Genomic DNA, 54,259 nt, shown 5'->3' on the forward strand with positions numbered 1-54,259 from the left:
TCGAAGTTTGGTTGGAACATCGATCTTGAGACCGGCGAACGCCGCCCAGGGCTGAACAGCCGTCCGGACCACATCAAACTGGCGGTCGACGGGATGCTAAAGCGCCTGCGCACTGATCGCGTTGACCTGCTCTACCAGCACCGGGTCGACCCGGATGTGCCGATCGAGGACGTTGCCGGCGCGGTCAAGGATCTCATGGACCAGGGCAAGGTCATGCACTGGGGCCTGTCCGAGATGGGGCTGAACACCCTCCGCCGCGCTCACGCCGCGCTGCCGATCACGGCCGTCCAGAGCGAATACTCGCTGCTATGGCGCGGTCCGGAACGGGAGGTGCTTCCGCTTTGCGCGGAACTCGGCATCGGCTTCGTCCCGTGGAGCCCGCTCGGAGTGAGTTTCCTGACAGGCGCCATCGACGCCAAAACCCGGTTCGCCGACGGCGACATCCGCAAGGTCGAGGGCCGGTTCTCACCGGAGAACCTGCCGCACAATCTGGCGCTCGTTGAACTGCTCAAGAGTTGGGCCAAGCTCAAGAACGCCAGTCCCGCGCAAATGGCGCTCGCCTGGTTGATGGCGCAGAAGCCATGGATTGTTCCCATTCCAGGGACAACCCAGATGCCGCACCTGCTCGAAAACATCGGCGCGGATTCGGTCCGGTTCACGCCGGAGGAACTTGCGGAATTCAACGCTGCGGCCGGCGAAATCCAGGTTCAGGGAGCGCGCCTTCCTGACGCAGTGCTGATCTTTTCCGGCGTCGAAGCCCCGGAAAAGACCTGAGCTCAACAACCCCAAAGCGACGCAAGGGAGCCTGCTATGAACACTCGCAAGCTTGGAACACTCGAGGTCTCCGCCCTTGGGCTCGGCTGTATGGGCATGAGCTCGGCCTACGGCCCACCGGCAAACAAACGGGATATGGTCGACTTCATCCGCACCGCCCATGAGCGCGGGGTTAGACTGTTCGACACGGCGGAGGCCTACGGTCCCTTCGTCAATGAGGAGCTTGTCGGCGAAGCGCTTGCGCCGATCCGCGACCAGGTGGTCATCGCCACCAAGTTCGGGTTCGACATCGACCTTGAAACGGGCAACCGTAGCGGCCGCACCAACAGCCGTCCCGAGCACATCAAGGCGGTGGCCGAGGCCTCGCTCAGGCGCCTGAAGACCGATCGCATCGACATTTTCTATCAGCACCGTGTCGACCCAGATGTGCCGATCGAGGATGTCGCAGGCGCGATCAGGGACCTGATTGCCGACGGCAAGGTGGGACACTTCGGTCTCTCTGAAGCAGGCGTTCAGACGATCCGCCGAGCCCATGCGGTGCAACCGCTCACGGCAGTGCAGAGCGAATATTCGCTCTTCTGGCGCGGGCCGGAAGCCGAGCTTTTGCCAACGCTTGAGGAACTCGCCATCGGCTTCGTGCCGTTCAGCCCGCTCGGCGCCGGTTTTCTGACCGGCAAGATTGATGAGAATACCAAATTCGACCCAACCGACTTCCGCAACAGCGTGCCGCGTTTCTCTCCGCAGGCGCGCAAAGCCAATATGGCCTTGGTCGACGTCGTCAAGTCTGTGGCGAAACGCAAGGGCGCAACACCTGCCCAGATAGCACTTGCCTGGCTGCTGGCCCAGAAGCCTTGGATCGTGCCGATCCCCGGCACCACCAAACCACACCGCCTCGAGGAGAACCTTGGAGCCATCGACGTAACGCTGACCGTGCAAGACCTGCAGGAACTCGCCTACGCCCTGGCGAAGATCGAGGTTCAGGGCGAACGCCTGCCTGAAGCCGCGCTCAAGATGACCGGGCTTTGATTGGGATCTGCACCGTGAACGATACGCAAAAGCCTACCAGCCGGGAGTTCCTCATGTCATCCCTATTGCTGCCGCTCGCGGCCGGAAGTGCGTTGGTCACGCAGGTCGAAGCCGCACCCCGCTTGGATGGCAAGGCGCTCGTGGCGTTCTTTTCGCGAAGCGGCAACACTCGTGTCATCGCCGGGCAACTCAGCCGAGCACTGCCGGCCGATCTCTTCGAGATCGAGTTGGCGATACCTTATCCGGCCGATTACTTCGAGACCGTCGAGCAGGCGAGGCAGGAGCGCGATCGCGGTGATCGGCCGCCGCTCAAGGCGCAGCTTGCGAGCACCGCATCCTATACGACGGTGTTTCTGGGGTTCCCCATCTGGGGTGAAACCGCACCGCCCGTAATCCGCTCCTTCCTGGCGGTCAGCGACCTCGCGGGCAAGACCATCATTCCGTTTATCACGCATGGCGGCTTCGGTCTCGGCAACAGCCAGGCCGTTCTGGCCAGCCACGCCCCTCAGGCGCGCCTGATGGAAGGGTTCTCGATGCAGGCGCCGCAAGAGCGCCAGACCATCGAGCGTGTCGCCGGGTGGCTGGAGACGCTAAAGGTCAAGTAGTAAGCGAGCGTCAGAGTCTTTGATCAGCGCATCGTCGGTTCGTCCCGAGCCAAAGCCGCTATCCGTCGGAGCACTGCGAAGGTCCCCGAGTTGGGTCAGGCAGCGACGTCGGCGCGCAAGCAGCTCCCGTCTGCCCTTGCGCGGACAAGCTCGATATCGCTGACAAGCTTGGCACGCCGCTCTTGCGCCGTTCGCCAGCAATGGCCGCGCGGAAAATGCGGACCGCAAAATCGCATGGCAGAAGAAAACCAGGTAGGTTGTCGGGAGCCGCGCCGGTCGTTCGTCCTCTGGATGCAAAGCGCGATACCGGAGCCCTTCAATGACCCCCACAATCACAGCCTTCGAACAGTCGCCGGACCGCGGCAGCGGACAGGCACGCGACATGCGTGTTCGCTGGGCGCTCGAAGAAGTGGGCCAACCCTACGATGTTCGCCTTGTCTCGTTCAGCCAGATGAAGGAACCCGCGCATCGCGCGCTTCATCCCTTCGGGCAGATTCCGACCTATGAGGAAGGCGATCTCGCCTTGTTCGAGTCGGGAGCGATCGTGTTCCATATCGCGGAGCGCCACGCGGGCCTGCTGCCAGACGATGCGAACGCCCGGGCGCGCGCCATCACCTGGATGTTTGCCGCGCTCAGCACGCTGGAGCCGCCGATTCTCGAGCTGCAAAACGCCGTAGTGCTCGAGCGCGGCGAGAGCTGGCACTCGCAGCGCCTGCCCATGGTCGAGGATCGCATCCGTGACCGGCTCGGCGCGCTTTCCGATCGCCTTGCCGATGCCGACTGGCTCGATGGTGCGTTCAGCGCCGGTGACCTGATGATGGTGGGTGTGCTGCGCAGGTTGCACAGATCGGGTCTGCTGAACGAATATCCGAACCTCGCCGCCTATGTCGCCCGTGGCGAAGCGCGGCCGGCCTTCAAGCGTGCCTTCGACGCTCAATTGGCGGTTTTCACCGCCGCATCGGCCGGCTGAGGGCCGCTTCGGGTCATAGCGGTCTCTCTAACCCCGCAGGCCCGGCGCCTCCTGGCCCGTCCGCTCGACATATTCCGTATAGCCGCCGCCATAGGTGTGGACGCCGTCGGGCGTCAGTTCGAGCACGCGATTGGAAAGCGCGGCCAGGAAATGGCGGTCGTGCGAGACGAAAAGCATCGTGCCTTCGTACTGTGAAAGCGCGTTGATCAGCATCTCCTTGGTCGCCATGTCCAGATGGTTGGTCGGCTCGTCGAGCACCAACAGGTTCGGCGGGTCGAACAGCATCAGCGCCATCACCAGCCGCGCCTTCTCGCCGCCAGACAGCACGCGGCATTTCTTCTCGATCTCGTCGCCGGAAAAGCCGAAGCAGCCGGCAAGCGCGCGTAGCGGCGCCTGGCCGGCCTGCGGGAAATTGTCTTCCAGCGTCTGGAACACGGTGCGCTCGCCCTCCAGCAGCTCCATGGCGTGCTGAGCGAAATAGCCCATCTTGACGCTCGGACCGCGCGCCACCGTGCCCTGGTCGGGCTCGGAAGCGCCGGCGACCAGTTTCAGGAGCGTCGACTTGCCGGCGCCGTTGATGCCCATGACGCACCAGCGCTCGCGCCGGCGCACCTGGAAGTCGAGGCCTGAATAGATGGCGCGGCTGCCGTAGGATTTGTGGATCCCCTTCAGCGTCGCCACGTCCTCGCCGCAGCGCGGCGCCGGCTGGAACTCGAAGTTCACGACCTGGCGGCGCTTCGGCGGCTCGACGCGGTCGATCTTGTCGAGCTTCTTCACCCGGCTCTGCACTTGTGCCGCGTGTGAAGCGCGCGCCTTGAAGCGCTCGATGAAGGCGATCTCCTTCGCCAGCATTGCCTGCTGGCGCTCGAACTGCGCCTGCAGCTGCTTGTCGGCCAGCGCCCGCTGCTCCTGGTAGAATTCGTAGTTGCCGGAGTAGGAGGTGAGCGAACCGGCGTCGATCTCGACGATCTTGGTGACGATGCGGTTCATGAACTCGCGGTCGTGCGAGGTCATCAGCAGCGCGCCGTCATAATTCTTGAGGAATTGCTCCAGCCAGATCAGGCTTTCGAGGTCGAGATGGTTGCTCGGCTCGTCGAGCAGCATGACATCGGGCCGCATCAACAGGATGCGGGCGAGCGCGACGCGCATCTTCCAGCCGCCGGAGAGTTTGGCGACGTCGCCGTCCATCATCTCCTGCGAGAAGCCGAGGCCGTCCAGCACCTCGCGTGCCCGGCCGTCGAGCGCATAGCCGTCGAGCTCCTCGAAGCGGTGCTGCAATTCGCCGTAGCGCTCGATGATGGCGTCCATCTCGTCGGCGCGATCGGGGTCGCCCATGGCGTGCTCCAGCTCGCGCATCTCTGCGGCAACCGCGCTCACCGGTCCTGCACCCTCCATCACCTCGGCGACGGCGCTCATGCCTTCCATGTCGCCGACGTCCTGGCTGAAATAGCCGATGGTGACGCCGCGATCGACCTGGACCTGCCCTTCGTCCGGCTGCTCCTGCCCGGTGATCATGCGGAACAACGTCGTCTTGCCGGCGCCGTTCGGACCGACGAGGCCGACCTTCTCGCCCTTCTGCAAGGCGGCCGAGGCCTCGATGAAGACGATCTGTCGGCCGTTCTGCTTGCCGATATTTTCAAGACGGATCATGGGGAGGTCCGGGTAACTGCGCTGATGTGGCGGGATTTGTCCCGAGCGCTTACCCGAATGAAGCTGCCGGGGGAAGAGGCAGAAGCGCCGCAGATGGTGGCGAGGCCCCGCGCAGGAAAACAAGAATCCGCGGATTGTCGAAATCCGCCCTCGCGGAACGACATTGGCGCGGCGGCCTGCCTGGCAGCCGACCGGCAACACCAACAGGACAGGAACAAGACGATGGCCAAGATGCTCGTGATCTACAAAACCCCGGCCGATCCGGAGGCATTCGACCGGCACTATTTCGAGGTTCACGTGCCGCTGGCCAAGAAGCTTCCCGGCCTGCGGCGCTACGACATCAGCAGGCGGCCCATCATCAAGCGCTCGGCGGGCGAGATGCCGTATCTGGTGGGGACGCTGTATTTCGACAGCCTCGCCGATATGCAGAGCGCATTTGCAACCGAAATCGGCATCGCCTGCGCCGCTGACCGGCGGATACTCGCGCCAGGAGACGACGACCTGACGATGCTGCTGTTCGACGTCGATGAAGTGTAAGCCTTCGCCGGTCTCCGAGCGGAACGAAGGAGCAGCACCGAAGCGGAGGACGTTACTTCGCGTCGTGGAAGATGATCCCCACCGTATGCCGCCGGCCGGAGCGCAGGCGGCTGACGCCGTGGCGCAGGTTGACGCGATAGTGGCCCTTGGTGCCCTGCACCGGCCGATTGTGCACGGCGAAGATCACCGCGTCGCCTCGCCTCAGCGGCACCACCTCGGCGCGGCTCTGCATACGCGGGCGCTGCTCGGTGAGCACGAATTCGCCACCGGTGAAATCCTCGCCGGGTTCGGACAAGAGGATCGCCACCTGCAGCGGAAAGGCGAGCGCGCCGTAGAGGTCCTGATGCAGGCAGTTGAAGTCGCCGGGGCCGTATTGCAGGAGCAACGGCGTTGGCTTCGTCTGCCCCTCGGCGTGGCAGCGCTTGAGGAAGGCGGCGTGGTCAGCGGGATAGCGCAGCGCCACACCCATCTTCTCGTTCCAGTCGTTGGCGACGCCGGCAAGCCGCGGATAGAGCGCGGTGCGCAGGCCTTCGATCAGATCGGGGAGCGAATAGCGGAAATAGCGGTACTCGCCCTTGCCGAAACCATGGCGCGCCATCACCACATGGCTGCGGAAATGTTCTTCGTGCGGATAGAGCGCGGCGATTTCGGCGCATTCGTCGGGGGTGAGAAGGTTTTCCATGACGGCGCAGCCATGGGCGTTCAGCTCGGCGGTCAGAGCGCGCCAGTCTTGGTCGGCGACGCGTGCTTCGGCCGAGCGCGCCGCGCGTTTGGCGCTTATGGAATGGACGGTCATGGGCCTGGCCTCCTGTCGCTTGCCTGCCATGAAGATGGGGCGGACGGAGGGTGGGAGCCACCCGATTCGTGCGGAGGCGCGGCGGTGAAGCTGCCAATCTCCCCCCCTTGCGGGGGAGATGGCCGGCAGGCCAGAGGGGGGGTGCGAAGGAATGCCGGCTTTGCCCAATTCCCAATCGCAAGCCGGTTGAAGACGGTAGCTGCAGACTGACAGGCTGGCGGGACAGCACCCCCCTCTGCCCTGCCGGGCATCTCCCCCGCAAGGGGGGAGATCGGCTCTCCGCCGGCCTCGCAAACCTTCAACCCTTGCGCCGATACTTCTCCAGCTCCGGATCGAGATCCACCCTGACCGCATTGGTGAACACACACGTCGCCAGCATGATGCCGGCGAAGGCGACGAGGTCGACCAAGAGCGTATCGTCGTAGCGCGCCTTGAGCGCGGCCCAGATATCATCCGGAACAGCATTGGCATCGGCGGCGACCACCTTGCCGAAGGCGACAAGCAGTGTCTCGTCGGCGGTCGGCTCGATCGCCTCGGGATCGAGGCCGGAATCGATCAGGGCGCGGCGGAAGAAGGTGATCGGTATTTCGGCGCGCATCGTCTCGGCGATCGCCGTCGAGAACAGCCAGATGGCGCGGTCGTCGAGCGCGGGTTTGAGCAGGTCGCGCAGCGTGAACCATTCGGCATAGATGCGGTGGGCGGCCGGCGAATGCAGCAGGATGCGCTTCATGTTGGTCATGCGGCCGCGCAGGCTGAGCTCCCTGTCGTGCTCGGCGCGGATTTCTTCGGATGCCGTCGCGTAGTCGATTGGCTGGATCATGGCCATGGGAATGGACCCCTCACCCAAGCGTCGTGTGCAGTTCGGGCGCGGCGCGCAGCGTGTTGGAGACGGTGCAGATCGCCTCGGCATCCTCGACGATGCGCTGCTTGGTCGCCGTGTCGAGATCGCCGGAAATATCGAGCCTGATGTTGAAGCGGGCGACGCGGGACGGCTCGTCGGCCGCCTTCTCGCCGCCGACCTCGGCGCGCACCTCGCCGAGCCGGGCGGCGACGCCAAGGCGCGTGGCGGCGATGCGGGCACTCAGCACCATGCAGGCGGCGAGCGAGGCGTAGAGCAGGTCGAGCGGGTTGAAGCCCGGCGCGCTTACGCTGGTGACGACATCGACCGCGCCGCCGGTCGGCGTTGTGACGACCGGCAGGCCGCCGGGTTGCAGGACGGCCAGCGCGCCGGTGACGCGGGTTCTGATCTTCAGCTCGCTCATCGCAGAATCCCTTTCGGTCGGCGGCCCGTCAAAAATCAGGGGCGCAGCCACAGTGGCGCGCGCCCTGGCCCGCTATATGGTACGCTTAGGGCCGACGCAGCAACATCGACTGATGTCTCGGATTTCACTACGCTGTACTGCCTCCTGCATTGTCCTGTTGCTGCACTGTTTCGAGGTTCGGCAATGAAGCGCAGTCTCGTTTTCGCTTTGATTGCAGGCATTGCCGGCGTTGGCCTGCTCGGCGGCGGCGCACTTTTGACTGGTCGGTCCGCGGTTTCGCCGGACGCAATCCAGTCGTCGGTTATCCGCACCCCCGCATTGATCGACAGCGCCTGGAAGCTGCCGGTGGCTGCTACTTTCACCACTGCCCTTGACTGGCAATCGAACAGCTCACGATGTGGGCCGGCAAGCCTCGCAAATACATTCCGCTCGATCGGCGAAGAGGAGACGACCGAAGCCGAAGTCCTCGAGGGCACAGGCAAATGCTGGACAGGCTTTTGCATTATCGGGCTGACGTTGGACGAGGTTGCCGAGGTCGCTCGAACGAAGACCACGCGGAAAGTCTCGGTGTTGCGGAACCTGAGCGCCGACGAGTTCCGCGAGCACTTGAGGCGTGCCAACGATCCGAGCCGCCGCTACATCATCAACTTTACACGCGAGAAGATTTTCGGCGCCGGCAGCGGCCATTTTTCCCCGATCGGAGGATATCTGGAGGCCGAAGACATGGTTTTCGTCCTCGATGTAAACGAGCGCTACAAGCCGTGGCTGATCGAGCGCGAGCGTCTGTTCTCGGCCATGGACACTATCGACAGCGATGGCGACAAAAAGCGAGGCTTGCTGCTGATCGAGTAGATCGGGTCGCGCGCTGCTCCGCCCAGAAATCGACGAGCTTTTGCCGCGCTAGATCCAACCGAGGTCGATCGACGATGGCCTCAAAGATGATGCCAGATGACCTTCAGCGGTGAACCGATTGCCTGCTCGACCCTGCCCAGCTGGTCGGCAGCAAGTGATGTCTCGCCTGGATTGAAAACCGTGAGCGCGCAGCTGCCGAACGCGGCAGGCCAGACATAGCGCAGATCGTTGAGCGAAGTGGGCCTGTGGCAGCAAGGCGTCACGGCCGCAAGGTCTTCAAAGCCCGATACAGCCGCCCGGTCCATCGCCTCGCCCCACCAGTCCTCGAGGTCACTGCCACACAGGGGGCAGTTGATGCTTTCCGTGTTCGCGCCGGCGTCGAAGAATGTCACCCCTTCTTCGAATTCGACCCCGATATGTTCGGCCCGTGGAAACAAACCTCGCACGATCGTCACCGCATCCCTGGCTGCCGCCTCGCCGGGGCGCCAGTGCGGATCATACGAAACCAACCGCAGGTAGTTGTCGGACATACTCCTTCCTGGCGCAGGATGGGTGTTCAATGCAAGGTGCTGGACCGGATTCCAGACTATCTATTTCAGGCTCCGCAGCAGATGCTTCTGGACCTTGCCCGATGCTGTGCGCGGCAGGATCTCCACGGGGAAGAATTCCTTGGGCACCTTGTAACGGGCGATGCGCGCGGCGCAGTGGCTGGCGAGTGAGCCCGGGTCGAGCGCGCGACCCGGCTGCATCACCACGAAGGCGCGGCCGACCTCGCCCCAGCGCTCGTCGGCGACACCGATCACCGCCACCTCGGCGATATCAGGATGGGCGAGCAGCGCCATCTCGACTTCGGCCGGGAAGACGTTCTCGCCGCCGGAGATGAACATGTCCTTGCGGCGGTCGACCAAAGTGACAAAGCCGTCTTCGTCGCGCCGCGCCAAGTCGCCGGTGCGAAACCAGCCGTCCGCGCTGAAGGCGCGCGCCGTCTCGTCCACCCGGTTCCAATAGCCCGGCGTGATATTGGGGCCGGCGAGCCACATCTCGCCCGTCTCGCCCGGTGCGGCATCATTGCTGGCGTCATCGACGATGCGCAGTGAGACCATCGGCGCCGGCAGGCCGGCCGAGCCCGCCTTGCCGGTGATGCGCTCGACCTCCAGCGGCATGCCGAGCACGGTGCCGGCTTCCGTCATGCCGAAACCGTCGACCATCGGCACGCCCTGCGCCAGCCACCATAGGATGTCCGCTGCGGGATTCGGCGCGCCGCCGGTGAAGAGTGCGACAAGCGAGGTCCAGCGCGCGGGCGCAAAGCCGGCATGCTCGCGCAGCATCCTCGCCATCTGCGGCACGCAGAAATAGTGGGTGACGCCGAGCGCCGGGTCGGCCAGCCGGCGGTTGGTGACACCGGGGTCGAAGCCGGCGGAGACCAGCACCGTGCCGCCCTTGAGCAGCACCGGACGCAGGTTGGTGATCAGGCCGATGACATGGAACATCGGCGCGTCGCAGAGGAAGACGCTGTCATGGCCGACGCGGCCGATGACGCCGAAATTGACCGCGGTGGCGAAAGCGTTGGCCTCGGTGACGATGACGCCCTTCGGTTGGCCCGATGTGCCCGAGGTGTAGAGGATGATCGACGGCCGGTCGGCTTCCGGCAAAGGGCGGCGCGGCGCCGGCGCGGCCTCCTCTACCGCCGCCGCGAAGCGCGAGACCTCGAGCGGCGCGCAGTCAGGCGGCGCCATGTCGAGCGCGGTGTCGTGGACCAGAAGCACGGGACCGCAGTCGGCCAGGATCGCCTGGCGCTCAGGCGCGGCCAGCCGCCAGTTGACCGGCACGAAGATGGCGCCGAGGCGCGTCGCCGCCTGCTGCAGGATAACGAGGTCGGCGCTGTTGCGGGCCAGCGTGGCGATCCGCTGCCCTTGCTTTATGCCATGGTTGCTTTCAAGCACCGCGACCGCGCGCTGGATGGCGTCGTCGAGCGCCGCATAGGTCCAGCGCCGCCCGGACGCCAGGTCGACGCAAGCGAGGCGGTCCGGCTGCGCCCTGGCGTGCAGGGCAACGGGGTCCGGTGTCGTCCAGGCCGGCATTGCGATCTCCTCCCGTGTCACGCGCCGTATCTGTTGCCTGCGGCATCAATGCCGGCAGGGCGTCAGGTCACCGCCCGGATCATCTCGCCTTGTCGTAGGCGGCGAGGCCGGGCTTGTAGCTCTTTTCGTCGATGAACTGGCGGATGCCTTCCTTGCGGCCTTCATTGTCGAAGGAATTCGCCGCCTCCTGCGCCCGCACCAGATAGTCCTCGGCATTGTCGTAGGTCATCTCGGCGACACGGCGGATGGCATCCTTGGTGGCCTTGAGCGCGACCGGGTTCTTCTTCAGGAGGATTTCTGCCACCTCGGCGACGCGCGCCTTCAAGCCACTGAGCGGCACGCTTTCATTGACCAGCTTCCAGGCCGCCGCCTTGCGGCCGTCGATCAACTCACCGGTCAGCGCGTGATACATGGCGTCACGCATCGACAGCAGATCGACCACCACCTTGGTGGCGCCGCCGCCGGGCAGGATGCCCCAGTTGATCTCGGAGAGCGCGAACTGCGCCTCGTCGGCGGCGAAGGCGAGATCGCAGGCAAACAGCGGGCCATAACCGCCGCCAAAGCACCAGCCATTGACCATCGCGATGGTCGGCACGCGGTACCAGCGCAGCCGCCGCCACCAGCCGTAAGCCTCGCCCTGGGCCTTGCGCACGGCGCCCAGGCCCTTCGCCTCGGTCTCGCGGAAATATTCCTTGAGGTCCATACCCGCCGACCAGGCGGCGCCCTCGCCCGAGAGCACGAGAACGCCGACATCGTCGCGGAATTCGAGCTCGTCGAGCACCTGCATCATGCGCCGGTTGAGCGCCGGGCTCATCGAATTGCGCTTGGCCGGCCGGTTGAAGCGCACCCAGGCGATGCCGTCCTCGACATCGAAGGCGACGGTGTCTTCGGTTTCTCCTGCCATGGGTCAACTCCTCCGAGATAGCTATGCTGCATAGCGTTTACCTTTGCTATGTCGCATAATATTTTTACCTTGACAAGGGGCCGGATCGCGGCAATCGATCGGGCATGGACGAAACCAGCAATGACCTCGACGAGGACGCGCTCGACGCGCAGATCGGCTATAACCTCCGACGCGCCTCGGCGCTGGCACTCAACGATTTCGCCGTCGAGATGGCGGAGGCGTCGTTGCGTCCCGTCACCTATGCCATGCTGGCGCTGATCGACGAGCGGCCGGGCATCCGCGCCGCCGAGCTCTGCCGGCTGCTCGGCATGAAGAGCGCCAACATGGCGCCGCTGCTCGCCGAACTGGAGGAGCGCGGCCTGATCGAGCGCGACGACCATGCCGAGGACAGGCGCGTGCAGGAGCTCAGCCTGACCGAGGCGGCCAGAGACGCGATGCCGGCTTGGCGGCGGCAGGTGCGCCGGCACGAGGACCGCTTCCTGCACCGGCTGACAAGCAAGGAACGGGCGACGCTGCTGCGGCTGCTGCGGTTGATCTGGGTGGACGAGCAAGGCTGAAGGCGCCGGCTGGAAGGCGACGGTCCTGCTGAAAGCCTGAAAAAACAATCCGATGGCGGCATATTCTGCCTAATCGATTCAGGCTGCGTGCCGCATCGCAGGGGGCCGGGACATTACCGCATGGATCCCGCTGAGACGACCTCACCGCTGGTGTCTGGCGGGGCGCCAAGGCAGCGCGATCTCACCCATATTAGCGATTCCTAAACCGCGGTGCGCTAAGTCTTGCCGATTGACGGGGGCCGCGGAATGAACGCCTTCAGGCGACTGGCCGGATTTGTTCTGATCCTGTTGACCGGTGTGGTGGCGCTGGCCGCGCTGCACATCGACGCCCAGCGGAATTTCGCGCTGGCAAAGGAACGCTACCTCGAGAATTCCCATGCGGCATCCCAGGCGACCGCCAAGACCGTCGAAGATGCGTTGCACGCCATCTACGAGAACGTGCGGACGCTGACCTACCTGCCAAGCGTGCGAAACCTTGACCGCCATGGCACGAACCTTGGCGACGAGGGCCGCGCCACGATCCAGCAGATCTACAACAACCTGGCCAACAACGTTTCCATTTCCGAGGTCTATTTCCTGCCGCTGGATTTCGACCCCGACCGTTTCGACGCGGTGACGGGCAAGCTGGAGGAGCCGATCCTCCAGTTCGACCAGCTGATCGTGAATGCCAGGGCGCGATCGGACGCGGCGGGATCGCCAAAGCAGGCAAAGCTCGATGACAGCGCGCTGGCGCGCCCGGCCGAGGAGGTCGAAACCTACGAATACCATGAGCTCGCCAAGCAGCTTGCCTGGCTTAAGGCCAACTATCCGAATTCGAGCAACATCGAGGGGCTCAACGTGCCGATCATCGGCACCAAGGAACTGATCACCTGCGACAACACGGACTTCTTCCACAGCGGCGACGACGCAGACCGATCGGGCTTCATCCTTTCTGTTCCCGTCTTTGCGGCCGACGGCAACCTGCGCGGCTCGGTTTCAGCGATCATGCTCACCTCGGCGCTCAGGAAGCTTGTGCCCAGCACCGACTATGTCATCGTCAATGCGGGCTACGATTTCGAATCCGACCAGCATCGACTTTCGACCTCGCTGGCAGCCGACACACGGTCGTTCACCGCGCCCGATCCGAAGTTGGTCTACTCGGAAGTGATCCCGCTTTCCCTCAACGATCCGAAAAGCGCGTGGCGGCTCTGGGTTGGTTTTCCGAACAGCAGGTTCGAGGGCAATGTCGACGTCCGGTCGGTTCGCGAGTTCGAACGGGCTGGCTACGCCGCGACCGTCATCGTCACCTTGCTGGCGCTGGTGTGCTGGCATGCGATCGGGCGTACGATGTCGATGCAGGCGGACGCCGCCGAGACCCTGGAGCGGCGGGTGGAGGAACGTACCGCCGAGATCCAGCACCTTGCCACGCACGACATTCTCACCGGCCTGCCCAATCGCGGTCTACTCGCCGAGACCATGGACGAGGCCTTGAAGAGCCTCAGAGACAGCGAGAAACTGGCGGTCCACTGCGTCGATCTCGACCGATTCAAGCCGGTGAACGACACGCTCGGCCATCCGATCGGAGATGAGCTTCTTGGCGCCGTGGCGAAGCGCCTCATTCAACAAGCCAGCGAAACCGCCATGGTGGCAAGGGTGGGCGGCGACGAATTCATCATCCTCCAGCTTCTGCTCGATGGCGACGAGCAGGCAGGCGCGCTGGCCAGCCGGGTCATTCACGCACTGTCCGACGAATTCCAGATCCAGGGCCATACCATCAACATCGGCGGCAGTATCGGCATCGCAGTCTTTCCAGATGACGGCGATAGCTCGGAAATCCTCATCCGCAATGCCGACCTCGCTTTGTACAAGGCCAAGATGGAAGGCCGCGGCACGTGCCGGTCATTCGAGCCCGGAATGGATGCGCGACTGCAGGAGCGTCGGCTGATTGAGGCCGAGCTGGCTCTGGCAGTGGCAAACGATCAGTTCGTGCTGCACTATCAACCGCTGCACGAAGCAAAGACGTCGAACCTCACTGGCTTCGAAGCCCTTGTGCGATGGAACCATCCGCGCCTTGGCCTGCTTGCGCCGTCGGAATTCATCCAGCTTTCCGAGGAGACCGGGGTCATCGACACGCTCGGCGACTGGATCCTGCGGCAGGCCTGCGCCGATGCGGCGAAGTGGCCCCTGCCCGTTAAGGTCGCCGTCAACCTCTCGCCCGCGCAGTTCAAGCAGCAGTCACTGCCGCTTCAGGTCGCATCGGCACTTGCAGCGTCGGGTCTCATGCCGTCGCGCCTGGAGCTCGAGATCACCGAGTCGGTGCTCCTGGCCCACAACGAGCACACCATCCAGACGCTCCACAGCCTGCGTGATCTCGGCATCAGCATCGCCATGGACGATTTCGGCACCGGGTATTCCTCATTGAGCTATCTGCGGTCGTTCCCATTCAACCGCATCAAGATCGATCGCAGCTTCGTCAGCCTGATGTGCGAGAGCAGCGAAAGCCGGGCCATCGTCAAGGCCGTCGCCGAGCTCGGCACCACACTCGGCATGACCACGACCGCCGAGGGTGTCGAGACCGAAGACCAGTATCGCCTGGTCAGGGAGAACGGCTGCACCGACGTCCAGGGTTGGCTCTTCGGCCGGCCAATGCCGGCATCCCAGCTCTACGCGCTTTTCGAACAACCTGGCGCTTTGACGGCCTAGGCGAAGCGAGCCTTTCCGACGCGCAACGGAAAGGCCTGCTTGGGCAGGCCTTTCGCCGGAGCTTCGACTGCTCAGCGCGTCAGATCGAGCGCGGCGGAGAGATCGCCCATCGGCGGCTGGTCGTTGTTGCGCAGCGCCTTGTCACGGGCGACGATGCCCGGCAGCACCGGCAGGTCGTAGCGTGCCGTGATGAAGCGCAGGATAGAGGTCGTATCGTATTGCGTGTGGTCGACGGTGCCCATCCTCGCATAGGGCGAGATGATGAAGGCGGGGATGCGATTGCCCGGACCCCAGCGGTCGGCCTTCGGCGGCGCGACATGATCCCAGAAGCCGCCATTCTCGTCATAGGTGACGACAACCAGCATGTGCGGCCATTGTGGGCTCTTCTCCAGATGCGACACGATATCGGCCAGATGCTTGTCGCCGCTGGTGACGTCGGCATAGCCGCCATGCTCGTTGAGATTGCCCTGCGGCTTGTAGAAGCTCACCGAGGGCAGCTTGCCTTCGTCGATCGCCTTGATGAATTCCACACCGTCGAGGCCGCCGTCCTTCAGATGCTCCGCGCGCGCGGGCGTGCCTGGCGCGTAGGCCGCGAAATAGTTGAACGGCTGGTGGTGGAATTGGAAGTTCGGCACCGGCGTGGCGTTCTTGCCGTCGAGCGCCGCCTGCCAGGCGCCGGAATACCAGGCCCAGGAGATGCCCTTCAGCGACAGCAGGTCGCCGATGGTGATCTCGTGCTGCGGCGGCAGCGTGGTGGGCGCCGCCGGATCGGCGAGCGCCTTGTCGCCGCCCTCGGCCGGCTTGTTGGCGCTCGGCTGGTAAGGCGGCTGCATGGTGTTGACGGCATAGAAGTCCGGCGTGATGGCGCCGTCATTGACGAATTTCGGCGCGCCGCCGAGCGCGGAGGGTGGTGAATTGTCGGCCGCCTTCAGCGTCACGCCGTCGGGCTCGACGACCGCGATCTGGCCCTTCACCGGGCTGGTATCGGCATGCGGATAGACCGGCACGCAGGCGCAGGCGAGCATGATGTGGTTGAGGAAGGAGCCGCCGAAGGCGCCCTGGAAGAAATTGTCGGCGAGCACGTATTTTTTGCCCACCGCCCACATCGGCAGCGCCGAGCCGTCATAGTGACCCATGACGAGGGAGCCGGAATCGGCCCAGGCAACGAACTTGTCGTTCCGGCCGGCGTCGATCTGCATCTGCTCCTGGTAGAAGCGGTGCCAGAGGTCGCGGGTGATGACGCCGGTGTTCTCATTGAAGCCCTTGGGATCGTCGATGGCGAAGCTGGCATTGGCGAGATGCGCGGTCTCGGCCTCCGTCACCGCCGGCGTCACGCCCTTGCCGGTCAGGCCGCCCCAGGCCGGCGGCAGTTCGGTGAGCGGCTTGCCATCGCGGTCAAGCTGGCGCGCCTGGTCGGCCGAGACATTGGCGAGGCCATTGGCGCCAGGGAAGCCGCCATAGAGATTATCGAAGCTGCGGTTCTCGGCATAGATGACGACGACGGTGTCGATCTTGTCGTAGCCGGCGGGGGCCGCCTGCGCGGCGGCGGCGAGCGATACCAGGGCCGTGGAGGCCAGGCAGAGCGAGGAGAAAGACCTAGTCATGGGATGGTGCCTCGTGGCTTGGGGAATGGCTGGAGGGCGGCAATCGACGAACAAACAGGCGTGGAAGCAGCTACTGCGATGCCCTGTCACTTTTGTGACATTTTTCGCCACCGCGAACACGGTTGCGTGAGCACCGAGACCGGTCATCAATCCGTTGCACTGGGCACCTAGTTGCCGGGTGGGAAAACCGGACCGCGCCCCATGACGAGACGATGGAAAAGCCTGGCTATCGCGATCGCCACGGCGTCGATTTCCGGCTTCGCCGCGCCCGCGAACACGGCGGGCAGCACCCATCCCGGTCCGCTGTCGCGCGCGGGGGCCTATGCGCGGGCGCAGGCGCTGACTGCGCTCGGCCGCAAAATGTTCCTCGATCCGTCGCTGTCGGCCTCGGGCAGGCAGGCCTGCTCCTCCTGCCATGATCCCAACCACGCCTTCGGTCCGGTCTCGGCCGCGCCCGTCGAAATAGGCGGACCCAACCTCGACCGCCCGGGCCTGCGCGCCGTCCCGTCGCTGCGCTACCTGCAGGCGGCGCCCGCCTTCAGCGAGCACTTTTATGATTCCGAGGATGAGGGCGACGAGAGCGTCGACAACGGCCCGACCGGCGGGCTGACCTGGGACGGCCGCGCCGATCGCGGCCAGGAGCAGGCGAAGATCCCCCTGCTCTCGCCTTTCGAAATGGCCAACAAGGATGAGAGCGCTGTGGCCGCCGCCCTGAGCAAGGCCGCGTATGCGCAGGAGTTCAAAGCGGCGTTCGGCGACGACGTGTTCGAACGGCCGGATGCTGCCTTCGACGCCGCGGTCGAGGCGCTCGGCACCTTCGAGCAGAGCAGCGCCGACTTCTACCCCTATTCCAGCCGCTACGACGCCTTCCTCGCCGGCAAGGCGACGCTTACGACCCAAGAGCTGCGCGGCCGCGCCCTGTTCGAGGACGAGACCAAGGGCAATTGCGCAAGCTGTCACTTGGGCGAGCCCTCCAACAATGGCGAGCCGCCCCAATTCACCGATTACGGCCTGATCGCCGTCGGCGTGCCGCGCAACCCGGCGATCCCGGCCAATGCCGATCCGGCCTATGTCGACCTTGGCATGTGCGGTCCGCTACGCACCGACTTCAAGGGTCGGTCCGAATATTGCGGCCTGTTCAAAACGCCGACGCTGCGCAATGTGGCGCTGCGGAAGAGCTTCTTCCACAATGGCTATTTCCACACGCTGCGCGATGCGGTTGCCTTCTACGTCAGCCGCGACAGCGATCCCGGCCGCTGGTATCCGAAGAAGGCCGACGGCACGGTCGATAAATTCGACGACCTGCCAAAGGCTTATTGGGGAAACCTCAACACGGACCCGCCTTTCAACGGCAGGAAGCCGGGCGACAGGCCGGCGCTGACCGACGCTGAGATCGACGACATCGTCGCCTTCTTGGGCACGCTGACCGATGCGGACCAGCGAGGCGCCCCGGCCCATTGAGGCGGAGGACGTCCTTGACGTCAATCAGCGACACAAACCCTGGCTGATCGGGCGCGAGCGCCTGTTTTCGGCCATGGACACGGTCGATTCAGATGGCGACAGGCAGCGCGGTTTGCTGCCGATCGAGTGACGACGGATGCGATGCCCGGGCGCCTATCCAGGCATCTGCCCGATCTCGATGCCGAAAAGTTCAAAGGCGAAGGCTGGGCTTTAATATGAGATGTTGCTAATATGTTGACTTGCTCACATGACTACAGCACGCCCGCTGCTACAGTGGGTGCTCTTCGCATGATGGGGTCTCAAATGCGGTTCGTTGCAGTGCAGGAGCCGCCTGATACTTGGGCGGTGTTTGACACGAGGATTGACGAGCCTGCGGACTACGCTGGCTGCGTGCTTGCTGGTTTGACATTGCGTGAAGCCCAGTGGTTCGCGGCCGTAGCCAATGTTGGAACCTCAGGGCGGGGACGCAAACCCTTGGGCGTCGGCACCGGGTTGAGCTGGCGCCGGTCACCGGGGCCGTTTGAGGCAGACCTCGCCGGAGCAATCCAGATTCGGGCAGTCGTGCCGGGGTCGCATCCTGGCCGGTAAAGCGGAACGCAGACAATTCCCCGTCCCGCAGGAAAAGCCCAAGCGAACAAGCAGTTGAGAGGGCGCACTGCGAGACCGATTCAGGAGCACGCCTTGAGTGCCCCTCACACGGCCGGCGCGTAGCGGCTCACCACCATGCCGCTGGCATAGGCTTTCGAACCGATGAGCTTCAGCCTGGAGAAGCCGCCCCGGCCGAAGATGCGGCGGCCGGCGCCCAGCACCGCCGGATTGATGAACAGCTGGAATTCGTCGACCAGCCCGGCGGCAATCAGCGCCGAGGCGAAGCCGGCGCCGCCGAAGACGGCGATGTTGCCGCCCTCGCCCGCCCTCAGCCTAGTGACCTCGCGCGGCAGGTCGCCGCTTGCGACGGTCGTGCGCTCCCATCGCGTGGCCTTCAGCCTGTCGCTCAGCACCACCTTCTGCGCTTCGACGATGCGCTGGGCAAAGGCATAGAAGCGGTCCTTCGGGAATTTCGTCGCCGCCTTGCCCCAGTGGTTCAGATAGCCCTCCTCCGCCATCTTGCGGCTGAGCAGGATGGTGTCGATGTTTTCGAAGACGGCGTTGAAGTCCTGCTTCAGCTCGTCGTCCCAAGCACTGTCGTCGCCCCACTCCCAGAGCTGCCAGAGATGGTCGTCCTCGGCACCGACGAAGCCGTCGACCGACATCTGCATTTGCAGGATGAGTTTCTTCATCTCCCGTCCCTCGTCGTGCTTCCAATCAATTTACTTTTGGAACCATTTGACGCACGAAGGCAATGGTGTCAATGGTAAAGTGATTTAAAAATGGAACCGTAGTTATGTCGACCAGGGAACGGTCCGGCTGCCCGATCAGCCTGTCGCTCGAGCTGCTTGGCGACCGCTGGACGCTGCTCATCATCCGCGACCTGGTCTTCGCCGGGAAAAGGCATTTTCGCGAATTCCTGCAGTCGGACGAAGGCATCTCGTCGCGAACGCTCGCCGAGCGGCTGCAGACGCTGCAGGAGGAAGGCATCCTCACCCGCAGCGACGACCCGACCCACAGGCTGAAGGCGATCTACCGGCTGACCGAAGCCGGCATCCACCTTCTGCCGGTCCTGGCGACGCTCGGCGCCTGGGGCAGTAAATATCGCAAGGCCGACGATGACCTTGCTCAGATTGCCACTGAGCTGGCGGACGGCGGCGAGCCGGCTCTGGCGCGGGTAAAGGAGAGGCTGAGACAGGAATATTTGGGTTAGGCGCGGCGACGCAAATCGCCCACACTGACGCTATACGCCTGTGCGTCAGACTCAACTCGAACGGGATCGCCGCCATGATCGTCCAGGCCTGCATCAACGGCGCCCGACCCGCCGACTTTCACGCCGCCCTGCCGCTTGACCCGGACGCCATGGCGCGCGACGGCGCTGCTTCAACTGCGTCCGGCGCCGCCGAGCTGCATGTCCATGCGCGCGGCGCCGACGGGCAGGAAAGCCTGACGCCCGAAGCGGTGGACCGCACGGTGGCGACGCTGCGGCGCGCCTGTCCGGGCACGCTGATCGGTGTGTCGACCGGCGCCTGGATCGAAAAGGACGACCTGCGCACGCTGGTCGCCATCGCCGGCTGGGGAGAGCTGCCGGACTATGCCTCGGTCAATCTCAGCGAGACGGCCGCGCCTGTCGTGATGGAAAGCCTGCGCCAGCGCGGCATCGGCATCGAGGCGGGCCTGGCTTCCATCGCCGACGCCGAACGGCTGGTGGCGCTCGACCATGGCGGACGCGTGCTGCGCGTCCTGGTCGAGATTTCCGAACAGACGCTCGACGAGGCCTTCGCCGTTGCCGACGGCATCGAAGCGGTGCTGGCGCGAGCCGGCATCCGCCGCTCGATCCTGCTGCATGGCGAGAACGCGACGGTGTGGCCCTTCGTCGAGCGGGCGGCAGCGCGGAAGTTTTCCACCCGTGTCGGGCTGGAGGACGGCAAGCACCTGCCGGACGGCAGCATTGCGGCGGGCAATCCGGCGCTGGTGGCAGCGGCGGTGCGGATTTATCGCGGCGTGAGGTGAATCTCCCCACTTGCGGGGGAGATCAGCCGTTTAGATCTCGCTGCCCTCAACTCAGCGTCAGCCGAATTTCGTCAGAGGCTCGGCGCGAATTTCGACCCACTCGCAGCGCCGGCTGTCGTGGTAGAAGGACTGGAACGGCGGCGGGAAGGACGGGTCGGCGAAGGCGCCGACGGGAATCGCGATCACGCCGGGCTGGGTGTCGATGCGGTAGTGGACGGTGGTGCCGCAATCCGGGCAGAAGCTGTAGCTGACGCGGCCGCCCTGCTCGCCGACGCGCGTGAATTGTGCCGCTCGCCCGTGGATCGCCACGTCACCTTCCTTGAACCGGCCATTGTAGCTGAAGGCACTGCCGGTGCGCCGCTTGCAGGCCAGGCAATGGCATACGGAAATGCGCACGATCTCGCCCGAGCAGACGGCCGAAAGCTGGCCGCAAGAGCATTCCGCGCGACGGGTGACCATGACCGGCTCCTTTCAGCTCCGCCCGGGCTCGTCCGGGTCAGCGCAGATCGGCACCTTATTGAGTTCGGAAGCGCGGCGGAAGGATACTCTCGCCTGTCACGGGAGCGCTGCGGCTTGGTAGTGGGTCAGTTTGAAACTTGTCTCACCTGAACGTGGTTCAAGAGTGAGACAACATATCGTTCCATCTCAAGCCTGCGAGCGGTATTCAAAATGCTTCTCCACGTATCTTGCGGATCAACGCCGGACGCGATCATGGCCGGCGCGTTGTGAAATGAGTCTGCAAGCATACGTGCTTTGGGTAGATCATCGGTCGCGCGAATTTCGACGAGAACGATACCCAGAATCCTCAGGATATTTTCGTTCGTGATGGGTTGAGGATCAATCAATTGAGACGCCTTTTTTTCTGTTCGGGCCTCGAACCGCTGGCTTCTCAGCTTCCGTTGCCTCGATAAAATGACGGCCCTTGTCAGGCGCGCCAGGCCGCCAGATCCGCCAGGATTTGTGCCTTCACCGCGGGGTCGGCATAGCTCGCCCTGACCGATGTCGCGGCGAGATCGCGGATGGTTTCGCCATCCCAGCCGAAAGCCTCGGCGCAGGCGTCATAGGACGCCTCCAGCGTGGTGTCGAGCAGCGCCGGATCATCGGTGTTGATCGAGACGGGAACGCCGGCCTTACGCAAGGCGTCGATCGGGTGTTCGGCGATCGACCGGTAGAGGCCGAGAGTGACGTTGGAGACCGGGCAGACGCCAAGCGGGATCTGCCTTTCAGCCAGCAGGTCGACAAGGTCCGGCATCTCAATCGCCCGCACGCCGTGGTCGATGCGGTCGGCGCCAAGCAGTTCGATCGCGTCGCGCACGCCCTCCGGACCGCTCGACTCGCCGGCATGGACGGTCCGCCGCAGGCCCGCCGCGCCAGCACGACGGAACGCCTCGGCAAAGCGCGGACCGGTCCGGCCGGCGGCGGCTTCGTTGCCGTCGATCGACAGCGCAACCACGCGCGGATGCCTGAGCCCGCTCAACAGTTCCACCAGCTCGATCGCTTCTTCCGCCGACTGGCTGCGCAGCAGGCTGACGCAAAGCCCGACCGGCGGGTGCCCATCCTGCTCTGCCGCCGCGAAGCCGGCGTCGAACGCGTCGATCATGCCCGGGATGTTGTTGTGCCAGTGCGGCCAGTGGGTCGGGTTGACGATGACGTCGGCATAGCGCACGCCACTCCTGGCCATGCGCTGGGCGAACTTGTAGGCCGTGGTCGCCAGCTGCTCGCGCGTGCGGAACGTGCCGCACAGCCAGTCGAGCATCTCGAGGAAACTCTTCAGGTCATGCGCCTCGAACAGCCTGTCGCGCGGCGCGCGCAGCGGAATGCCGGACTCCTCGCAGTTGCGGATCACGTCATCGGCCTCGAAACAGCCCTCGACGTGGATGTGCACCTCGGCTTTCGGCAAAGCGATGTAGTCGGTCAAGAGACGTCTCCCGTGTTCGCTCGCCGCAATAGAGCACGAAAAGGCCCGAACCACGCTTCAAGAAACGATTGAAACAATTGTGCGAGGCGCCCGGCAATCGGGCGGGCAATTGCCGTGACGGTGCCCTTCGTTGTAGCCATTGCGACCGCTTGACTTTGAAGGAGACATGGCATGGACCCAATCACCGGCGGCTGCCTGTGCGGCAACGTCCGCATTGTGGCGTCAGGTGCCCCGTATCGGGTCGGCATCTGCCACTGCCTCGACTGCCGCAAGCATCACGGAGCGCTCTTTTATGCCGCCGCTGTGTTCCCGCAGGAGGCGGTGACGATCGAGGGCGAGACACGCGACTACGCCGGGCGGTATTTCTGTCCGCGTTGCGGCTCGTCCGTCTTCGCGCGCACCGGAGACGAGATCGAAGTTCACCTGGGCTCCCTGGATGCCCCTGACCAGCTTGTGCCGACCTACGAGCTCTGGACCGTCCGTCGCGAGTCCTGGTTGCCGCCGTTTCCGCTCGCCAGACGCTACGAGCGCGATCGCGACGCCGCAGGCCGTAACGAAGGTTAGGCCACGCCGTTCTGGCGGTCACGCCGGTGCCTCAGTCCGGAAGGCCGGCCTTGCGGAAGCCGTCGACGAAATGTTCGAGCGTCGCCGTGTCGCGGAACGGCTCGGTCGCAACCCAGTGGCTGGTGGTGAAATGCGGATTGGCGATGAGGAACATCTCGACCTCCGCACGCGCCTCGTCGAGCCGGCCAAGCTGGGCAAGGCTTGCCGCCAGGAAACGGCGCGAGCTTGTGCGATAGGTCTCTTCCTTGCGCAGCGTCTCGACAGCGGCTTCGTAGTCGTTTGCCGCATATTGCGCCGCGCCGAGCAGCAGATAGTACCAGCTTGCTGGAAACGGGTTCAGTCGAAACGCCTTGCGGATGTACTCAAGACCCTCCTTCACCCGCCCGGCCAGGACCGTAATGTCGGACAAGGTCGCCCAGGCGTCGGCCTCATTCGGGTCGAGCTCGAAGGTCTTGGCGAATTCCGTATCCGCCTCGTCGAAACGGCGCTCGTAGGCCAGCAGGTTGGCGAGCACCCAGCGGCAGCCGGCATCGTTGGGATCGATCGCCACGGCCTTGCGCGCCAGTTCCAGGGCGAGGCCGCGGTTGGGTTCGATGGGTTCGCCCCAATGCACCCATTGCATCCAGTGGTTCATGGCAAGCCAGCGATGGGCCTCGGCGTAGTCTGGATCGAGCGACACAGCGCGCGTCAGCATCAGATGCGCCTCCCGCGCCGTCTGCGGCGACCCCTCGATCAGCTTTCGCGCCTGCACACATAGATCGTAGGCCTCGATGTTGCTGGGCCGATTGCGCGGCGGCGGCGCGCGCAGCCGGCCGAGCAGCGCCTCGACGATCTTGGCCGTCACCTCGTCCTGAACGGCAAAGATATCCTCCAGGCTGCGATCGAAGCGTTCCGCCCACAGATGCTCGCCACTCATCGCGTCGACCAGTTGCGCGTTGATGCGCACGCGTCCGGCGGCGCGCCTAGCGCTGCCCTCCAGCAGGTAACGCACGCCAAGGTCCTCGGCGATCTCGCGCACATCCATCGCCTTGCCCTTGTAAGCAAAGGTCGAGTTGCGCGCGATGACGAACAGGCCGGCATTCCGGGACAGGTCGGTGATGAGGTCTTCGGTCAAGCCATCGGCGAAGGAGTCCTGCTCGGGGTCATTGCTGAAATTGACGAAGGGCAGCACGGCGATCGACGGTTTGTCGGGCAGCGGCAAGGGTTTGCGCCTGGTCTCGTCGAGCTGTTCGATGGCCCCGGCGAAGCGGTAGCCGACGCGCGGCACCGTGGAGATCCATTCACCGCCGTCCGCGGCCGGACCGAGCAGCTTCCTGAGCTGCGCGATCTGGACGGTGAGGTTGCCTTCCTCGACGGCCGTGCCCGGCCACGCCGCATCCATCAACTCGGCCTTGGCCAGGATCTCGCCCGGCCGCCCGGCGAGCGCCGCAAGCAGCTTCAGCCCCCGGTAGCCGACGGCAACAGGATCGTCGTTCCGAAGGAGCGTTCCCGCACCCGGATCGAGCACGAACGGACCAAAGGCAAAGCGCGATCCCTGCATGGGCTGATCTATAGCCGATTTGGAAGTTTTGAGAACTATTTGGGACGGCTTAATTACGCCGCTGCCGGCATCCTGCAGAATTCAACCTCATTCAGGTCGAGGCCCCCAGATCGCATGGGCCTCAAACTAAAGGAGGTTGCAATGAACAATAGTTTTGCATCGATGCAGCATCGGGCAGCGCCGGTCGGGTGGGCACCGCTGCGGCGCCTGGCGACCCTGCGAAGCATGATCGCGGCATTCCGCGAGCAAGCCCGCTTTCGCTGGGATCTCAAGCGGATTTCGGAGACCAATCCGCACCTGATCGACGATATCGGTCTGACGAGACGGCAGGTCGAGGAAGAGATCGCCAAGCTGCCCTTCTGGCAACGATAAGGCGAACCCAGTTGGCCCTGGCGCTCCACACTCACTGCGTGTCGGCGTGCGCCCGCAGCTCCGCTCGCTTCTCGTCCGACACCACCGCCAGGTCGAGCACCTTCTGCAACTCGGCGGCGTGGCGGAAGGACGGCTCGGGCTGGACGCCACTCTTCACCGCCTCGACGAAGCGCTGGTAGTTGGTCGGCACGGTGCCGGCGTCGAGCACCTCCCATTTCGCGGTCTCGGCATTCGCGCCGACACAGGCCTTGAGCAGCGAACCTTCGAGATTGTGCACCACCTCGATGCCGCCCTTGTCGCCATAGATGCGCAGCCTGAGCTCGTTGAGATGGCCGGTCGCCCAGCGGCTGGCATGCACCACGCCAAAGGCACCATTGGAGAAATCCAGCGTCATGGCGAAGCTGTCGTTGGCGTCGAGCCCGTATTCGCCGATGCGGTTGCCCGGCGCCTTGTCGAAGGCGCGCAGGCGGCAGAACACATGGTCGATGTCGAGCGCTGCGCCGTAGCTGGCGAAATCGAGAATGTGGATGCCGACATCGCCGAGCACGCCGTTCGAGCCATGGCCGCGCGACAGCCGCCAGAGCCATTTCGGATCGGTGCGCCAGTCGCCCCAGAATTTCGACACCAGCCAACTCTGCAGGTAGGAGGCCTCGACATGGCGAACCGCGCCGATCTCGCCGGCCTGCACCATGGCGCGCGCCTTCTGCAAAGGCGCGACGTTGCGGTAGGTGAGGTTCACCATGTTGACGATGCCGGCTGCCTCCGCCGCATCCGCCATCTCGCTCGCCTTGCCGAAATTCTCGGCCAGCGGCTTCTCGCACAGCACCGGCTTGCCGGCGGCAATCAGCGCCATGGTGGTTGGATGGTGGATGCGGTCCGGCGTGACGTTGGCGACGGCATCGAATTCACCCCATTTCAGCGCCTCCTCCAGCGTGGTGAAGCGGTTGGGGATCTTGAAACTGTCGGCGAATTCGCTGACGCGGGCCGGATCGACATCGACGGCGCCGACAATGTCGACGCCCTCGATGGCGCTGAAGCGGCGGGCATGCTCCTGCGCCATCCAGCCGGTACCGAGTATCAAAAGCCGCATTGTGCTCCTCCGGGCGAATTGGTTCGATTCAAAGACTGGGTGAATTTGCTCTAAGCGTTATCGCTACGCAATTCCAGACGGAAAACCGCTGCGCTCTTTTCCGGGAACGTTTTAGCGGAAGCCGGCCTCGCCATCAGCGTGCAGCTTGCCGCCGCGCTCGACGATCGGCTCCAGCGCCTTGTCGACCGGCACGTTCGGGGCATCGTGGATGGCGCGCTTCGCGCCTTGCGGGTTATGCGCCCATTTCACCGCGTTGCGCAGCACCTTCTGCACTGTGGCGTCGTGATAGGTCGGATAGGTCTCGTGGCCCGGCCTGAAATAGAAGATGTTGCCGGCGCCGCGCCTATAGGTCAGCCCCGAGCGGAACACCTCGCCGCCCTGGAACCAGGAGATGAACACCGTTTCCAGCGGCTCCGGCACGGCGAACTGCTCGCCATACATCTCCTCGTTCTCGAGCTCGAAAAACTCGCCGAGGCCCTCGGCGATCGGATGGCTGGCGCTGGTCACCCAGAGCCGCTCGCGCTCGCCGGCCTCGCGCCACTTCAGGGTGCAGGGCGTGCCCATCAGCCGCTTGAAGATCTTCGAGAAATGGCCGGAATGGAGAACGATCAGCCCCATCCCCTCCCAGACGCGGCGCGCCACCCGCTCGACCACTTCGTCGGCGACGGCGCCATGATCCTTGTGGCCCCACCAGACCAGCACGTCGGTCTCGGCAAGGCGGGCCTCGGGCAGGCCGTGCTCGGGCTGCTCCAGCGTCGCGGTCGAGGCGGAAATGCCGGGGTCGGTCTTCAGCGCGTTGGCAATCGTGGTGTGCATCCCTTCGGGATAGATCGATGCGACCACCTCATTGGTGCGCTCATGGATATTCTCACCCCAGACGACAGCGCGTATTGTCATGACATCCTCGTGGTGAAACCGGAGCCGACCCGCCCCTGGCCCATACATAGAGCCTTCGGCCGGCATTGAAAGCGCTTTTCGAAGTGGTTGCGAATGGACGACGAATTCGCGGAGGCCCTCGCCAGCGAATGCGCCGACCCGAAAGCATCCTTTGCCAACAACGACATAGGCCCATGTGCTGCCACCCTGAATCAACGCTGCTGGGCAACCCTTTGGCAAACGTCGCGCCTCGGCTACAATGGCCGCCATGCGCGAGGCACTGCTTGGGGTCGCGATCTTTGTCTGCCTGGCCGGGGCTTCGCTCACCAGCCTGCTGATCCATGGCCGGTTTCCGCCCCATCACCGCCAGGACGATACCAGCGCGATCGTGCGGCTCGCCGCCAATCTGTTCGTGGTGATGACCTCGCTGGTGCTCGGCCTGATGATCAACTCGGCCAAGAACACATTCGAGTCCATCGACCACAACGTCCATGCCTATGCGACGGAGCTAATCCTGCTCGACAGGTCGCTCAGGCAATACGGCCCCGAGACGCAGGCCGCGCGCCAACCGCTGATCGCCTATGTGCAGCGCGTCGTCGACGCCACCTCGCCCAGCCAGAAAACCCCGATCGTCGCAAACAGGCTGTCGGAGCTTTTGCTCAACAATGTCGGCGACCAGCTGCGGGCGCTGACGCCGCCCGATGACGAACACATCGCCATGCTGCAGGAAGCCCGCCAGCAGCTGCAGAAGGTGATCGAATCGCGCTGGGTGCTGGCCGAACAGTCGGAGGGCGCCATCCCCGGAGCGCTGATCGCGCTCCTGGTCGCCTGGCTGATGCTGATCTTCGCCAGCTTCGGCTTCAGGGCGCCCTGCAACGCCACCGTGGTCAGCACCTTCATCGTTTCGGCGGCGCTGGTCGCCGCCGCGCTCTATCTGATCATGGACATGGACATACCCTTCTCCGGCCCGATCCAGATCTCGCCAGCGCCGCTCGAAAGGGCGCTGGCGGAACTGAAGCAGTAAGGTCACGAGCCGCGCTGGTTCAAGTCGTCGAGCAAGCGCCTGGCGGCCACCGCCGCTCCGTCGCCCCGGATGGTGCCGGCGAGCGCGGCCGCACGGCTGCGGGTTTCCGGCGCAAGCGCCGTCGCAAGGGCCGCCGACAATGTCGCCACGGTCGGTTTCGGCCCGTCATGCGCCGCCCCGATGCCAAGCTCGGCGACGCGGCCGGCCCAATAGGGCTGGTCGCCGATCTGCGGCACGACCACCTGCGGCGCCCCTGCCCGGGCGGCTGTGATCGTGGTGCCCGCGCCGCCGTGATGCATGACGGCGGCAACGCGGCCAAACAGCGCCTGCTGGTTGAGGTCGCCGACGGCGAAGCAATCGTCCCGCTCGTCGATCGGCTCAAGCCCGGCCCAGCCATGTGCAATCACCGTGCGCAGACCCTTGGCACGGATCGCCTCGATGGCCACGCGGCCGGCCTCCCTGGAGACCGCTATGCTGCCAAAGCCGACATAGACAGGCGGCGGGCCGGCTTCGAGGAAGGCTTCCAGTCCCTCCGGGAGCGGCCGTTCGTCCGGCAGTATCCAGGCGCCGGTCTGCACGGCGTCGATCAGGTCCGAGGCCAGCCACGGCCCAAGCGTCGGGTCGCAGGCGAGCAGGACAGGATTGCCGTAGACATAGTCGCGGACATTCGCTACCGGCGGCAATCCGAGCGAGGCGCGGTGGCGGTTGATGGCACCGCCGAACAGCGCGTTCTTGGTCCGGATATCCGTCTCCCACAGCAGCCGGTTATCGGTCACCCCGGCTGGAAGCGGATGGCTTGGATATTCATGCGGCCGGTTGTGCGCCGAGGGCAGCCAGATAGGACAGAAGGTGCCAAGCAGATAGCGCATGCCCCGTTGCTCAGCGACCACGCGTGCCGCGGCACAGGAAGGAAACAGGCCTAACGCCACCACCGCATTGCATCCTTCGGCGGCCGGCATGAGCGCATCGTACTGCCTGGCGACGATCTCGGCCGCCTGGCCGGAGATGAGCGCGGCCAGCCCCTCGGGCGACGCCGAAGATCGGCGCCGCACCATCTCCTTCGCCCATTCGCGCACCGGTGCGAAGGCCGGCACCAGCGGCACGCCGGCGCGGGCGCACAGCGCGGCGAATTCCTCATCGCCGGGGATACTCACCCGCACCTCGGCACCAAGCGCCTGCAGCCGCGCGCCGAGCGCCACCACCGGTTCGACATCGCCACGCGAACCGTAAGTCGACAGCAAAATCCGCATTCAGGAACTCCCTTTCCCTAAAATCCAGGTCGAGGGCAGCGTTCATACGCCATGGCCGGGGTCTTGCCGCAAGTCCCGGGTGCGCCATATATGCATTACGAGAGGGGGCGGTTCCCCCTCTTCGGTTCATCTCAGCTTAGATCCTGGAAACTCGACGCTCATGTCGTGGGCGTCTTGCCTTCGGCGACGCAATGGGCAGCCATCGCCACGCTCGGAACTGACATGATCCGCTCCAAGTCGAGTGCAAACGGTGCCAGCAAGCTGAAAGTCCTTAGCCGTCCCGCCCTTCCTGGGCGACCTGGACCAGCGGCTTCGACATGCGCGGCACCACCACCAGGCGCTTGATCTTGCCTTTCTTGTAGGCGGCGAGAAAGCGGGCATAGTCCTTGAAGACGACGCAACCATTGGATTCGGCGCGGCCGCCACGCAGCATGTAGGTGTGGGCAAGCAGGCCGTCGCGGCCAAACTTGTTCTTGCCGCTGGTCGGCGTCAGCCGGATCGCCTCGACGCCATGGAAGCGCGATTCACGCATCGACAGATTGTAGGTGTCGGGCGGCGTCGGGCCGACATTCTTCTTGTTGACGAAGCGGGGCTGGTCGACCATCGAGCCCAGCCCGGAATGAGCCTCAAGCTTGGAGCCGTCGGGCATATAGACGGTCCTGGCCGCGATGTCGTAGACGGCGACGCCATTGCCGACGCTCGGCCTGCCGGTGAACAGGTTGCCGAAGACGCCACCCGCGCCGCGTTCAGGCATGTCCGGCTTGGCGTAGGCCAGCATTTCCGCGTCCTGGGGCTTCGACCGCTTGCCCGGCTTGGCCGGCTTGCCCTGGCTGGCTTGCACGCCCGGCAGGGCCGGCACCGCCGCTTGCTCCGAGCTGCGCAGCGACAGGGCCGGCACCTTGCCGGACTGCACGTCCGCAGCCTTGGCAGACTGGGTCTTGCCGGTCCTCGAAGCCTCCGCCTTAGGGGCCTGCTCCTGTGACGCCTCGGTGCTTGGTGCCCTGGAGGTCTGAGCTTTTGGCGATTGATCCGGCTGCTCGATCTGCGCCCGTGGCCGGTAGGCCGGCAACGGAATTTCATTCGGCATCTCGTCCTGCGGCGGCAGCGAGGCGAGCTGGACTTCGGCCTGTTGAGATTCCTGTTGCGCGCCGGGCACGGCCAGCGCCACCGACGGCGGCGGCGCCAGCATGTCGGCCTCAGGCATTGCATTGGCCAGCGCGAGGGCCAGGCGCGACGAGCGTTCGATCTCCGCCACCGGGGGGCCGAAGCGCACCGAAGCCGGGCCCTGCTCGTCGGGCAGGCGGACCGGCTCGGCGAAGCGGGCATCGGCCGGCAGGCTGGCCAGAAGGAACGGCTTGTCCTGTGCGCGGGCGAAGGCATCCGCGAGCTTTCGCGGCGACAGCTTTGTCCTGGCGACGACGCTGTCGAAGCGATCAACGGGGGCTGCAAGCGCCACGGTTTGCGGCACGGCCGTCCTCGGCGCGACGCTGTCGGGCCTGGCGGGCACAAGCCGCGCCGTCTTGCCGTCATGGGAGAAATTCGCGGCCTGGCGCACGCAGCCGGCATCGCAACGGCCTAGCAGCGCCTGCCGGTGCGAGGCGCCCGCCGGGAGCGGCAGCGTCCAGGAATTGGCGAGCGCGCGGCGCGGATCGGCAAGCGCGATGCTTCCCGGAGCAAGCAGGCTCCGCGGTAGTCCGTTGGAAGCGGCGGTGAGCGAGGTGCCCATCGAATAGAGGCCCGCCATGGTCGCCACGGACCAAACGGCAAGCGCGGCGCCGACAGCAGGCACCACAACCCAACGACGACCACCAGATTTCTTCGAAGCTACCCCTTCTTCAGGAGCGTCACCCCGGTTCTTCAAACGCAAAAACGCCATACGACCACTCTCAATCGGCATGCCGGTTCGCGGACCTGGCACCCGTCACGATCACAGTTCGCCTGGTGCCCCCTGCACCTTCACGCGTCTGTTGCCGATTGATTCAAAAGATGGACAAAGATGGTTAACCAATCCCTCCACCAATCGCCGATACGGCGACGGTCCATACGAAAAAAGAGCCCTCCATGGTCTGCGCCACGGTAAAAATGCTCTCCCTCACCCGCTTTGCTGCCCGTTTTTCCGGCCTCTGTCAAGAAACCGTGAACATTGGAACCGCAACGCCTTCAGCCGGCTAGAGGTGGATTAGGGTTAAAATGCGACCGCACGCCAGGTGCTGAAATGCGCGGTTGGAATGCTCTGGACCAGCCAGCATGGGTGACCGCCCTTCGCAAGATTGGGGCAATAGCCCCCAAAAAAGCCGGTCCGGCCGGTCCATTCCTGCCCGGCGCGACTCCCCTTGACCTTCCAGCAACTGGAACCCTTAGCGTGACGGAATCCGGCGGCGGACTTCCCTCACTATCCAGGAGCAAAACATGCATCGACGCGGTTTTCTGGCGGCAGGCCTGGCGACGGTTCTGGCGAGCCCGCGCGCGCTGGCGCAGATGAAAAACATGGACTCCATGCCCGGCATGGACATGGGTGGCCATGCCGGACACGACATGGGCGCGATGGCGCAAGGCGCCGTCACCCTGCCCGAAGGCCAGCCGTTGCGCGGCCTGCCTCTGCTCGCCAACGAGGCCGGCCAGCCCGGCCTGTTCAAGGCCCGGCTGACGGCGGAACCGGCCGTCGCGCGGTTCGCCGAAGGGCAAGACACGCCGATCCTCGCCTATAACGGCACGAGTCCCGGCCCACTGATCGAGGCCTTCGAAGGCGACCGCGTCGAGATTACCTTCGCCAACCGCATCGAAGGCGAGGCAAGCACCATCCACTGGCACGGCATGCCGGTGCCGGCCGACCAGGACGGCAATCCGATGGACCCGGTGGCGGCGGGCACCGACCGCGTTTACGCCTTCGAGCTGCCGGAAGGCTCGGCCGGCACCTATTGGTACCACCCGCATCCGCACGGCAGGACGGCCGAGCAGGTCTATCGCGGCCTGGCCGGCGCCTTCGTCGTCAAGGCCAAGGCCGATCCCGTTCCGGCCGAATATGGCGACACGGTGCTGGTGTTCACCGACCTCAGGCTCGCCGCCGACGGCTCGATGCCCGCCAGCAACATGAACGACCTGATGAACGGCCGCGTCGGCGACCATGTGCTGGTCAACGGCCAGAAGAACCCCCGGCTCGCCGTGGCCAAGGCCGCGAAACGGCGCCTGCGCCTCTACAATGCCACCAATGCGCGCTTCCTGAAGCTCGCCTTCGACGGCGCGCCGATGACCATCATCGGCTCGGATGGCGGGCTGCTGGCGGCGCCGGTGGCGGCCGACGAGATCCTGCTCAGCCCGGGCGAGCGCATCGAGCTGGTCGTCGCCTTCGACAGGCCAGGCCCCGTCACCTTGTACACGCTCGACTACGATCGCGGCTGGATGGGACCTGGCCGCCCCGCCGATGCGGGGCTGACGCTGCTGACCGTCGACGTCTCCGAAGACGCGGGAGAAGCGATGCCGCCGCTGCCGGCACGGCTGCGGCCGCTCGCGCCCCTTCCCGCGCCCGCGCTCTCTCGGCGCCTCGTCCTCACCGAGACCATGGCGATGAACGCCACCAGCATGGAGATGGGCTTCCTGATCAACGGCAAGGCCTTCGACATGGCGCGCGTCGACATCGTCGGCAAGGCCGGCGAGACCGAGCTCTGGGAGATCGTCAACCAGGCCGACATGGACCATCCCTTCCATGTCCACGGCACGCAATTCCAGGTGATCGAGCACGAGCGCGACGGCAAGGTCTCGAAGCCGCCCTTCCTTGCCTGGAGGGACACGGTCAACGTGGCGCGCGGCGAGACGGTGCGGCTGCTGCTGCGCCAGGAGCGGCCGGGACAGCGCATGTATCACTGCCACATCCTCGAGCACGAGCAGCTCGGCATGATGGGCGTGCTCGACGTCACGGCATGAGGGCCGGCATCGCTTCCGGGGCGGTGATGCTGGCGCTCGCCGGCTCGCTGGTGCTCTCTTCGCCGCTGGCCGCCGCCTCGGGCGATGCGATCGTGGCCACCCGCCAGGCCTCGATGAAGGCTATGGCGGCAGCGGCGAAGACCATCGCCGAGATGTTCGACGGCAAGCGTCCCTACGAAGCTGCCGGCTTCAAGGCGGCGGCCGAGGCGCTGCGCGCCCGCACCGGCCCTGCCCTGATCGGCGAATTCCCGCAGGGCACGCTTGGCGCGCCTTCCGGCGCCAGGGCGGAGATCGACCAAGCGCGGCCGGAATTCGAGGCGCTCGCCCGTCACATCGGCGGGCTCGCCTCGGCACTCGCCGCCAAGGCCGAAAAGGCGCCGGTCGAGATCACCGGCGACATGCGCATGGGCGCCATACTGCCGATGGATGGCGGCAGCCTGCTCGGCAAGCGGCCGAATGCCGTGCAGCCTGATCCGGCCACACTGCCGGCGGAACATCTCCTGCATATGATCCTACAGGACTGTTCGAGCTGCCATTCGAAATTCCGGCAGAAGGTGGAGTGAGCACGGCCTTCCGTCGCGGTGTTTGCTAAAAATTAACTTGTTGAGCAGACGCTAATATGATGACCAAGAGCCTCAACAACGCCACCCCCAGCTCTCCGATCCACGAGGTCAAGCCTTCGCTGGCCGGCAAGGTGGCGCCGGCGCTGTTTCCGCTGGTCGTCGTGGCGCTCGGCTATCTCGTCGGCCGGCAGTTCTTCGGATTCTGAACGCGGAAACGCCGGGACCGCGCCTTGGCGTCGGGATTCGATCTTTCCGTTTCATCGACGCTCCTGCCCGAGAACGTCTCATCGCTTCATGGAAACGCTGAACCGCTCCATCTCTTCGTTTTGAGGCAATTCCGGCCGGGGACAACGCCGGGCACGCCGTCGAGGACTGAGGAGAATCAAGGCCGTACACGTTGGTCCTAGGCCCTAGGTCGCTATTGCCCTCGTATTAGCATGAGCGCATGTTCAGACAAGCCGGCGAGGTCGCAGAAGCCGGTCAGGCCCGGCGGCCAACCCATACATCACCCCCCCTCGGCGGCCGGGCCACCTAACTTCCGAAGATGAGATGAAAGTACGCACCAGGGCGCCGACGAGCTGCGCCGGCAAGGCGGTGGACGCCTTCCTGTGCCTGCGGGCCAGAGGGGACCGCGAAGGATCGCTACTGAAGCGATGATGACGCCCCGGCGATCGGTTGAGGCGAGAGAAGCTTCCGCTCAGGGAGCCTTCGAGGAAACGCCCGCGGCAAGCGCTCCAAGCTTTCCGGCTTTGAGCAGTGTCGGCTTTGCGTAGGTCTTCTTCACGGAATCCCTCCTTGAGCGGAAGCCCGATTCTCCGCTGCTTCGCCGGTTCTGTCAACGCGCCGGGGTTGAGCAGCCCGAGACGGCCCTCAGTTCACGCCCAATCGCGTCGGCTGGTTCCACATACTCCGCCTGGTTGTGGCTGAGCCCGTCACGGCATGGCACGAAGATCATCGCGGCGAGCGCCGCTGGCGGCACGTTACTCGCCGGCGGCGCCTGGCACTGGCGCTTTCGTGGAAAATGCGGGATCAATCGACAGCCGGGAAACGCTGCCGATGTGCAACCTCTACAACATCACGACCAGCCAGGAGGCGATCCGCCAGTGGACGCGCACCCTGCGCGATATTCTGGGCAACCTCGAACCCTCGATCGACATCTATCCCAACCAGTTCGGCCCGGTGGTGCGCAACGCCGCCGACGGCGCGCGCGAGCTTGCCAGTCTGCGCTGGGGCATGCCGACGCCGGCGGAGCGCATGCGCGGCAATGCCGATCCCGGCACCACCAACATCCGCAATCCGCAATATGGCCACTGGATGCCTTACCTCGGCATCGAGAACCGCTGCGTTGTGCCGGTGACGAGCTTCGCCGAGCCCTCGCCGACGCCAGGCGACAAGGACCCCGAAACCGGCGTCCAGAAGAATTTCTGGTTTGCGCTCGGCGAAGAGCGGCCGCTGTTCTTCTTCGCCGGCCTGTGGACGCAATGGCAGGGCGTGCGCAAGGTCAAGGAAGGTCCGGGCGACCACCAGCTCTACGGCTTCCTGACCACAAGGCCCAACGCACTGATCGCACCGATCCACGAGAAGGCGATGCCGGTGATCCTGACCACGCCGGAAGAGACCGAGACATGGCTCACCGCGCCGTGGTCGGACGCGAAGAAGCTGCAGCGCCCTGCCCCGGACGACGCGCTGGTGATCGTCGAAAAGCCGGCGACGCAGATCAAGTTTCCCGCCGAGCCGCCGGCGCAGGGGTCGTTGTTTTAGACGGCTCAAGGAAGGAACGAGCCATTAGCGCCAAGTCGAGACACTGGCGCTGGACGTAGCGAACGTGCGATCGGTGCTAGAATTAGGCATCTTGGGGGGTCGATGAACGATACCGACTATGTGCTGGGGCATGCCGAGGCCGAACTGCACCGCCTCAGTACCCAGGCGCGGTTGATCGATCCGATCACGCGTCGCTTTCTGGAAGCCGCCGGGATCGCAAAAGGTATGCGTATCCTCGATATCGGCAGCGGGGCTGGCGATGTCGCCTTTCTCTGCAGCGAACTCGTTGGGCCGACTGGAGAGGTTGTAGGTACTGACCTTGCCCTTGCAGCCGTCGAACGGGGTGAACTACGCGCCAGGAATGCCGAGTCAGGCAGAATCTCCTTTAGACACGGCGATCCGGCTGAACTGAACTTTGACGAACCATTCGATGCGATAGTTGGTCGCTACGTTCTGCAATTCATGCCCGATCCAGCACAGTCGCTCCGACAGATCGTCCGTCATTTGCGGCCCGGTGGGGTCGTCGTGTTCCACGAACTTGATTGGGATGGCGCTCGTTCGTCGCCCCCGTCGCCAACATACGACCAGGTATGCAGGTGGCTCAGCCGTACAATCGAGGGTGCGGGAGCGCAGGTGCGCCTCGGTGCGCGACTTGCCTCTCTATTTGAAGATGCTGGTTTGCCCTCGCCGATCCTGAGGTTGGAGGCGGTCATCTCGTCAGGACCACGCGCAGTTGACGTTGTGCACCTTGTGACCGATCTCGTGGAGACACAATTGCCGACCATGGAGAGGCTAGGGATCGTGGCAGCTTCGCAGGTCGAGCCCTTCGCACTCGCTGACCGTATCCTTTCGGAGGTCGGTACCGGCGGCACGTTGATGGGGAGATCGGAGATAGGTGCCTGGACCACCAAGCTGGAGTGAACGCACGCGTCTCGCGATGACCGCTCTCCAAACGCCTTCCTTCATGCGACGCTCGCAACTGAACGACGGCAAAGGGTCGAAAGCCGCCTTCCCTACTGCTCGTCCTTCCACACCACCCGCCGCACCGTCCTTATTTCGGCAAGCCGCCTCACCCGGATGCCCTGCCTTTCCCGCGCAGTCGGGCTCTGCGTCTCGGCGTGCATGAACTCGTTCTTGCCGCAGCGCTCGCAGCGCATCTTGCTGCCGACGAGGTCAGGTTCGATGTCGCCGAAAATCTTCTGCAGGTCGTCGGGCTGATACCAGCGCTTGACGTTGCAGAGGCCGCAGCGGACGAGCACGAGCTGCCCGATCTCATGGGCATTGCTGAGCCGTCGTCCGCCGCCGCGCTTTCGTCTTCCGTCAGTATCAGGCATGCCTAATAATAGGAACGCATTCCTCTTCCGGTCAATTCGTCCTTGACATTTTTGTTCCCTTTTTGTTCACTCACCAAGTGACACATCAGGAGGTGCCGGGATGGACCAGATCGTGACGCTGGACAGCCGCCAGGAGGCGGCGCTTCAGGCCGTGGCCGACAAGTTCATCGCGCTCCACAAGGGCGATGCGGTGAAGGCGCTGAAGGAGATGATCGTGCTCAACGGCGACCTTCAGGAGCGGCTGGATGCACTGCAGGCTTCAAGGAGGCGGCAATGAGCATCCTGCATCTTGATGCCGAAGCGCAGGCGGAATTGCAGGCCGAAGCTGAGAAGCTGATCGCCCGCTATGCGAGCCCGCTGGAAACGGTGAAGGCGCTGATGGCCTATAATTGCGAGTTGGAGACGCAGATCCTCGCACTTGCCCACCGCCACCCGGAGCTGGTGTCGGTGAGCTATGACGATACGCCGGCGGTGATAGGCTGAGCGCCGTTGGCGCTGCTGCGCGGTTGCCCCCGTCGTCGCGCCGACGAATGCCTAGCGTCAGGCGGCCCGCAGACCTTCCTTGGGACCGTCTCGTAGACACCACGAGCCCAGTCGACGCGCGCCTTGTCCATCGCCGGCTCGCGCCAGCGGGCGTGGACGTTCATGACGAAATACGAAGTGAGCAATGGTGGCGGCTAGTTCACGCGCCAGAGGAAATACGGCCAGTCCGGCGTGTCGAAGGTCAGGGCTGTCCAGCGCGGCGACTGCATCGCCCGGTCGCTGACCACCACGCCGCCCGGTGCCATCAACCCGTCGATCAGCGCCGCCAGCCAGCCTGCCTGGGCAGCGTCACGGGCGCGGTCCTCGCTGCCGAAATCGGCATGGGCCAGGGCTGCGGGCGCGCGGCCGGACAAGGCGGACAGCGTTTCGCGGAAATCGCCCAGCACCAGGTCGGCGCCGGCCGGCGCTGCATCGGCCGGGGCGTGCAGGTCGCGGTCGAAGGCGATGATCCGGCGCTCCGGGAACAGCTTGCGCAAATGGCTGTAGGTTCGGCCCTTGCCCAGGCCGATCTCCAGCACCGGGCCCGGCAGGCCCCGGATCTCCTCCGCCGCCCGCTCCAGCGCCCGGCGCTGGGTGGTGAGGCGAGCGATCATGTGGTCGAGGCGGCTGTCCATGGGCGGCTCCGGGCAGACTCGAGGGTGTCGGGGGCCGTCACTGTAGGTTCGGCCGGGAACGCCGTCGATCCCGAAAGCGGCAACCAGGCCGATGGCGCTGAAGGAGAGATCTTGCTCAACGGACATTTGCAGGAGCGGCCGGATGCGCTCGACGCGCCGCGTAAGCCCATGCGGCAAGAGCTTTGCCGGAAGCAGTGTCGGGGCCTTGTCGCGCCGTCAACTTGCAGTCCGTCGGCGCTGCTGCGCGGTTGGCCGCGTCGTCGCGCCGACGGATGACTGGCCTCAGGCGGCCCGCAGACCTTCCTTCGGACGCAGGTTCTGGTTCATGCGGAACAGGTTTTGCGGGTCATAGCGCTGCTTGATCTCCAGCAGCCGGCGATAGTTGCCGCCATAGGCCGCTTCGACCCGGTCGACCTCGTCCTCCGGCATGAAGTTCACATAGGCCGTGCCGGCGGCAAAGGGCTTGGCTGCTTCGTAGATGCCGCGAGCCCAGTCGATGCAGGCCTTGTCCATTGCCGGCTCGCGCCAGCGGGCGTGGACGTTCATGACGAAATGCGAACTGCGCTGCGGAAATGCCGTTGCATCTGCCTTGACGCGACCGGCCGCCCCGCCGACATGGCCGAAGAATATCTCGCATTCGGGACCCGGAAGCTTCGCAATCGCCGCCGTGGTGATCGCGACCGCGCCATCTGAAAGCTCGGTGAAGTCATGGCTCTTCCAGTAGTTGCGGGCGCCTGGCGCAAGCAGCGGGTCGAAGGCCTGCTGCCAGCCGGTGAACGGATTGGGCCCGACGACATCGGCGATCGGCGAGCCGATGGCGCGGAGTTTCCGCGTCGCCTTCTCGCCGGCCTCGATGTCGCCGCAATAGCACATGGCCAGCACCAGCACCTCCTTGCCGTGCCATTCGGCCGGCAGGAAAGGCAGCGGTGGCGCCTGCCGCATGACCACCCAGCAGGTCAGTTCGTCGGGCGCATCTTCCAGCGCCTCGCGATATTCCCGCAGCACTTTCCCGGCATCGGCGAAGGGATGGACGACAAGCCCCGACAGCACCTGCGGCCCGAACTCATGGAGCTGGAACTCGAACGCCGTGACGACGCCGAAATTGCCGCCGCCGCCGCGCAGCGCCCAGAACAGGTCGGGATTTTCGCTCTGGCTGGCGCGTAGCAGCTTGCCGTCGGCGGTGACCACGTCGGCGGAAACGAGATTGTCGATGCTCAACCCAAATTTGCGGGTGATCCAGCCAAAGCCGCCGCCCAGGGTCAGGCCAGCAATACCGGTGGTCGAGTTGATGCCGGTCGGCACCGCCAGTCCAAAGGCTTGTGTTTCCCTGTCGACATCGGCAAGCGTGGCGCCGGGTCCGACCCATGCCCGCCGTGCCCGGACATCGACCCGCACCGACTTCATCATCGACAGATCGATCATCAGGCCACCGTCGCAGACGGCGCTGCCAGCGATGTTGTGGCCGCCGCCGCGCACGGAGACGAGAAGTCTGTTTTCCCTGGCGAAATTCACGGCCGTTACGACGTCGGATGCGCCGACGCAGCAGACAATCAGCCCTGGCCGCCGATCGACCATCGCATTCCAGATGCTGCGCGCGCCATCGTAGGCGGCGTCGCCTTCGCGCAGCACCGTGCCGCGTATCTGTGCCGAAAGTGCTTCGAGGGCGGCGGCACCGAGCGTCGTCTTGCCGCCTTCAAGGGTAGTGAAGCTCATGGCATTCATGATTTCCTCCCGATCTTGTGGACGAGCCCCCCTTTCTGTTTTTAGTGTGCTCTTATGTTAGCAATCACGCAAGTTAAGGCGGGCGCCGACGCCCGCCATTTGCGTTCCTGTGTGCCGGCCGAAGCGCCGCCTTACGCCGCCTCGCGCTTCAACGCCTGCGCCATGCAGTGGATGCCGCCGCCGGTCTTGGAGATCTCGCTCATGTCGACGGCCGCGACCTCGAAGCCCCGCGCCCTCAACTGGCCGATCAGCGTCTGGCTCGAGGTCGGCGCGATCACCCTGTCCTTGCCGAGCGACATGAAGTTGCAGCCGAGCGCCATCGTGTCCTGGAAGGGCACGTCGATGATCTCGTGGCCCTTGCCTTTCAGCCAGTCGACGATGCCGGGCTCGGTGCAGGCGAGGCAGACCGCTGTGAGTTTTTCGGCAATCGGCACGACCATCAGGTCGATATGGACATAGTATTCGTCGATGAAGGCGATGCGGGTCTCCCAGCCTTCCTTGTCGAACCAGGCCTGCACCTGGCGGGCGCCCTCCTCCTGGGTGCGTGCGCCGCCGCAGCCGATCAGGACCACGCCGTCCTCGATGACGTTGAAGTCGCCGCCCTCGAAGGTGCCGGCGGTGACCATGTCGTAGATCGGGATGCCGAGCTTTTCATAGGTGCGGATGGCGGCATAGTTCTCGCCGCGCCGCCACCAATTGGCCATGGCGGTGATGATGGCGCCGTAAGGGGTCATGACGCTGGAGTCGCGCGAATAGACCTGCATGGGCAGTTCCGGCGTCGGCTCGTGCCAGTGGATGTTGACGCCGAAATGCTCGTAGGCCGCGACCAGGTCCTTATGCTGCGCCTGGGCGATCTGGACGTTGCAGGGCGCCTCGCGCAGATGTTTTCTCGACAGCGAGCTGGTCGACAGATGGCGCAGGAAATTCGGCGAGCCGAGCAGAACGTCGGTCAAGACATCGGTCTCGTTGGCGAAGCCCCAGGCGGTCAGCGGCTCGGTGCCGCCGGCCGGGTTGCGGCGCTGCAACGAGAACGGTTCGGCGACGATGCGGTCATGGACGGTCATGGGGTTCTCCTCGAACTGAAAGAGTTGCGTGTCATGCGGTGGAAGCGGCCGGGATCCACCAGTCGCGCCCTCGCGCGGTGGTGACATATTCCGGCCAGCGGAAGTTGATCGGCGGTTCGTAGTCGCAGAGCGGCGCGGTCCAGTTCGAGCCTCCGACACCGCCGCCGGTGCGGGCAACGAACTCGTCCATGGCGGCGTCGCGTGCGGCCTTGTCCTCGAGCAGGCGGAGCGCCGTCAGCGCGACCGTCTTCGAAGCGCAGGTCACCATCGGATCGATGGTGGCGGCAATGCCGCCGAGCGCATTCATCACCCAGGCCGGATAGGCCTGGCCGTTCGCGGAACGCAGCGCCGGACGGGCGACATAGAAGCGTGCGGTCGGCGCGTGCCAGCTCATGTCGGTGTAGTCGTCCGAGGTCGAATTGGTTTGCGACGGCGGCAGGTGGCGGCGCAGGATCGCCTCTGCCTCCTGTGGCGAAACCAGCCGCTCCAGCTCGTCGATGAACGGGTTCTCCGTCGCCTTGCCGCCGGCATTGACCTGGATCTCGCGCGCGATGGCTCTCGCCGCCTCGTCCCAGCGCGGCGGCCCGACGGTCGAAAGCGCCTGATACGTGATGTCGGCCATGGCGTGATTGGCAAGGCCCGGTCGCGACTTCGAGACCCAGTGGCGCTCAAAACGGCAGCCGCTGATCGCAGCGGCGGCCGCCGCATTGCGGTCGAGCACCGCGGTAACCTGCTCGGCCATGGCAATGGTAGGCACGCGGATCATGTACTGGATCTCGGCCATGCCCGCCGGCAGATTGTCGGCCGTCGCCTGGCCGGCCGTCAGGATCGCCTCGCTGATCGACCAGCCGCCCTGATGCGGCAGCATGGAATCGCGCAACGCCTTGGAGGCCATGTACATCGTCATCAGCGCGTCGTTGGCGCCCGGCGCGCGGACCGCAGAATGCGCCTGCGGGATCGGCGCGCCATCGCTTGCGCGAACCCAGTTTTCGGGCTCGTCGCAAATGAAGCGGTAGATCATCGCGTAAGCGGCGCCGCAATGCGTGTCCCAGCGCGCCGTGTTGCAGAGCGGCAGCATGTAGAAGGGATGGAAGGAGATCATGCCGGCAAGGCCGTCATAATAGCCCCTTGCGGCATGGATCGGCTTCGAACCCCTCACCTTTTCCGCCGGTTCGCCGGTAAAGCGCAGCGTGCCCTGAATGCCGTGGCGCTGCATCGCCGCCTTTGCGGCGAGCAGCCCGCCGAGGCTGACGATGCCCAGCCCTGAATGCGGATCGGTATGGCCGCCGGCCTCGAAGCCGAGGCCCGGGCGCGGCCGCTTCACCGTGGCGGCATCCTGGCAGTTGCCGGGCACGGCGTCGTATTCGGCATACATGCCGACGGTCGGGCCGGCGCCGTTCGTCCAGTGAGCACAAAAGGCGGTCGGCATGCCGGCCGAGCCTTCCTCGACCGAAAAGCCTTCCTGTCTCAGCCGTTCGACATACCAGGCGGCCGACTGGTACTCGCGCCAGGCGGTCTCGCCGAAGTCGAAGATGGTCCGCGTCCATGCCGACAGCGACGGCTGGATGTCGTCGAGGCAGGCAACCGCGGTCGCTTGCGCCGATGTCGTCAGCGGTTTCTCCATGGCCAGAAGAAAGCAGTGAAGCGGCTTTTCAAAAAGTGATATGTTTTCCCGGTTCGTGCAAATTCGGTTCACCTGAGGTCCCTTGCGCATACCTTCCACCCAGGCGCTTCGCGCCCTCGACAGCTTCGCCCGTCATGGCAGCGTCTGGCGCGCCGCCGACGAACTTCACCTCACTCGCAGCGCCGTCTCGCATCAGCTCCGCCTGCTCGAACGCGACCTCGGCTTCGACCTGCTGGAGCGCATCGGCAAGGGCGTCGCGCTCACCCCGCGCGGCCAGCGCTACGCCAGCGACGTGCGCAAGGCGCTGACCGTTCTGGGCGACGCGGTGGGTCGCAATGCCGGCACCGGCGTCGGCGGCTCATTCGCCGTCTCCTGCACGCCGGGCTTCGCCTCGCTGTTCCTTTGCACCCATATCGGCGAGTTCCGGCAGATGTATCCGGACGTCGCGCTGCACATCCTGACGCCGAGGCGCCTCGACGACGTCAGCAATCCAGACGCCGATGCCTTCATCGCTTTCGGCGTCGGCAACTGGCCAAACCGCGCGGCCGAGCTTTTGTGCGAGATCTCGTTCACGCCGCTCTGCAGCCCGACGCTGCTCAACAAGGTCGGCGGCTTTTCCAAGCCCGCCGACGTGCTGCGCGCCAACCTCCTGCATCTCGGCGACACCGAGGACTGGGCGCGCTGGCTGGCGCTCTCCAAGGTGGAAAATCCGGATACCGAGGGCGGCATCTTCTTTTCCGACATGAACCTCGTCTTCTCGGCGGCGATCGCCGGCCAGGGCATCGCCATGGGCGACGAGCTGACCAGCCGCAAGGCGCTGAACGAGGGCCGCCTGGTGCGACCCTTCGACATCGCGATCAAATCGCCGCGTTCGTATTTCCTGGTATCGGAACACGCCAAGGCGAGCCACCCGGTGCTGCAGGCGTTCGGCGGGTGGTTGCGGTCGAAGCTTTCGGAGAACCGGGTCGGGCCGTATTGAAGCGATACGGCGGACGCGTGTGCGACGCAGCGCCGACCTTTCCGCCCAAACCCGCCCAGACGTGAATCAAATTTGCCGATCAGGCGAAAACTATTCGGTTGCGGTGAGCCATCGCCGTGCCCTACGATTTCACCCAGCCACCAAGGAAGAGGCAGGATGCAGCAACCCGGCCGGGCCGCAGAGATCAAGGCGAACGGGATCGGCAAGAGCTTCGGCTCGTTCCGTGCGCTGGACAATCTGACGCTCGATATCGGCCGCGGCGAGTTCCTGACGCTGCTCGGGCCGTCGGGCTCCGGTAAGACGACCTTCCTGATGATCCTCGCCGGTTTCGTGCAGCCGACTGAAGGGCGCCTGTTCAGCGATGGCGTCGACATCACCGATCGGCCGGCCGAACAGCGCGCCGCCGGCATGGTGTTCCAGGGCTATGCGCTGTTCCCGCATATGAGCGTCGAGCAGAACATCGCCTTCCCGCTCAAGGTGCGCAAGAAACCGGCCGCCGAGATCAAGCGCCGCGTCGCCGAGATGGTCGAGCGCGTCGGGCTGAAGGGCCACGAGACGAAATTGCCGGCGCAGCTTTCCGGCGGCCAGCAGCAGCGCGTGGCGCTGGCCCGGGCGCTGGTGTTCGAGCCGGGCGTGCTTCTGCTCGACGAGCCGTTCTCGGCGCTGGACAAGAGCCTGCGTGGCCAGATGCAGGCCGAGATGAAGCGGCTGCACCAGGAGACAGGCACCACCTTCGTCTTCGTCACCCACGACCAGAGCGAGGCGCTGGCGCTGTCGTCGCGCGTCGCCATCTTCAACCATGGCAAGCTGTTGCAGGTCGGCAGGCCGGACGAGGTCTACGACCGGCCGGCCAACCGCTTCGTCGCCGAATTCCTGGGCGAGATAAACATGCTGCCGGTGAAGGGCGTGACGCCCGCCGACAACGGCGCAGTCGGCCTTTGCGAAGACCGCGCTGTCAGCATGCGCTGCAAGGCCGAGGCGGTCAAAGGCGACGCCATCCTGGCGATCCGCCCCGAGCACATGTCGATCGCGCGCGAGGCGGCAGTGGGCGAGAACGGCATCGCCGCGACGGCGATCGCCTCCACCTACCTGGGTGCCGCGACCAGGCTCGATCTCACGACGCGGCAAGGCTCGAAGGTCACGGTTTCGGTGCCGAACGAAGTAGCGGCCGCGGCGCTCAGCAAGGGCAATTCCGTCTGGCTGACCTGGCCAGCCGAAAAAGGTTTCCTCCTTCCGGACGGAGGGCAATGAGCGCCGCTGCGGCCTGACCTCGCCGCACCGGTTTTTGGAATATCAACGACAACAAGGGGAACTGACATGACCGATACCAAGAAACACGCAATGGAATCGCTTGCCGCCAGGGCAAGAAGTGGCGAGATCTCGCGCCGGCAGTTCGCGCAGCTCGCCGGGCTGGTGCTTGCCGGCACGCCGATGCTCATGCGCTCGACCGGCGCCTTCGCCGCGGCGAAGGAGCTGGTGCTGGTGAACTGGGGCGGCGACGCCATCACCGCCTATGACGCCGCCTACGGCCAGGCCTTCACCAAGGACACCGGCATCACCGTCAAGATGGACGGCTCGGGCCCGACCGAAGGCGCGATCGCGGCGCAGTTCAAGAGCGGCGCGCCGACCTGGGACCTCGTCGACGTCGATCCGTTCTCGGCGATCACGCTCGGCGCGCAAGGGATGCTCGAGCCGATCGACTACACGGTCGTCGACAAGAAGAAGATGCGCGAGGGTTTCGGCTGGGAATATGCCGCCTCGACCTATTTCTTCTCCTACGTGATCGCCTACGATTCCGAGAAATACGGCAAGGACGCCCCGACCGGCATGGCCGATTTCTTCGACGTGAAGAAATTCCCGGGCAAGCGCTCGCTCTACAAATGGGGCGTGTCGAGCTGGGAGGCGGCACTTCTGGCCGACGGTATCGCGCCGGCCTCGCTCTACCCGCTCGATCTGAAGCGCGCGCATGACAAGATCGCCGCCTTCAAGGAGAACGTCGTCGCCTATTGGGGCGGCGGCGCCGAGAGCCAGAGCGTGCTGCTCAACGGCGAGGCCTCGATGGCGATCGTCTGGTCGACGCGCGCCTCGCTGATCGAGCAGGACTCCGGCGGCAAGATCAAGTTCATCTGGGACCAGGGCCTGATCTCGCCCGGCGCGCTTGCCGTGCTCAAGAACAACCCCGGCGGCAAGGACGCGGCGATGAAGTTCATCGCCAGCGCGCAGGACCCGCAAAAGCAGCTGGTGATGTTCGACAAGCTCGGCCAGGGCCCGGCCAATCCGGCCGCCGACGCACTGATCCCCGCTGACAAGAAGCGCATCAACCCGGTCGACCCCGAGAACATGAAGAAGCAGATCGCGCTCGACATGGAGTGGTACGCCAAGAACTACGGCGCCGCGCTCGACGAATACACCAAGATCATCTCCGCCTGACCGGCGGAGACGATCATCTGACATGAGAGGCACCCTCTCCGACAGGACGGGCGCGGCGCTGTTGATGGCGCCGCTGCTCCTGTTCCTGATCCTTGCCTATGCCTGGCCCTTCCTCGGCGTGGTGAAGTGGAGCTTCACCTTGCCGACGCCGGGGCTCGGGCAATATGGCGCCTTGGCCACCGACCCGCTGGTGCAGTCGGTGTTCATCCGCACGCTGCGCATTGCGCTCATCGTCACGCTGGTGTCGGTGACGGCCGCCTACGCGATCACCGTGGTGTGGGTGCGCGGCAGCCCGGTGCAGCGCGTGCTTGCCGAATTCTGCATCCTGGTGCCGTTCTGGATCTCGGTGCTGACGCGCGCCTTCGGCTGGGTGGCGCTGCTCTCCAACCGCGGCCTGATCAACACCTGGCTGCAATCGATCGGCTTCATCTCCGAGCCGCTGGCGCTGGTGCGCAACGAATTCGGCGTGATCATCGGCATGACGCATTTCCTCATCCCCTTCGCGGTGTTTCCGTTGGCGTCGGCCATGCGCAGCCTCGACGAGCGCGTGCTGCTCGCGGCGCGCGGGCTGGGCTCCAGCCGCATGCGCACCTTCTGGACGGTGTTCGTTCCGATGACACGCTCCGGCATCATCGGCTCGGCGATGATCGTCTTCGTCTTCTCGCTGGGCTTCTTCGTCACGCCGGCAATCCTTGGCGGCGGCCGCAGCGTGATGATCGCCGAGCTGATCTATCTCAGGATCTTCCAGAGCCCGGACTGGGGGCTGGGCGCGGCGATCAGCGTCGTGCTGGTGATCTTCGTCGGCGCGCTGATGGCGCTGCTCTTCCGCTACGTCAAACCGAAGCAGCTGGTGTAGCGCGATGCCGACCTATCGTCCCGGTCCCGTCTCGCTGATCCTCGCCGTGCTGGTGGCGCTGTTCCTGCTTCTGCCGCTGCTGGCCGTCATCCCGGTGTCGCTGACGCCGAGCAGGATGCTGGCAATGCCGTCGGGCGAGCTGTCGCTGCGCCACTACCGGGCGCTCTACGAGGACCCGCGCTGGATCGATGCCATCCTGCTGTCGATCCGGATCGGCGTCGTCAGCAGCGCAATCTCCACCATGCTGGCGCTTTGCTTCAGCCTTGGGATCTGGATGTTCCAGCCGCGCTTCACCGCTGCCCTTGTCGGCTTCGTGCTATTGCCGATGGTGGTGCCGCCGGTGGTCTCGGCGATCACGCTCTACTTCCTGCTGACCTCGATCTCGGGGATGAGCTCGTTCTTCGGCTACGACACTTGGCTCGGCGTCGCCATGGCGCATTCGGTGATGACAGTGCCCTTCGCCACGGTGCTGATCCTGGTCTCGCTCAGCCAGCTCGACCGCCGCATCGACCTTGCCGCGCGCGGCCTCGGCGCCAGCGTCTGGGAGCGCGCCACGCGCATCATCATGCCCAACATCAAGTTCGGCATCGTCACCGCCGCCCTGCTCTCCTTCGTGCTCTCCTGGGAAGAGATCGGCGTGACTTTGTTCATCACCTCGGTCAACGCCATCACGCTACCCCGCCTGATGTGGATGGGCCTGCGCGACAACATCGATCCGGCGATCGCCGCGCTGTCGGTGATCCTGATCATCATCACTGTGCTGGTGCTTGCGGTGAGGAGCATAGTAACCAGGCAGCGCGGGGCGCACTAGACCTCAGCGAGACGTGGCCAACCTGATCAAATCGTCAGGCCATCTGACGCGAGGCGCCCATCTGGTCTGCTCGACTTCACTCACCAAGCGGCGCTTAGTACACAAGACACTGGCGTTTCATGGAGGTGATGGTGTCGGTGACTTACGACTTTGCCGGCCGAACAGCCATCGTCACAGGTGGCGCTCGCGGTATCGGTCGAGCGATAGCAGGCAAGCTTGCGTTGAGTGGAGCGGACGTTTGGATCTGGGATATCGAGCCTGTCGAGCTTGAAGGCACACGCTCTCTGTCGGTGGACGTGACGAAACGCGATAGCATCATGCAAGCGCTGACACTCATGGGCGCAAGCGAAATCGACATTCTCGTGAACAATGCGGGGTGGCTAGGCAGCTATAAGCCGTTCGAGGAATTCGAACCGGCGGAATGGCAGCGAATCCTGCAGGTCAACCTGCTTGGCACGTTCGAAGTTACGCATCGGGTGCTGCCGCTTATGCGACGATCGGGCAAGGGTCGTATCGTCAACATGGGATCCCTTGCCGGTAAAGAGGGACTGCCCAGCCTTGCGGCCTATTCCGCAGCGAGCGCCGGTGTCATCGCCTTCACCAAAGCGCTGTCGCGGGAGGTCAGCGATACCGATATTCGCGTCAACTGCATCGCTCCGGGTCCGATCGATACCCGCCTTATCCGGGACCTCGGCAATGAGACCGTCGACTCAATGATATCGGCAAGTCCGCTGAAGCGGCTTGGCGATCCGAACGAGGTAGCGGCGCTGGTGGTATGGCTTTGCTCGGATGCCTGCGCGTTCAACACCGGCGCTGTTTTCGATATGTCCGGCGGCCGGGCCCGATACTAGCAGAGATAGTTTTCTTGTGGCTGAGCCGGACGGCCACCGTTGCCAATCCTGCCTGGCCGTGCGCAGCATTATCTCCAGACGCCACGCGGCGCGAGGGCGCCATGCCCGTCTGGCGACTTTCCATCTAGGCCAAAAGGCAAGGAGGCCCGCCGGTTAGCGAGCCTCCTTAGGCTCTGTGGGATTTGAACCTTCATGTGATCCGGGGGTATGGATCGGGAAGCAGCCTAGCCGATATGGCTCCGCCGCACGATTTACAAATTCGTAAGCTTCGGCGGAGGGAACCGTCAGACACAGCTTCGAGCACCGGCCTGGAAGGCCGGTGCTCTGCTCGCAGATCGCAAGGCTGCCCGGCGCGGCGGGGGCGCCAGGCTACCTGTTTCAGGCCGCCTGCGGCCGGCGCTGCCTTTCGGCGACATACTGCCGGTGCTGACCAGCGAGCGGGCGCTCCGTCGCCAGCAGGCCATCGAGCAAGGCGAGCAGCTCGCGCGCCGCGGTCGACTTGCAGGAATAGTAGACCATCTGCCGGTCGCGGCGGGTTTCGACCAGGCCAAACCTGCGCAGCTTCGCAAGATGCTGCGACAGGGCAGACTGGCTGAGATCGACCTTCTCGGCGAGAGTGCCCACCGAGAGTTCGCCCGCAGCCAGATAGTTCATGATCAAAAGCCGCTTCCCGTTGCCCATCACGGTCAGAAACGCTGCCGCGGTTTCGGCGTTGGAAGTGAGTTCCTTCGAGACCATCGATTTCCCCATGCTTCGTGCTCTTCCGAAGCCACGGGGGCAATGGCATCAGACATCCAGAGCGTTACCTGAGCCAACCATCCCGACGAAGTCGGAACTGTGCTCTGCTTCTTGTATTGACCATGATCCTTCTCGAAAAACCGGTTGCCACCATTCGGGATCATGGCCGGGACGTCCTGCGCGCCTTGGAAAGCGGCGCAAGCCGGCGCAGATTCGCAGACTTCCGAACCAGCGCTACCAAGAAGTACCAGCACGGCGCTCTTTCAGCAAGAATATAACGATTTCTTGCGCCGCATTTGCGGCGCCCCGCCCGTTTCAAGGCGGCCGCGCGAAGGCCGCAGGAGCGGCCAAGGCGACCTCACGCCCTATTGAGACGGGCAATGAAACCCGACGGCCCTTTCTGCGTTTTAGCTGGTTGAAGGCAATGAGGGTTCCCGACATGACCCAGGGATGGTTTTCGAGGCCGGTCACGGTTTCGGTGGGTGTCGCGGGCGCGATCAGGCACATTTCCAGCGCACAGCAGGCGGCAGAACTGCTGGCGGGCCAATGGCGCGACGCCGGCAGCGCGCTGCACGGTTCGGCGCTGCGCGCCTGCCGCAGGGCGATGAGCGGCGAGGTCTCGGCCGATGCGGCCAGGGACGCCTTCATCGGCGCCGCGCGTGAGGCGCATGTGCTGGTGGAGTAGCGGCGCGTTTCGAGCGGCGGCGCGGTCGTGCAACGGCTCCGTGCGTCTTGGCCGGCGGTCATTCCAGTCGAATTGGCGATCCCGGCAGGATTCGAACCTGCGACCATCGGCTTAGAAGGCCGGTGCTCTATCCAGCTGAGCTACGGGACCGCTGGCCGGCCGTGCCGGCTGATGCTTCGCGAAGGACGCCGTCCGGCTTGCCGGCTCAGTGCGTCCAGGGCGTCCTGCGGTCATAGCGGAAATTCTCCGCGTAGGAAATCTGCCGGCGCTTGGGCTCCTTCGGCTCCTCGACGCGGAAGGCGAGGCCTTCCTTCTCGGCATAGGCCACCGCCTCTTCCCTGGTGTCGAAGGTCAGCCTGATCTGGCTCAGCATGTCGCCAGAGGTGGTGTAGCCCATCAGCGGGTCGATCTTCTTGCGCTGCGCGGGATCGAATTCCAGCACCCAGCGACCAGTCTTGGCCTTGCCCGATTGCATCGCGGTTTTGGCTGGGCTGAAAATGCGCGCGGACATGTCCACCTCGTTGCTCCCCGGAGCAGCGCTCCAGGCGTTTGTACCGGCGCCCGCCCTCGAAAAACCCTATTCAGGTTCTCCCGGTCGCGCGCCCACCCCGTCATTACTGTGCAATGACGCCGGCGGCAAGGCGGGTCTGCAACGGACCGCGCGACGACTGGCAATCGCGCGGGCGACGATTGGCAATCGCGCGGACGACGATTGGCAATCGCGTCTGCGACGTTTTGCAAAACGCGCCTGCGACGTTTTGCAAACGCGCTTGGTTGGCGCGAGACTGGAGGCGGCATATGTCGGATACACTGGTGTGCCACTCACGGCTATGACAATGACGGATATGGTAGCGGAAACCTTGCTGGCCGACCCGGGGACTTTCGACGGCGCGATCGTGATTGGCGCCGGCGCCGCCGGGCTCGCCGTTGCCCAGGCGCTCGCCGCGGCCGGCGTGCCGACACAGGTGCTGGAGCGGGAGAACAGGCTGGCCGAGCCCTGGCACAGGCGGCACGAGAACCTGCATCTCAACACCCACCGCGATCTTTCCGCGCTGCCAGGTGTCGCCTATCCCGCCGGCACGCCGGCGTTTCCGCACCGCACCACGGTGATCAGCCACCTCAATGAATTCGCCGAAATGCATCGGGTGCCGGTCGAATTCGGCATCGCCGTAGAAGAGGTGAGCTTCAACGGCGAGCACTGGACGGTCAGGACCAGCGCCGGGTCGCGGCGCGTGCGCCATGTCGTGATCGCCACCGGCCGCGACCGGCAGCCGTTCATTCCCGCCTGGAAAGGCATGAAGGACTTTGCCGGGCGCATCGTCCATTCGGCGGATTTCGGCGCGGCGAAGGACTATGAGGACAAGAAGGTGCTGGTTGTCGGCGCCGGCAATTCGGGCTTCGACGCGCTCAATCACCTTTCCGGCGCGAAGACCGGACAGATGTGGCTGGCGGCCCGCAACGGCCCCTCGCTCTTGCCCAAGCGCATCGGTCAGATCGCCGTGCACCGCTTTTCGCCCTTCATGGCGCGGCTGCCCGTGCGGCTGGCGGACTGGGCGATGGCGCTGACCCAACGCCTTGTCTTCGGCGACCTCAGCAAATTCGGCCTGCCGCGCGCGCTCTCGGGCGGCGCCAGCCGCCTCGGCTCCGACTATACGGCGATCGCCTCCGACGACGGCGCCGTTGATGCCATCAAGGCCGGCAGGGTCATCGTGGTGCCGCAGATCAGGGAATTCACCCGCGACGGCGTCATTCTGGATGACGGCCGGACCATCACGCCCGACATCGTGATCGCGGCAACCGGCTACCGCACCGGGCTGGAGCCGATGCTCGGCCTGCTCGGCGTGCTCGACGGCAAGGGCGTGCCGCTGTTCAACGGCGCCGACAGCGATCCGAAGCTGCCGGGCCTGTGGTTCACCGGCATGCGGCCGAGCATCCGCGGCTGCTTTGCCAATGCCCGCATCCAGGGCGCCGCGATCGCCCGCGAGATCGCCGGACAGCGACGCTAAGCGGCTGCAGGACGCAGCGATCCTTCTTCGTCTTCGCTTTTTTCTTTTCGTGGGTTGCCTTCGTGGGCCTGGAACCCTATACGCCGCGAGGCCTCGGAGTGTAGCGCAGCCTGGTAGCGCACCTGATTTGGGATCAGGGGGTCGCAGGTTCGAGTCCTGCCACTCCGACCATTCCAGCTTGTGGCCGGAGCACGGGCGTCGTTTGCAAACCCGGCAAGCCAATCCGCCTCGATCCGGACCAGAAAGGCCCCAGCCATGGCCGCGGTTGTCGTGGCGATCCTCGACCGTGACGACTGGTCCGAGAATACCGACGTCATCGTGTTGGTCGACACCTTCAGGCGACGCCTGACCTGGGTGCCGCGCGATCTCTGGTCGCCCATGATAGGCGATCGCATCAATAAAGCCTTCGCGAACGGCGGCGGCGCCCTGCTGCTCAAGGCGTTGGCGGAACTCGGCTTTCGGGCCGGCAGCGTGCTCTGCCTCAGGCGCGCGGCAAGCGAGGCCGCACTCGCCGGCGTCTCCGTCACCGTGCCGGTCAGCGAGCCGCTCGACTTCTGGTATCCGCTCAGCCCAACCGGCCGCACCGAGGATGGCAGGATCGAAGTGTCGTTCCGGCCGCCGCGCGAGCTGTTGTCCGGCGTGCGTCTGCACCAATGGATCGGCGCGCGCACCATGGTCAACGGCCCCGGCACGGACATCCAACGCCTGCGGCGGCAGCAGCTGCTGCTTCACGCATTGATCGCCCAGGGCTTCGATTTCGCAAGCGCGCTCAAGAATCCCGATCTGGTGCGGATCACCGGGCCGGATCCCTTGCCCGCGCTGAGCCGCGTGAGGGGAAACTGGCGCATGCAGGTGTTCGACCGAGTCGACGACGCCACGATCGACGGCAAGATGGTCCTGGTGCCGAAAAGGCCCAAGCCATGGTGGCGGCGAACGCTGCGCCGGCTGCGGCAGAAATTGAGGCGGAAGCAGGGTTCCTGACGCGCTCCTGGGCGACGACCATGCGCTGAATCTGACGGGCAAGCTCGCCGGGCGAGAACCCCAACCGCCTTGCACCCGGCGAGCCTACAACCCGACCTGGAACGCGATCGGGACCGGGGTCAGCCGGCACATTGGACGGTGCAAGATGGGTGCCAGCGGCTTGGTCCCGTATTGGGACAGCTACGCCGCACTTTCCCAAGGATTGACGACTGGTATGCCTGCCGCATGAAAGGCCGACGTGTCGCGCGAAGCGACGTGGAAGCCCCTTGCGGCGGCGATCGCCGCTATGTAGCCATCGGGTACGGGAAACCCCTTGCCAGCGGTTCTGGCCGTTGCGGCAAGGCCGGCATACTGACGCGCTGCTTGTGCATCGAATGCCAGAACGCGCTGATCGAACACTGCGTATATGCCGGCAAAGGCCTCAGCCAGGACGTTCCTGCGGCGGCCCGCTGGCATCACCTCGATACCGAACAGCACCTCAGCAAGCGTGACGCTGGAAATATACAATGTTTCAGCAACCTGATCGTCCAGCCATGCCAGCACCGCCGGATGGGGTTCCGGCCTCATCACCTCCGAAACGACATTGGTGTCCAGGAGGATCATTCGAACCTCAGAGGCTCGGCCGGGCCTTTATCGCGGGCCTGCTCCAGGGCATCGACATCCTCGTCCTTCACGCCGGCGCGGCGGGCGATTTCGGACACCAAAGAGCCCAACCTCACACGCCCTTCCGGGCGCACGGCGTTCTCGAGTATGGCCCTGATTTCCGCCTCGGTGCTGCGACCATGCAAGGCGGCGCGCACGCGCAAAGCGCGGTGGGTTTCTTCCGGCAGATTTCGAATGGTCACCGCTGTCATTGGTATCACTCCGATATCAATGACTGAAATGATATCATATTTCGGCGGATGATGTCATCCTTTTGACGACGAAAAGGGCCAGCCTAAATCTCGAACTCGCCCTGCCCTTCGTCCATGGCGCTGACGGTCTCGGCGGCGAGCGCCCGGGTGATCGGCGTCTTGCGCTCCAGCGCCGCGCGGTCGAGGCGCTCGACGACGCGCATGGCTGTGGCCAGCGAGCGCTCGATGCGCCTGACCAGATATTGCACGACATGCGGCTCGACCTCGACCTGGCGGTCGGCGAAGAGTTTTGTGATGACGCCGGCGAGCAGAAGGTCGTCAGGCTCGTGGATCTCGACGGTCGCGGCCGCCTTCAGCCGCGAGATGAGGTCGGGCAACGCGACGCCCCAGGCCGAGGGAAAGCGCCTGGCCGTCAGCAGCAGGGTTGAGCCGGCGCCACGCACGGCGTTGATGAGGTGGAAAAGGCCCGCCTCGTCGACCGGGTGCTTGTCGACATCGTCGATCAGGACAGGCTTGTCGCCGAGATCGGCGATGCACTCTTCGATACGTCCGGCATCCACCCTTAGCGCGCCAGCGCGGGCCTGCCAGATCGAGGCCAGGTGCGTCTTGCCCGAGCCGGCAGGACCCGCCAGCACCACGACCGCCGACGGCCAGTCGGGCCAGCGATCGACCAGCGCCACCGCCTGGGCGTTGGTCGAAGACACCACGAGCTCGTCACGCGAATAGCCGGTGCCGTGGCCGAGATCGAGCGGCAGCTGGCGCGGCGGGTCGGTTCTGTCAGCGGCCATGGCGCTTCAGCCGCGCGGCTTGGCGCCCCGGCGGCGGTCGGCCGGCAGCGGCGGAGCGGGCTCGGTGACGTGGCCCTTGTAGAGCGGCGATTCGAGATAGCGGGCGATGGCGAAGCGCACCAGCACGGCGACGGCGGC

The 54,259-nt window shown here is 65.0% G+C and carries 57 protein-coding genes and 2 tRNA genes (2 of these 59 cut by a window edge); 31 read left to right on the plus strand and 28 right to left on the minus strand.

Features of this window, described 5'->3' with window-relative positions; genetic code table 11:
* The 4 genes from JG743_RS22755 to JG743_RS22770 all read left to right on the plus strand — a co-directional run.
* On the plus strand, positions 1-774 hold the 3' portion of the coding sequence (locus tag JG743_RS22755) for an aldo/keto reductase (RefSeq protein WP_202292966.1). 390 nt of this gene lie to the left of the window's left edge; only the last 774 of its 1,164 coding nucleotides appear in the window; its start codon lies off the left edge, out of view; the stop codon is at positions 772-774.
* A 36-nt stretch (positions 775-810) separates the two neighbouring features.
* Entirely contained in the window at positions 811-1,800 is a 990-nt protein-coding gene (locus JG743_RS22760) for an aldo/keto reductase (RefSeq protein ID WP_202292967.1), read from the plus strand.
* A gap of 53 nt (positions 1,801-1,853) precedes the next feature.
* A complete protein-coding gene (locus JG743_RS22765; RefSeq protein WP_202302899.1) occupies positions 1,854-2,405 on the plus strand; it encodes a flavodoxin in 552 nt (183 codons plus the stop codon).
* 319 nt (positions 2,406-2,724) lie between these two features.
* Positions 2,725-3,375 carry a glutathione S-transferase family protein gene (locus tag JG743_RS22770; protein ID WP_202292968.1) on the plus strand — a complete coding sequence of 217 codons (651 nt, stop codon included), beginning with the start codon at positions 2,725-2,727 and terminating at the stop codon, positions 3,373-3,375.
* Positions 3,376-3,402: 27 nt separating this feature from the next.
* On the opposite strand, the gene JG743_RS22775 is transcribed toward JG743_RS22770, so the two are convergent.
* Positions 3,403-5,025 carry an ABC-F family ATP-binding cassette domain-containing protein gene (locus JG743_RS22775; protein ID WP_202292969.1) on the minus strand — a complete coding sequence of 541 codons (1,623 nt, stop codon included), beginning with the start codon at positions 5,023-5,025 and terminating at the stop codon, positions 3,403-3,405.
* 57 nt (positions 5,026-5,082) lie between these two features.
* Here JG743_RS22775 and JG743_RS22780 point away from each other — a divergent pair, with 57 nt between their 5' ends.
* Positions 5,083-5,562: an EthD family reductase gene (locus tag JG743_RS22780; protein ID WP_244672882.1), complete on the plus strand. Its 480-nt coding sequence runs from the start codon at positions 5,083-5,085 to the stop codon at positions 5,560-5,562.
* A 52-nt stretch (positions 5,563-5,614) separates the two neighbouring features.
* Here the strand turns inward: JG743_RS22780 and JG743_RS22785 are convergent, their stop codons facing one another.
* The 3 genes from JG743_RS22785 to JG743_RS22795 form a co-directional block, all read right to left on the minus strand.
* Positions 5,615-6,358, minus strand: coding sequence for a 2OG-Fe(II) oxygenase (locus tag JG743_RS22785; protein ID WP_202292970.1), 744 nt, complete (start codon positions 6,356-6,358; stop codon positions 5,615-5,617).
* A gap of 298 nt (positions 6,359-6,656) precedes the next feature.
* Complete coding sequence (locus JG743_RS22790) at positions 6,657-7,184, minus strand: hypothetical protein (protein WP_202292971.1); 528 nt, start codon at positions 7,182-7,184, stop codon at positions 6,657-6,659.
* Between the two features lie 13 nt (positions 7,185-7,197).
* Complete coding sequence (locus JG743_RS22795; RefSeq protein ID WP_202292972.1) at positions 7,198-7,620, minus strand: OsmC family protein; 423 nt, start codon at positions 7,618-7,620, stop codon at positions 7,198-7,200.
* A 183-nt stretch (positions 7,621-7,803) separates the two neighbouring features.
* Between JG743_RS22795 and JG743_RS22800 the strand changes: the two genes are divergently transcribed.
* Positions 7,804-8,472 (plus strand): phytochelatin synthase family protein, encoded by a 669-nt coding sequence (locus tag JG743_RS22800; RefSeq protein WP_202292973.1) that lies wholly within the window; start codon positions 7,804-7,806, stop codon positions 8,470-8,472.
* Positions 8,473-8,552: 80 nt separating this feature from the next.
* Here JG743_RS22800 and JG743_RS22805 read toward each other — a convergent pair whose 3' ends face one another.
* The 3 genes from JG743_RS22805 to JG743_RS22815 all read right to left on the minus strand — a co-directional run bounded on the left by JG743_RS22805 (position 8,553) and on the right by JG743_RS22815 (position 11,457).
* A complete protein-coding gene (locus JG743_RS22805; RefSeq protein ID WP_202292974.1) occupies positions 8,553-9,002 on the minus strand; it encodes a hypothetical protein in 450 nt (149 codons plus the stop codon).
* Positions 9,003-9,062: 60 nt separating this feature from the next.
* Positions 9,063-10,553, minus strand: a complete 1,491-nt coding sequence (locus tag JG743_RS22810; protein ID WP_202292975.1) for an AMP-binding protein — start codon at positions 10,551-10,553, stop codon at positions 9,063-9,065.
* Between the two features lie 79 nt (positions 10,554-10,632).
* A complete protein-coding gene (locus JG743_RS22815; RefSeq protein ID WP_202292976.1) occupies positions 10,633-11,457 on the minus strand; it encodes a p-hydroxycinnamoyl CoA hydratase/lyase in 825 nt (274 codons plus the stop codon).
* Between the two features lie 104 nt (positions 11,458-11,561).
* Between JG743_RS22815 and JG743_RS22820 the strand changes: the two genes are divergently transcribed.
* Both JG743_RS22820 and JG743_RS22825 read left to right on the plus strand, forming a co-directional pair.
* The gene (locus JG743_RS22820; RefSeq protein ID WP_202292977.1) at positions 11,562-12,014 is read left to right on the plus strand and encodes a MarR family winged helix-turn-helix transcriptional regulator; all 453 of its coding nucleotides are present in this window, start codon (positions 11,562-11,564) and stop codon (positions 12,012-12,014) included.
* A 246-nt stretch (positions 12,015-12,260) separates the two neighbouring features.
* Complete coding sequence (locus tag JG743_RS22825; protein WP_202292978.1) at positions 12,261-14,696, plus strand: putative bifunctional diguanylate cyclase/phosphodiesterase; 2,436 nt, start codon at positions 12,261-12,263, stop codon at positions 14,694-14,696.
* Positions 14,697-14,767: 71 nt separating this feature from the next.
* On the opposite strand, the gene JG743_RS22830 is transcribed toward JG743_RS22825, so the two are convergent.
* Entirely contained in the window at positions 14,768-16,300 is a 1,533-nt protein-coding gene (locus JG743_RS22830; RefSeq protein WP_202292979.1) for an acid phosphatase, read from the minus strand.
* A 201-nt stretch (positions 16,301-16,501) separates the two neighbouring features.
* Between JG743_RS22830 and JG743_RS22835 the strand changes: the two genes are divergently transcribed.
* Complete coding sequence (locus JG743_RS22835) at positions 16,502-17,761, plus strand: cytochrome-c peroxidase (protein ID WP_202292980.1); 1,260 nt, start codon at positions 16,502-16,504, stop codon at positions 17,759-17,761.
* 692 nt (positions 17,762-18,453) lie between these two features.
* On the opposite strand, the gene JG743_RS22840 is transcribed toward JG743_RS22835, so the two are convergent.
* On the minus strand, positions 18,454-19,041 hold the full coding sequence (locus tag JG743_RS22840) for a dihydrofolate reductase family protein (protein WP_202292981.1): 588 nt from the start codon (positions 19,039-19,041) through the stop codon (positions 18,454-18,456).
* A gap of 104 nt (positions 19,042-19,145) precedes the next feature.
* Here JG743_RS22840 and JG743_RS22845 point away from each other — a divergent pair, with 104 nt between their 5' ends.
* Positions 19,146-19,562 (plus strand): winged helix-turn-helix transcriptional regulator, encoded by a 417-nt coding sequence (locus tag JG743_RS22845; protein WP_202292982.1) that lies wholly within the window; start codon positions 19,146-19,148, stop codon positions 19,560-19,562.
* Between the two features lie 74 nt (positions 19,563-19,636).
* Entirely contained in the window at positions 19,637-20,362 is a 726-nt protein-coding gene (locus JG743_RS22850; protein WP_202292983.1) for a 3-keto-5-aminohexanoate cleavage protein, read from the plus strand.
* A gap of 57 nt (positions 20,363-20,419) precedes the next feature.
* On the opposite strand, the gene JG743_RS22855 is transcribed toward JG743_RS22850, so the two are convergent.
* Both JG743_RS22855 and add read right to left on the minus strand, forming a co-directional pair.
* Positions 20,420-20,821: a GFA family protein gene (locus tag JG743_RS22855; protein WP_202292984.1), complete on the minus strand. Its 402-nt coding sequence runs from the start codon at positions 20,819-20,821 to the stop codon at positions 20,420-20,422.
* Between the two features lie 466 nt (positions 20,822-21,287).
* Positions 21,288-22,280, minus strand: a complete 993-nt coding sequence (gene add, locus JG743_RS22860) for an adenosine deaminase (protein WP_202292985.1) — start codon at positions 22,278-22,280, stop codon at positions 21,288-21,290.
* A gap of 171 nt (positions 22,281-22,451) precedes the next feature.
* On the opposite strand from add, the gene JG743_RS22865 reads away from it, so the two are divergent.
* On the plus strand, positions 22,452-22,844 hold the full coding sequence (locus tag JG743_RS22865) for a GFA family protein (RefSeq protein ID WP_202292986.1): 393 nt from the start codon (positions 22,452-22,454) through the stop codon (positions 22,842-22,844).
* 31 nt (positions 22,845-22,875) lie between these two features.
* Here the strand turns inward: JG743_RS22865 and JG743_RS22870 are convergent, their stop codons facing one another.
* On the minus strand, positions 22,876-24,384 hold the full coding sequence (locus JG743_RS22870) for a winged helix-turn-helix domain-containing tetratricopeptide repeat protein (protein WP_202292987.1): 1,509 nt from the start codon (positions 24,382-24,384) through the stop codon (positions 22,876-22,878).
* A gap of 141 nt (positions 24,385-24,525) precedes the next feature.
* Between JG743_RS22870 and JG743_RS22875 the strand changes: the two genes are divergently transcribed.
* Entirely contained in the window at positions 24,526-24,756 is a 231-nt protein-coding gene (locus JG743_RS22875) for a DUF1127 domain-containing protein (RefSeq protein ID WP_202292988.1), read from the plus strand.
* Positions 24,757-24,787: 31 nt separating this feature from the next.
* Here the strand turns inward: JG743_RS22875 and JG743_RS22880 are convergent, their stop codons facing one another.
* Together JG743_RS22880 and JG743_RS22885 are read right to left on the minus strand one after the other, a co-directional pair.
* Positions 24,788-25,846, minus strand: a complete 1,059-nt coding sequence (locus JG743_RS22880) for a Gfo/Idh/MocA family protein (RefSeq protein ID WP_202292989.1) — start codon at positions 25,844-25,846, stop codon at positions 24,788-24,790.
* Between the two features lie 111 nt (positions 25,847-25,957).
* Positions 25,958-26,743, minus strand: a complete 786-nt coding sequence (locus JG743_RS22885; protein ID WP_202292990.1) for a ThuA domain-containing protein — start codon at positions 26,741-26,743, stop codon at positions 25,958-25,960.
* Positions 26,744-26,990: 247 nt separating this feature from the next.
* Here JG743_RS22885 and JG743_RS22890 point away from each other — a divergent pair, with 247 nt between their 5' ends.
* Entirely contained in the window at positions 26,991-27,746 is a 756-nt protein-coding gene (locus JG743_RS22890; RefSeq protein ID WP_244672883.1) for a bestrophin-like domain, read from the plus strand.
* Between the two features lie 2 nt (positions 27,747-27,748).
* Here JG743_RS22890 and JG743_RS22895 read toward each other — a convergent pair whose 3' ends face one another.
* Entirely contained in the window at positions 27,749-28,996 is a 1,248-nt protein-coding gene (locus JG743_RS22895; RefSeq protein ID WP_202292992.1) for a glycosyltransferase, read from the minus strand.
* Between the two features lie 271 nt (positions 28,997-29,267).
* Positions 29,268-30,740 (minus strand): tlde1 domain-containing protein, encoded by a 1,473-nt coding sequence (locus JG743_RS22900; protein ID WP_244672884.1) that lies wholly within the window; start codon positions 30,738-30,740, stop codon positions 29,268-29,270.
* A 665-nt stretch (positions 30,741-31,405) separates the two neighbouring features.
* Between JG743_RS22900 and JG743_RS22905 the strand changes: the two genes are divergently transcribed.
* The 5 genes from JG743_RS22905 to JG743_RS22925 all read left to right on the plus strand — a co-directional run bounded on the left by JG743_RS22905 (position 31,406) and on the right by JG743_RS22925 (position 36,162).
* Complete coding sequence (locus tag JG743_RS22905; protein ID WP_202292994.1) at positions 31,406-32,917, plus strand: multicopper oxidase family protein; 1,512 nt, start codon at positions 31,406-31,408, stop codon at positions 32,915-32,917.
* Positions 32,914-33,480 carry a cytochrome c gene (locus JG743_RS22910; RefSeq protein ID WP_202292995.1) on the plus strand — a complete coding sequence of 189 codons (567 nt, stop codon included), beginning with the start codon at positions 32,914-32,916 and terminating at the stop codon, positions 33,478-33,480. Before JG743_RS22905 ends, JG743_RS22910 begins: the two co-directional genes overlap by 4 nt.
* Positions 33,481-33,536: 56 nt before the next feature.
* Positions 33,537-33,686: a hypothetical protein gene (locus tag JG743_RS22915; RefSeq protein WP_202303173.1), complete on the plus strand. Its 150-nt coding sequence runs from the start codon at positions 33,537-33,539 to the stop codon at positions 33,684-33,686.
* 850 nt (positions 33,687-34,536) lie between these two features.
* Positions 34,537-35,241 (plus strand): SOS response-associated peptidase, encoded by a 705-nt coding sequence (locus tag JG743_RS22920; RefSeq protein ID WP_202302903.1) that lies wholly within the window; start codon positions 34,537-34,539, stop codon positions 35,239-35,241.
* A 102-nt stretch (positions 35,242-35,343) separates the two neighbouring features.
* Positions 35,344-36,162 carry a class I SAM-dependent methyltransferase gene (locus JG743_RS22925; RefSeq protein ID WP_202292996.1) on the plus strand — a complete coding sequence of 273 codons (819 nt, stop codon included), beginning with the start codon at positions 35,344-35,346 and terminating at the stop codon, positions 36,160-36,162.
* 92 nt (positions 36,163-36,254) lie between these two features.
* On the opposite strand, the gene JG743_RS22930 is transcribed toward JG743_RS22925, so the two are convergent.
* Positions 36,255-36,575 (minus strand): hypothetical protein, encoded by a 321-nt coding sequence (locus JG743_RS22930; RefSeq protein WP_202292997.1) that lies wholly within the window; start codon positions 36,573-36,575, stop codon positions 36,255-36,257.
* A gap of 100 nt (positions 36,576-36,675) precedes the next feature.
* On the opposite strand from JG743_RS22930, the gene JG743_RS22935 reads away from it, so the two are divergent.
* Both JG743_RS22935 and JG743_RS22940 read left to right on the plus strand, forming a co-directional pair.
* Positions 36,676-36,852, plus strand: coding sequence for a hypothetical protein (locus tag JG743_RS22935; protein WP_202292998.1), 177 nt, complete (start codon positions 36,676-36,678; stop codon positions 36,850-36,852).
* The gene (locus JG743_RS22940; protein WP_202292999.1) at positions 36,849-37,058 is read left to right on the plus strand and encodes a hypothetical protein; all 210 of its coding nucleotides are present in this window, start codon (positions 36,849-36,851) and stop codon (positions 37,056-37,058) included. Before JG743_RS22935 ends, JG743_RS22940 begins: the two co-directional genes overlap by 4 nt.
* Before the next feature lie 194 nt (positions 37,059-37,252).
* Here JG743_RS22940 and JG743_RS22945 read toward each other — a convergent pair whose 3' ends face one another.
* The 4 genes from JG743_RS22945 to JG743_RS22960 all read right to left on the minus strand — a co-directional run bounded on the left by JG743_RS22945 (position 37,253) and on the right by JG743_RS22960 (position 42,142).
* On the minus strand, positions 37,253-37,732 hold the full coding sequence (locus JG743_RS22945; RefSeq protein ID WP_202293000.1) for a class I SAM-dependent methyltransferase: 480 nt from the start codon (positions 37,730-37,732) through the stop codon (positions 37,253-37,255).
* A 282-nt stretch (positions 37,733-38,014) separates the two neighbouring features.
* Complete coding sequence (locus JG743_RS22950; protein ID WP_202293001.1) at positions 38,015-39,454, minus strand: FAD-binding oxidoreductase; 1,440 nt, start codon at positions 39,452-39,454, stop codon at positions 38,015-38,017.
* A gap of 131 nt (positions 39,455-39,585) precedes the next feature.
* Entirely contained in the window at positions 39,586-40,518 is a 933-nt protein-coding gene (locus JG743_RS22955) for a dimethylarginine dimethylaminohydrolase family protein (RefSeq protein ID WP_202293002.1), read from the minus strand.
* A 31-nt stretch (positions 40,519-40,549) separates the two neighbouring features.
* Positions 40,550-42,142, minus strand: coding sequence for an amidohydrolase (locus tag JG743_RS22960; protein ID WP_202293003.1), 1,593 nt, complete (start codon positions 42,140-42,142; stop codon positions 40,550-40,552).
* An 82-nt stretch (positions 42,143-42,224) separates the two neighbouring features.
* Here JG743_RS22960 and JG743_RS22965 point away from each other — a divergent pair, with 82 nt between their 5' ends.
* The 6 genes from JG743_RS22965 to JG743_RS22990 all read left to right on the plus strand — a co-directional run bounded on the left by JG743_RS22965 (position 42,225) and on the right by JG743_RS22990 (position 48,069).
* Positions 42,225-43,121 (plus strand): LysR substrate-binding domain-containing protein, encoded by an 897-nt coding sequence (locus JG743_RS22965; protein ID WP_202293004.1) that lies wholly within the window; start codon positions 42,225-42,227, stop codon positions 43,119-43,121.
* A gap of 156 nt (positions 43,122-43,277) precedes the next feature.
* Positions 43,278-44,372 carry an ABC transporter ATP-binding protein gene (locus JG743_RS22970; protein ID WP_202293005.1) on the plus strand — a complete coding sequence of 365 codons (1,095 nt, stop codon included), beginning with the start codon at positions 43,278-43,280 and terminating at the stop codon, positions 44,370-44,372.
* Positions 44,373-44,438: 66 nt separating this feature from the next.
* Positions 44,439-45,551 carry an ABC transporter substrate-binding protein gene (locus tag JG743_RS22975; protein ID WP_202293006.1) on the plus strand — a complete coding sequence of 371 codons (1,113 nt, stop codon included), beginning with the start codon at positions 44,439-44,441 and terminating at the stop codon, positions 45,549-45,551.
* 22 nt (positions 45,552-45,573) lie between these two features.
* A complete protein-coding gene (locus JG743_RS22980; protein ID WP_202293007.1) occupies positions 45,574-46,407 on the plus strand; it encodes an ABC transporter permease in 834 nt (277 codons plus the stop codon).
* A gap of 4 nt (positions 46,408-46,411) precedes the next feature.
* Positions 46,412-47,218, plus strand: a complete 807-nt coding sequence (locus JG743_RS22985; RefSeq protein ID WP_202293008.1) for an ABC transporter permease — start codon at positions 46,412-46,414, stop codon at positions 47,216-47,218.
* A 119-nt stretch (positions 47,219-47,337) separates the two neighbouring features.
* On the plus strand, positions 47,338-48,069 hold the full coding sequence (locus JG743_RS22990) for an SDR family NAD(P)-dependent oxidoreductase (protein ID WP_244672885.1): 732 nt from the start codon (positions 47,338-47,340) through the stop codon (positions 48,067-48,069).
* A 378-nt stretch (positions 48,070-48,447) separates the two neighbouring features.
* Here the strand turns inward: JG743_RS22990 and JG743_RS22995 are convergent, their stop codons facing one another.
* Entirely contained in the window at positions 48,448-48,807 is a 360-nt protein-coding gene (locus tag JG743_RS22995) for an ArsR/SmtB family transcription factor (protein ID WP_127422875.1), read from the minus strand.
* Between the two features lie 439 nt (positions 48,808-49,246).
* On the opposite strand from JG743_RS22995, the gene JG743_RS23000 reads away from it, so the two are divergent.
* On the plus strand, positions 49,247-49,492 hold the full coding sequence (locus JG743_RS23000; protein WP_127399939.1) for a DUF982 domain-containing protein: 246 nt from the start codon (positions 49,247-49,249) through the stop codon (positions 49,490-49,492).
* A gap of 73 nt (positions 49,493-49,565) precedes the next feature.
* On the opposite strand, the gene JG743_RS23005 is transcribed toward JG743_RS23000, so the two are convergent.
* Both JG743_RS23005 and JG743_RS23010 read right to left on the minus strand, forming a co-directional pair.
* A tRNA-Arg gene (locus tag JG743_RS23005) sits at positions 49,566-49,642 on the minus strand.
* A 55-nt stretch (positions 49,643-49,697) separates the two neighbouring features.
* Positions 49,698-50,003 (minus strand): ETC complex I subunit, encoded by a 306-nt coding sequence (locus JG743_RS23010; RefSeq protein ID WP_126055558.1) that lies wholly within the window; start codon positions 50,001-50,003, stop codon positions 49,698-49,700.
* Positions 50,004-50,328: 325 nt separating this feature from the next.
* On the opposite strand from JG743_RS23010, the gene JG743_RS23015 reads away from it, so the two are divergent.
* From JG743_RS23015 to JG743_RS23025, 3 genes are all read left to right on the plus strand, one after another.
* Positions 50,329-51,498 carry a flavin-containing monooxygenase gene (locus tag JG743_RS23015; protein WP_244672886.1) on the plus strand — a complete coding sequence of 390 codons (1,170 nt, stop codon included), beginning with the start codon at positions 50,329-50,331 and terminating at the stop codon, positions 51,496-51,498.
* Positions 51,499-51,592: 94 nt separating this feature from the next.
* A tRNA-Pro gene (locus tag JG743_RS23020) sits at positions 51,593-51,669 on the plus strand.
* Positions 51,670-51,768: 99 nt separating this feature from the next.
* Positions 51,769-52,479, plus strand: a complete 711-nt coding sequence (locus JG743_RS23025) for a hypothetical protein (RefSeq protein WP_202293009.1) — start codon at positions 51,769-51,771, stop codon at positions 52,477-52,479.
* Between the two features lie 180 nt (positions 52,480-52,659).
* On the opposite strand, the gene JG743_RS23030 is transcribed toward JG743_RS23025, so the two are convergent.
* The 4 genes from JG743_RS23030 to JG743_RS23045 all read right to left on the minus strand — a co-directional run.
* Complete coding sequence (locus JG743_RS23030) at positions 52,660-53,082, minus strand: type II toxin-antitoxin system VapC family toxin (protein ID WP_202293010.1); 423 nt, start codon at positions 53,080-53,082, stop codon at positions 52,660-52,662.
* A complete protein-coding gene (locus JG743_RS23035; protein ID WP_202293011.1) occupies positions 53,079-53,333 on the minus strand; it encodes a FitA-like ribbon-helix-helix domain-containing protein in 255 nt (84 codons plus the stop codon). The genes JG743_RS23030 and JG743_RS23035 overlap by 4 nt, the downstream gene beginning before the upstream one ends.
* 83 nt (positions 53,334-53,416) lie before the next feature.
* Positions 53,417-54,121: a DnaA regulatory inactivator HdaA gene (gene hdaA, locus JG743_RS23040; protein ID WP_202293012.1), complete on the minus strand. Its 705-nt coding sequence runs from the start codon at positions 54,119-54,121 to the stop codon at positions 53,417-53,419.
* Between the two features lie 6 nt (positions 54,122-54,127).
* Positions 54,128-54,259, minus strand: partial view of an AI-2E family transporter gene (locus JG743_RS23045; RefSeq protein ID WP_202293013.1) — the final stretch only. It continues 1,071 nt past the right edge of the window; only the last 132 of its 1,203 coding nucleotides appear in the window; the start codon falls outside the window, past its right edge; its stop codon occupies positions 54,128-54,130.

It is taken from the genome of Mesorhizobium sp. 131-2-1 (assembly GCF_016756535.1).
In the GTDB taxonomy this organism is placed as follows: domain Bacteria; phylum Pseudomonadota; class Alphaproteobacteria; order Rhizobiales; family Rhizobiaceae; genus Mesorhizobium.

Bases quoted from the DNA above. Each gene is read 5' to 3' on its own strand.
- JG743_RS22760 (WP_202292967.1), top strand. From the start codon at position 811: ATGAACACTCGCAAGCTTGGAACACTCGAGGTCTCCGCCCTTGGGCTC.
- JG743_RS22765 (WP_202302899.1), top strand. From the start codon at position 1,854: ATGTCATCCCTATTGCTGCCGCTCGCGGCCGGAAGTGCGTTGGTCACG.
- JG743_RS22770 (WP_202292968.1), top strand. From the start codon at position 2,725: ATGACCCCCACAATCACAGCCTTCGAACAGTCGCCGGACCGCGGCAGC.
- JG743_RS22775 (WP_202292969.1), bottom strand. From the start codon at position 5,025: ATGATCCGTCTTGAAAATATCGGCAAGCAGAACGGCCGACAGATCGTC.
- JG743_RS22780 (WP_244672882.1), top strand. From the start codon at position 5,083: ATGAAGCTGCCGGGGGAAGAGGCAGAAGCGCCGCAGATGGTGGCGAGG.
- JG743_RS22785 (WP_202292970.1), bottom strand. From the start codon at position 6,358: ATGACCGTCCATTCCATAAGCGCCAAACGCGCGGCGCGCTCGGCCGAA.
- JG743_RS22790 (WP_202292971.1), bottom strand. From the start codon at position 7,184: ATGGCCATGATCCAGCCAATCGACTACGCGACGGCATCCGAAGAAATC.
- JG743_RS22795 (WP_202292972.1), bottom strand. From the start codon at position 7,620: ATGAGCGAGCTGAAGATCAGAACCCGCGTCACCGGCGCGCTGGCCGTC.
- JG743_RS22800 (WP_202292973.1), top strand. From the start codon at position 7,804: ATGAAGCGCAGTCTCGTTTTCGCTTTGATTGCAGGCATTGCCGGCGTT.
- JG743_RS22805 (WP_202292974.1), bottom strand. From the start codon at position 9,002: ATGTCCGACAACTACCTGCGGTTGGTTTCGTATGATCCGCACTGGCGC.
- JG743_RS22810 (WP_202292975.1), bottom strand. From the start codon at position 10,553: ATGCCGGCCTGGACGACACCGGACCCCGTTGCCCTGCACGCCAGGGCG.
- JG743_RS22815 (WP_202292976.1), bottom strand. From the start codon at position 11,457: ATGGCAGGAGAAACCGAAGACACCGTCGCCTTCGATGTCGAGGACGGC.
- JG743_RS22820 (WP_202292977.1), top strand. From the start codon at position 11,562: ATGGACGAAACCAGCAATGACCTCGACGAGGACGCGCTCGACGCGCAG.
- JG743_RS22825 (WP_202292978.1), top strand. From the start codon at position 12,261: ATGAACGCCTTCAGGCGACTGGCCGGATTTGTTCTGATCCTGTTGACC.
- JG743_RS22830 (WP_202292979.1), bottom strand. From the start codon at position 16,300: ATGACTAGGTCTTTCTCCTCGCTCTGCCTGGCCTCCACGGCCCTGGTA.
- JG743_RS22835 (WP_202292980.1), top strand. From the start codon at position 16,502: ATGACGAGACGATGGAAAAGCCTGGCTATCGCGATCGCCACGGCGTCG.
- JG743_RS22840 (WP_202292981.1), bottom strand. From the start codon at position 19,041: ATGAAGAAACTCATCCTGCAAATGCAGATGTCGGTCGACGGCTTCGTC.
- JG743_RS22845 (WP_202292982.1), top strand. From the start codon at position 19,146: ATGTCGACCAGGGAACGGTCCGGCTGCCCGATCAGCCTGTCGCTCGAG.
- JG743_RS22850 (WP_202292983.1), top strand. From the start codon at position 19,637: ATGATCGTCCAGGCCTGCATCAACGGCGCCCGACCCGCCGACTTTCAC.
- JG743_RS22855 (WP_202292984.1), bottom strand. From the start codon at position 20,821: ATGGTCACCCGTCGCGCGGAATGCTCTTGCGGCCAGCTTTCGGCCGTC.
- JG743_RS22865 (WP_202292986.1), top strand. From the start codon at position 22,452: ATGGACCCAATCACCGGCGGCTGCCTGTGCGGCAACGTCCGCATTGTG.
- JG743_RS22870 (WP_202292987.1), bottom strand. From the start codon at position 24,384: ATGCAGGGATCGCGCTTTGCCTTTGGTCCGTTCGTGCTCGATCCGGGT.
- JG743_RS22875 (WP_202292988.1), top strand. From the start codon at position 24,526: ATGAACAATAGTTTTGCATCGATGCAGCATCGGGCAGCGCCGGTCGGG.
- JG743_RS22880 (WP_202292989.1), bottom strand. From the start codon at position 25,846: ATGCGGCTTTTGATACTCGGTACCGGCTGGATGGCGCAGGAGCATGCC.
- JG743_RS22885 (WP_202292990.1), bottom strand. From the start codon at position 26,743: ATGACAATACGCGCTGTCGTCTGGGGTGAGAATATCCATGAGCGCACC.
- JG743_RS22890 (WP_244672883.1), top strand. From the start codon at position 26,991: ATGCGCGAGGCACTGCTTGGGGTCGCGATCTTTGTCTGCCTGGCCGGG.
- JG743_RS22895 (WP_202292992.1), bottom strand. From the start codon at position 28,996: ATGCGGATTTTGCTGTCGACTTACGGTTCGCGTGGCGATGTCGAACCG.
- JG743_RS22900 (WP_244672884.1), bottom strand. From the start codon at position 30,740: ATGGCGGGCCTCTATTCGATGGGCACCTCGCTCACCGCCGCTTCCAAC.
- JG743_RS22905 (WP_202292994.1), top strand. From the start codon at position 31,406: ATGCATCGACGCGGTTTTCTGGCGGCAGGCCTGGCGACGGTTCTGGCG.
- JG743_RS22910 (WP_202292995.1), top strand. From the start codon at position 32,914: ATGAGGGCCGGCATCGCTTCCGGGGCGGTGATGCTGGCGCTCGCCGGC.
- JG743_RS22915 (WP_202303173.1), top strand. From the start codon at position 33,537: ATGATGACCAAGAGCCTCAACAACGCCACCCCCAGCTCTCCGATCCAC.
- JG743_RS22920 (WP_202302903.1), top strand. From the start codon at position 34,537: ATGTGCAACCTCTACAACATCACGACCAGCCAGGAGGCGATCCGCCAG.
- JG743_RS22925 (WP_202292996.1), top strand. From the start codon at position 35,344: ATGAACGATACCGACTATGTGCTGGGGCATGCCGAGGCCGAACTGCAC.
- JG743_RS22930 (WP_202292997.1), bottom strand. From the start codon at position 36,575: ATGCCTGATACTGACGGAAGACGAAAGCGCGGCGGCGGACGACGGCTC.
- JG743_RS22935 (WP_202292998.1), top strand. From the start codon at position 36,676: ATGGACCAGATCGTGACGCTGGACAGCCGCCAGGAGGCGGCGCTTCAG.
- JG743_RS22940 (WP_202292999.1), top strand. From the start codon at position 36,849: ATGAGCATCCTGCATCTTGATGCCGAAGCGCAGGCGGAATTGCAGGCC.
- JG743_RS22945 (WP_202293000.1), bottom strand. From the start codon at position 37,732: ATGGACAGCCGCCTCGACCACATGATCGCTCGCCTCACCACCCAGCGC.
- JG743_RS22950 (WP_202293001.1), bottom strand. From the start codon at position 39,454: ATGAATGCCATGAGCTTCACTACCCTTGAAGGCGGCAAGACGACGCTC.
- JG743_RS22955 (WP_202293002.1), bottom strand. From the start codon at position 40,518: ATGACCGTCCATGACCGCATCGTCGCCGAACCGTTCTCGTTGCAGCGC.
- JG743_RS22960 (WP_202293003.1), bottom strand. From the start codon at position 42,142: ATGGAGAAACCGCTGACGACATCGGCGCAAGCGACCGCGGTTGCCTGC.
- JG743_RS22970 (WP_202293005.1), top strand. From the start codon at position 43,278: ATGCAGCAACCCGGCCGGGCCGCAGAGATCAAGGCGAACGGGATCGGC.
- JG743_RS22975 (WP_202293006.1), top strand. From the start codon at position 44,439: ATGACCGATACCAAGAAACACGCAATGGAATCGCTTGCCGCCAGGGCA.
- JG743_RS22980 (WP_202293007.1), top strand. From the start codon at position 45,574: ATGAGAGGCACCCTCTCCGACAGGACGGGCGCGGCGCTGTTGATGGCG.
- JG743_RS22985 (WP_202293008.1), top strand. From the start codon at position 46,412: ATGCCGACCTATCGTCCCGGTCCCGTCTCGCTGATCCTCGCCGTGCTG.
- JG743_RS22990 (WP_244672885.1), top strand. From the start codon at position 47,338: ATGGAGGTGATGGTGTCGGTGACTTACGACTTTGCCGGCCGAACAGCC.
- JG743_RS22995 (WP_127422875.1), bottom strand. From the start codon at position 48,807: ATGGTCTCGAAGGAACTCACTTCCAACGCCGAAACCGCGGCAGCGTTT.
- JG743_RS23000 (WP_127399939.1), top strand. From the start codon at position 49,247: ATGACCCAGGGATGGTTTTCGAGGCCGGTCACGGTTTCGGTGGGTGTC.
- JG743_RS23010 (WP_126055558.1), bottom strand. From the start codon at position 50,003: ATGTCCGCGCGCATTTTCAGCCCAGCCAAAACCGCGATGCAATCGGGC.
- JG743_RS23015 (WP_244672886.1), top strand. From the start codon at position 50,329: ATGACGGATATGGTAGCGGAAACCTTGCTGGCCGACCCGGGGACTTTC.
- JG743_RS23030 (WP_202293010.1), bottom strand. From the start codon at position 53,082: ATGATCCTCCTGGACACCAATGTCGTTTCGGAGGTGATGAGGCCGGAA.
- JG743_RS23035 (WP_202293011.1), bottom strand. From the start codon at position 53,333: ATGACAGCGGTGACCATTCGAAATCTGCCGGAAGAAACCCACCGCGCT.
- hdaA (WP_202293012.1), bottom strand. From the start codon at position 54,121: ATGGCCGCTGACAGAACCGACCCGCCGCGCCAGCTGCCGCTCGATCTC.